The sequence below is a fragment of the Pseudomonas putida genome (genome assembly GCF_002741075.1).
GTDB classification, from domain to species: Bacteria; Pseudomonadota; Gammaproteobacteria; order Pseudomonadales; family Pseudomonadaceae; genus Aquipseudomonas; species Aquipseudomonas putida_T.
On record NZ_CP016634.1, the window covers coordinates 3,473,940 to 3,531,610 of the forward strand.

Here is a 57,671-nt window from a genome sequence, read left to right on the forward strand (position 1 = left end):
CGGCGCCATGATGAACAGCGTCAGGAACAACGCCATGCCGGTCAGCACCTGGTTCGAGGGCGTCTGCTGCAGGCCCAGGGCCTGGCGCAGGATGGAAAAGACAATGATGATGCGGGTGAAGCTGGTCATCAGGATGACGAACGCTGGAATGAAACTCAGCGCCGTCATGATCAGCAGGATCTGCAGGCTGACCGAATATTCCTGCTGGCCGTCCGCCCCGTTGGACAAGGTGATGGCCGGGATCGACAGCGGGTCGGCAGCCAGGGCCATCGGCGCAGCCAACAGCAGCGCCAGGGTCAACAATGAGCGCAGTGCGCCGGTCATCACTTCTTGTCCTTCTGATCCTTGCCCATCAGCTCGAGCAGCCGCTGGGCGAATTCCGGCGTGGCCGGGCGGGCACTGGCGGGCACCTCCACAGGCTCGGCCAGCACATGCAACGCCTCGATGCTGCCAGGCGAATGGCCGATGAGGATCTGCTCCTTGCCCACCTGCACCAGCAGCAGGCGGTCACGCGGGCCGATCGTCCGACTGCCGACGATATCGATCACCTGCCCGCCGCGCGGTGTCGCGCCCTGCATGCGGCGCAGCAACCAGGCAAGGGCGAAGATCAGGCCGACCACCAGCAGCAGGCCAAAGACCATCTGGGCCAGTTGCCCACCAAGGCTGCCTGGGGGAGCCGCAGCAGGCGCCGGCGCCTGGGTGGCCGCGATCACCGTCTCGCTGGCGAGCAACGCGCCAAGGGCCATCGCGGCCCGCATCGACCCCTTCACTCAGCGCAGCTTCTTGATACGTTCGCTGGGGCTGATCACATCGGTCAGGCGAATGCCGAACTTCTCGTTGACCACCACCACTTCGCCATGGGCGATCAGGGTACCGTTGACCAGCACGTCCAGCGGTTCGCCCGCCAGGCGATCAAGCTCGATCACCGAGCCCTGGTTAAGTTGCAGCAGGTTGCGGATGCTGATTTCGGTGCTGCCCACTTCCATGGAGATGTTCACCGGAATATCCAGGATCACATCCAGGTTCGGCCCCTCGAGGCTGACATTGTCATTGGGCTTGGGGGAGCTTGCGAACTCTTCCATCGGCAGGCGGCCAGCGCCCGACTTGCCGCTGTCGGCAGCCAGCAGCGCATCGATGTCGGCCTGGCCGGCATCACCGGTTTCCTGCAGGGCGGCAGCCCATTCATCGGCCAGGGCCTGTTCCTCCGGGGAGGTGATTTCGTTTTCGTTAGCCATGATGTCCTCGACAGGCATTCAATTCGGAAAGAGCGACCGGCACGCGGTCAGCGACGTTCGATCGGGTCGATGATCTGCAGCGACAGGGTGCCCTTGTGCGAACCCAGGCGAGCCTTGAACGACGGTACGCCGTTGGCGCGCAGCACCAGGTGCTCGGGCAGCTCGACGGGGATCACATCGCCAGGCTGCATGTGCAGGATGTCGCGCAACTTGAGCTGACGACGGGCCACAGTGGCCGAGAGGGGCACGCTGACATCCAGCACGTCTTCGCGCAGAGCCTTGACCCAACGCTCGTCCTGGTCATCCAGGTCGGACTGGAAGCCGGCATCGAGCATTTCGCGCACCGGCTCGATCATCGAGTACGGCATGGTCACGTGCAGGTCGCCGCCACCGCCGTCCAGCTCGATATGGAACGTCGAGACCACCACCGCCTCGCTCGGGCCGACGATGTTGGCCATGGCCGGGTTGACCTCGGAGTTTATGTACTCGAAGTTGACCGGCATGATCGCCTGCCAGGCTTCCTTGAGATCGACGAAGGCCTGGTCCAGCACCATGCGCACCACGCGCAGTTCGGTCGGTGTGAACTCGCGCCCCTCGATCTTGGCGTGGCGGCCATCGCCACCGAAGAAATTGTCCACCAGCTTGAACACCAGCTTGGCGTCAAGGATGAACAGCGAGGTGCCGCGTAGGGGCTTGATCTTGACCAGGTTGAGGCTGGTCGGGACGTACAGCGAATGCACATATTCGCCGAACTTCATCACCTGCACGCCGCCCACCGCCACGTCGGCGGAGCGACGCAGCAGGTTGAACATGCTGATGCGGGTATAGCGGGCGAAGCGTTCGTTGATCATCTCCAGGGTCGGCATGCGTCCGCGGACGATCCGATCCTGGCTGGTCAGGTCGTAGCTTTTGACGCCACCGGGCTCGGCGGCGCTTTCGGTTTGTACCAGACCATCATCGACGCCATGCAACAGGGCATCGATCTCATCCTGGGACAGCAGGTCCTGCACGGCCATTTCGGGCTCCTACTGCAATACGAAATTGGTGAACAGCAGCTGGTCCACGACCGGCTTGCCGACTTCCTTCTGTGCCACTTCCTGGACCACCGCGGTGGCCTTCTGGCGCAGCATTTCCTGTCCCACCGGGCTGCTGGCCAGGGTGTCGAAGCCTTGGCCAGAGAACATCATCACCAGGTTGTTGCGGATCACAGGCATGTGCACCTTGAGTGCGTCCAGGTCGGCCTGGTTGCGCCCCTGCATGGTGATGCTCACCTGCATGTAGCGCTGGCGGCCGTTCTGGTTGAAATTGACGACGAAAGCCGGCGCCAGCGGCTCGTAGATCGCCGCCGCCTTGACGTTTGCCTGGGCAGGATCGACAGCCGGTGCCGACTCGCTCTTGTGCATGACGAACCAGGTGGCGCCCACTGACAGGCCCACGGCCAGCAGCAGCGCCAGCACCAGCAGCAGGATCAGCTTGAGTTTGCCTTTAGTGGCGGGGTCTTTGACTGCTTCGCTCTTCGCCATGCCAATAATCCGTCGTCCATCGGGGTTTCAAAGAAGGATGACGTGGCTTGAGCAAGTGTTATGCCAGATTTGAGCCGACCGGGAGCAACCAGCAGGCGTGGGAGCTGGCGGCAGCCTGCGATGGCCTGCGCCGCAGCCCCTCAGGCGTAATAGTCGACGGCGCTGTCGCCGATCACCACCTGCTGCTCGATCGGCTGGGCAGTATCGGCCATTTCACCTTCGCTCTCGCCATCGGCCATGGCACGCCGCGCCGCGACCCCGGACAGGTTCGAACCTTCCTGCTGGGCCTGCTGTTGCTGCTGGCCGCGGGATTGGTCGGCGACGTTGACATCAGGCTGCGCCAGCCCTTGCTGGGCGAACAGCTCGCGCAGGCGATGCACCTGGCTGTCCAGGGCATCGCGCACCCCGGCGTGACCACTGATGAAGGTGATCTGGGTGGACTGATCCGCCGCGACATTGACGCGGATGTCCAGACGACCCAACTCTGCGGGCTCAAGCTTGATGTCCGCGGACTTGAGGTTCTGGCTGGACAAGTACATGACCCGGTTCACCAGCCCTTCGGCCCAAGCGTTCTGGTTCATCGGCAGCGGCTGGTGCAACGGGCTGGGCGGCACGGCATTGGCGGTCTTGGGCGTCGCAGCCTGGGTCAGGCTGGCCAGGCGATTGGCGAAATCATCGACGCGCGTGTCGCTGCTCGCACTTTTGGTGTCCTTCAAACCATTGTCGAGCAGTTCGCTGAAGGCCTTGTCACCCGGTTGCGAGGCATCGCCTTCGGCTTCAGGTTTGTCGATCAGGCTCGCCAAGGTATTGACGGCTACCTGCCCGTCGTCGGGCTGGCTGCTGTCAGCCTGAGTGGTGGACGCCGCATGCGCGGAGGTCGTGCCCTTGGCCTGGGCGCTTTGCTCCAGGGCCAGGCGCAAGGTCGGCAGATTGGCCAGCGGATCGGCCGCTGGGTCGAAATCCTCCACGGCCGGGGCCTGCTCCGGCGGCGTCTCGACAGGTGCGGCTTGGGGCTGCGCTGCGGCCTGTAGCACAGGGGCCACCGCCTCTGCCTGCGCCTGTATCAACTGCGCGCCGGGCTGGGCATCGGTGACCTGCCCGGCCACCAGACTGGCGTCGAGTGCGCTCGATTCGCTGCTGTCACTGACCGGGTCGGCCGCTGGCAAGGTTTTGCCGCCATCGGCAACTGCCTGCGTATCGGCAGGCTCGGCCTTGCCGTCGGCCGGGCGCTCGGATTTGTCCTTGGGCTTGACCTGGGCCGCCTTGTCATCGCGTCCCTGACGGGCCATGACCTGATCGAAACCACCACTCTGGGAGCCCGCCGCCTGCGGCTTTTCCGCCGCCTGAGCAGCCGCGCGCGACGGCTTGCTCACCACACTGGCTTGCAGCAAAGGATTGGATGCGACAGGCATTGAAAGGTCTCCGCGCCGAATAATCGTGAATCGTTCAGGCAAAGACAGGCAAAAGTCGCGCCAGGTTACGTCAACCTGCGGAAATACGCGCACGCTCGGCGCGATAGAAGCGCTGAACCTCGAGATACTCTTGGTCGATCCGGTTGATCAGGTCCTCGATGCCATACAACGGTTGCTTTCGCACACGCTCCTCCAACTGCCGGCACAGCTCGGCCAGGCCTACCGCGCCCATGTTGCCGCTGCTGCCCTTGAAGCTGTGAGCGGCCAAGCCCAGCTCCTCGGCGCTGCGGGCCCCATGGAGCTGGTCGAGGCGACGCTCGGAGTCCTCCAGGAAGGTCTCGAGCAGTTGCAGATACCCCTCCTCCATGACCTCTTGCAGGTCACTGAGAACCTTCGGGTCGATATGCATGTCAGCCACTTGTTCACTCCTTTGATCAAGTCCATAGGGCCTGCTTGCGCAGGGTCCGGCGCCAGCTGCTCACCAACAGAATACCACCCGCGCACAACACCCACCCTCGAGCCATTCGGCACTCTGACTGAGGCAGCGCACCAGGCTCAGCCCACGCCCGCTCAGCCCCTGGGCCAGCGCCTGGCCAGACAACACCTGTGCGACGTCAAAGCCCATGCCGCTGTCGCGTACGTCGATCTTCAGACGCCCGCCCCTGCCCCAGGGTTCAACTTCCAAGTCGATGCGCACGAAGCCGTCCTGCTGCTGCGCCAGGCGCAGGTTACGCTCGTGGTAATAGTCGGCAAACCCTTGGGCGTCGCGCTTGAGCCGCGAGTCCAGGCCAAGCACCCCATGCTCCAGGGCGTTGGCGTACAACTCACTCAGGACGGTGTGCAACAAACCACCGTTCGGCCGCAGGCCATGGATCTCCTGCAGCAGCTGTACTAGGTATGGCACGGGATTGAAACGTTTCAAGCTTTCGCCACGCAACTCAAAGTGCAGCGACCAATGCAATGGACCCGAGCGACCGGCCTGGGCATCGGGCACGCTGGCCGGGGCCTGCCACTTTGGCTCGACCATGCACACGTCACAGAGACTGATATCGTCTCGGGGGCGCCCGCCAAAGCGCTCCAGTGCCTGCATCAGTTCCGGCAGCAGCCGCGCCGGATCGCGATTGGCGCGCAGCACCTGCTCCAGGCGCTGGACGCCGAACAACTGCTCTTGGTCATCGCAGGTATCGACCACGCCATCGGAAAGCAGCAACAACCGCTCGCCCACCGCCAGTGGCAGCACCTCGGTGCTGTCGTCGAAGCGCTCCGGCGAGAGGATACCCAAGGGCAGGTGCCTTGATTGCAGCGTGGACAGCACTTCCCCTGAGGCCGACAAACGGTAGCCATCCGGCATGCCACCGTTCCAGATCTCCACCGTGCCGCGTTGATAGCTCAGATCGACCATCAGGACGCAACAGAACATGTCCACCGGCAGGATGTGCTTGAGCTTGGCGTTCATCTCCCGCAGCGTTTCGGCGACACCATGGCCCTTGGCGGCCATGCCGTAGAACACCTCGGCCAGGGGCATGGCGCCAATCGCGGCGGGTAAACCATGGCCGGTAAAGTCTCCCAGCAGCACATGCATGCTTCCATTGGGGGTATAGGCCGCCAACAGCAGGTCACCATTGAACAGTGCATAGGGAGATTGCAGGTAGCGGATGTTGGGTGCGCGCAGGCATCCGGCATGGGCCACCTTGTCGAACACCGCCTTGGCGACCCGCTGCTCGTTGAGCAGGTGGTGATGATGCCGGGCGATCTGGTCCCGCTGCTCGAGCACCGTGGCGTGCAGCCTTCGCAGACGGTCCATGGCGCGGATCTTGGCGCCGAGGATTACGGCGCTGTACGGCTTGGCCATGAAGTCGTCACCCCCGGCCTCCAGGCAACGCACCAGGGCGTCCTGCTCATTGAGCGAGGTAAGGAAAATGATCGGCACCAGCGACTCGCCCGCCAGCGCTTTGATTCGCCTCGCCGCCTCGAAACCGTCCATCACCGGCATCAGCGCGTCCAGCAGCACCAGTTGCGGCCGCCGTTCGGCGAACAGCGCTACGGCCTGCTCGCCGTTCTGCGCGGTGAACACTTCATGACCCTGGCGTCGAACGATCTGCGCCAGCAACAGCCGGTCCGCCGCACTGTCTTCGGCAACCAGCACGCTCAGCGCCCGTTCGGCCGGCATGTCCACGCTCAACTGATATCGAACAGCTTTTCGAAATTGGAGATGGCAAGGATCTTGCGCACGTCGGGGCTGGTGTTGATCACGCTGATGCAGGCGTCTTCACCGCCTTCATGGTCGCGCAGCAACAGCAGCATGCCCAATGCCGAACTGTCCAGGTAAGTGGCGTCCTTGAGGTCCACGACCACCGAGTCCGGGCGGATGGGCTGTCGTTCGTAGGCATTGCGAAATTCTTGGTGCCTACCGAAGTCGAAACGCCCCTTGACCGTGATCGTGAGTTTTTTCTCGTCTCGTGAAAAATCGGATTCGACAGCCATGCCAGCGATTCCTTCGATGATGATGGCGAATGCGATCCCAGAAGGTTTAGCAGCCGAGGACGGTGATCGCAAGTCAGGTTTGCGCCCCACCCGTGACACTATCGACTACATAGAAGCGGGTTGGCCCCACGACAACGACAGTGAAGGCTACAGATGACCCTGGCGCGGCAAACGCTGGGCGAGCTCATCGAGCAGCTTCTGCTCACGCTTGTCTTCCGCCCGCCGGGCTTCATCAAGGTAGCGCTGGACCAACTTGCGCAACCCCTCGACCCGAGCGTGGGCCTGCTGCCAGATGCCTCGGGCATTGTTGAGGTTGTTCTGGTGCCAGGCCAGGCTCTGGCGCTGCTGGGTCATCGCTGTTTCCAGCTGGCCGAGAAAACGCTGATAGTTGACCAGCCAACTGCCATTGACGCCCTGCCCGCCGCGATTGATCCACTGCAACTGGTAGTCTTCGCGAAACCGCTCGAGCTCGGCCAGCTTGGCATGGGCCTGAGACAACTGCTGCTGGAAGTGCCCCAGACGCTGGGCGGCCTTGCGCTCGGCCTCTTCGGCCATCTCCACGACCGGCCCCAAACGCGCGGCTCGACTGGGCAATGCCATGATCTATCAGCCGCCCGCCGGTGCTGCGAAGATGGCGCCGAGCTGCTCGCGGCTCTGGGCCATGCCGACGTTTTCCTGGAGACCCTGGCGCAGGAAGCCGACCAGGCTCGACTGCAAGGCGATGGCCTGGTCGGTCTCCGGGTCGCCACCGGGCACATAGGCACCGACGCTGATCAGGTCGCGGCTCTGGGACAGGCGCGACCACAACTGCTTGAAGTGCTGGGCCTGGCGCAGGTGATCGGGGTCGACCACCTGGGGCATGACACGGCTGATCGACGCTTCTATGTCGATGGCCGGGTAATGCCCTTCCTCGGCCAGACGCCGGGACAGCACGAAGTGGCCATCGAGCACGCCCCGCGCCGCATCGGCGATCGGGTCCTGCTGGTCGTCCCCTTCGGACAGCACCGTATAGAACGCAGTGATCGATCCTCCGCCCGGCTCGCCATTACCCGCACGCTCGACCAGCTTGGGCAGCTTGGCGAACACCGAAGGCGGATAGCCGCGAGTCGCAGGCGGCTCACCGATGGCCAGGGCGATTTCCCGCTGAGCCTGGGCGAAACGGGTCAGCGAATCCATCAAGAGCAGAACGTTCTTGCCCTTGTCGCGGAAATATTCGGCGATACGCGTGCAGTACATCGCTGCGCGCAGGCGCATCAACGGCGCATCGTCGGCAGGCGATGCGACCACCACCGAGCGCTTGAGCCCTTCCTCTCCAAGGATGTGCTCGATGAACTCCTTCACCTCACGCCCCCGCTCACCGATCAGCCCGACCACGATGATCTCGGCCTCGGTGAAGCGCGTCATCATGCCCAGCAACACCGACTTACCCACACCGGTACCGGCGAACAGGCCCAAGCGCTGTCCGCGCCCCACCGTGAGCAAGCCATTGATGCTGCGGATCCCCACATCCAGCGGCTCGTGAATTGGATCGCGGTTGAGGGGGTTGATGATCGGACCGTCCATCGGCACCCAGTCTTCAGCCTTCATCCCGCCCTTGCCATCCAGGGCTCGCCCTGCGCCATCGAGCACCCGCCCGAGCATGCTCATGCCCATGGGCAGGCGACCGCTATCATCCAGGGGCACAACGCGCGCCCCAGGTGCGATACCGGCGACGCTGCCCACCGGCATGAGGAAGACTTTGGCTCCGGAAAAGCCCATCACTTCGGCTTCGACCTGCACCGGGTGGTGGCTGTCATCGTTGATCACCAGGCAGCGGCTGCCGACGGCGGTGCGCAGGCCTTCGGCCTCCAGGGTGAGGCCGACCATGCGTAGCAGGCGCCCCTCGACCACCGGCTGACCCGGCAATTTCACCGCCGCCGCGTAACCGCCCAGGCGCTTGCCGAAGCTGGTGCGCTCAAGACGCATCGCTGGGCTCCGGTGCGCTCGTCTCCAGCTCAAGGGCAAGGTCCGGCGCGGCCGGGTGCAGGGACTGGTCGTGCAGCTGGTCGAACAGTTGCGCCAGCGCCTTTTCCAGGCGCGTTTCCATGGTGGCGTCGATGCGGCTGTGCAGCGTTTCGATCCGGCAACCGCCCGGCAGCAGCGATTCGTCCTCGAGCAGTTTCCAACGCTCCTCGTGGCGTTCGCGCAGCGCCTTGGCCAGGTCGAAATCCTGGGGGTTCAGGTAGATACGGATGTTCTCGGCGCCCATAGGCAACAGCTTGAGCGCCTCGCGCAGCACATGGGTGATCTGACTCGAGTCGCTGTGCAGCTCGCGACCGATCACCTGACGGGTCATGTGCGCCACCAACTGCACCAGGCCACGTTCGATCTGTGTGTCCTGCTCGGCGATAGGTTCGAGCAGTTGGCCCATCAGTTGTTCGAGGCTGGCCAGCTTAGCCGCCAAGGCCACCTCCGCCTCCTGGCGCACCTTCAGCTGGGTGCTGTGGAAGCCCTCACGTTCGCCGGTGGCAAACCCTTCGTTGTAGGCCTCCTGACGGATCGCCTCGAGCTCTTCGAGGGTCAGCGGCTGGACTTCCTCCAGCGGCACTTCCTCGATTTCTTCCTCGATGATCTCAGGCTCTGGTTCAGGCTCCGGCTCAGGCTCCGGGTCGAAGCTGGGCAACGCCCAGACGTCGACGCCCTCGAGGTCGCGGGCGCGAATCAGGTCGCTGAGGTGTTCGTTGGTGGACATGCTGTCGGTACTCAAAAACCAGGTTCGGCCAGCGCATCCCCGGTGGGAGCGGGTTTACCCGCGAATGCGTCGGCAGGGACAACCTCGTTGCCTGGCCTGGCGCCCTCGCGGACAAACCCGCGCCCACAAGGGGCGGCGCCAGTATCAGCAAACGGCTTAAATCATTTCCTCGGCACCTTTGCCGCCGAGCACGATCTCGCCGGCCTCGGCCATGCGCCGTGCGATGGTGAGGATTTCCTTCTGCGCTGTCTCCACGTCGCTGACCCGCACCGGCCCCTTGGCCTCCAGGTCGTCGCGCAGCAGTTCCGAGGCACGCTTGGACATGTTGCGGAAGATCTTGTCCTTGACCTTCTCGTCGGCGCCCTTGAGCGAGACGACCAGCACGTCGGAAGACACCTCGCGCAGCAGCGCCTGGATGCCACGGTCATCGACGTCTGCCAGGTTGTTGAAGACGAACATCAAGTCTTCGATCTGCTCGGACAGATCGCCGTCGATGTCGCGGATCGCATCCATCAGCTGGCCTTCGACCGAACTGTCGAGGAAGTTCATGATGTCCGCGGCTCGCTTGATACCGCCCAGGGTGGTGCGCGCGGCATTGGAGTTGCCGGAGAACTGCTTCTCGAGGATCTGGTTCAGCTCCTTGAGCGCCGCCGGTTGCACGGTGTTGAGCGACGAGACACGTAGGATGATGTCCAGGCGCACCTTGTGATCGAAGTTGCTCAGCACCTCACCGGCCTGGTCAGGATCCAGGTAAGCCACCACGATCGCCTGGATCTGCGGGTGCTCATAGCGGATGACATCGGCCACGGCACGCGGCTCCATCCATTTGAGGCTGTCCAGGCCACTGGTGTTGCCGCCCAGCAGAATGCGGTCGATCAGGCCGTTGGCCTTGTCCTCGCCCAGCGCCTGGTTGAGCATCTTGCGGATATAGCCGTCGGAACCCACGCCCAGGCTGGTCTGGTCGCCAACGATCTCGACGAACTCGCTCATCACCTGCTCGACCTGCTCGCGATGGACGTTGCCCATCTGCGCCATGGCCACGCCGACCCGCTGCACTTCCTTGGGCCCCATGTGTCGCAGGACCTGGGCAGCGTCGGTCTCGCCCAGCGAGAGCAGCAGGATCGCCGCTTTGTCGACGCGGCTCAGCTTGGCGGTAACGGCTCGGTTGTCACTCATCGGCGTTGATCCACTCTTTCACGACCTGGGCCACGCGGCCCGGGTCTTCGGCCACCAGGCCTTTGATTGCGTTCAACTGTGCTTCGTAGCCCTCGCTCGGGCTCGGCAACAGAATGCTTTGCGGGCCACCCAGGGTGACGCGGTCGTTGGCCAGCTCGCCATCCAGACCGATCATCCCGCCCAGCTCCATGTCGCTGTCGGTGACAGCCTGCTTGCCACCCCCTGTGATGTTGTTGAGCACCGGACGCAGTACACCGAACACCAGCACCAGGATGAACACGACGCCCAGCACCTGCTTGACGATGTCCCAGAACCACGGCTGCGAGTAGAACGGAATGTCCGCCAGTTCCACCCCACGGTCAGCGGAGAACGGCACGTTGACCACGGTCACGCTGTCGCCACGGCTGGCGTCGAAGCCCACCGCATCCTGGACCAGACGCGTGAAGCGCGCCAGGTCTTCGGCGCCCCATGGGGCACGGGTGGTTTCGCCGGTGGCGGCGTCGACCTTGACCTGATCGTCCACCACCACGGCCACCGACAGGCGGGTCAGACGACCTTGCTGCTGGCGGGTATGGCTGATGGAGCGGTCAAGTTCGAAGTTCTTGGTGGTCTGCTGGCGCTTGTCGGCCGGGTATGGCGCAAGCATCGGCTGGCCAGTGGCCGGGTCCATGATCTGCTGACCATTGGCGTCGACCAGTGGCTGCCCTGGCTGGATCGCACCGGCTGGCGGCGCCGAGGCGGTGGCATTCTCAGGCGCGGAGGCACCGGCCGGCGGATGGTTGCTCAGGGCGCCGGGCACACCTTGCGGAGGCTGGCTGCTGGAGCGTTGCTCATTGACCGACTGCTCGCTACGCAGCGCCGGCTGGTCGGGATTGAACTGCTCTGAGGTGGACTCGACCGCGCTGAAATCGACGTCGGCGGACACCTCGGCCTTGTAACGGTCATTGCCCAGCACTGGCTGCAGGATGTTGTGCACACGCTGGGTCAGCAGGCCTTCCATGCGGCGGCTGTAGTCGAACTGCTTGCCAGCCATGGTCAACGCGGTGTCCTGCAACTGGTCGGAGAGCAGGTTGCCCTTCTGGTCGACCACGGTCACCTGGGATTTGTCCAGTTCCGGCACACTGGTGGCCACCAGGTTGACGATAGCCATGACCTGCCCAGCCTCCAGGGCACGCCCCGGATACAGCTCGACCAATACCGACGCGCTGGGCTTGCGCTCGTCGCGCACGAACACCGAACTCTTGGGAATGGCCAGGTGGACACGGGCGGCCTTGACGTTGTTCAGGCTCGACACGGTGCGCGCCAATTCGCCTTCCAGGCCCCGGCGGTAGCGGGTGGCCTCCATGAACTGGCTGGTGCCCAGGCCCTGCTCTTTATCGAGAATCTCGAAACCGATGTTGCCGTCGCTCGGCGCCACGCCGGCGGCGGCCAGCTTCAGGCGCGCACGGGAGAGGTCGTCGGCCTTGACCAGCAGCGCGCCGGAGTTGGGTTCCACGCGATAGCCGATGTCCGCGGAGGCCAGGGTATCCATGACCTGCTTGGCATCCAGGCCCGCCAGACTGCCGTACAGCGGTCGGTAGTCCGGCTGCTGCGACCAGAGCACCACGGCGAAGCCGATCGCCACACTCGCGGCCAGTCCGACCAGCAGGCCGACCTGACGCAGCATGGGCATCTGCGAGATGTTTTCCAGGAACGACATGCCGAACAGCGGCGGCTTGGGCGCTGGCGGACCACTCTTGGCGGGGGGATTGTCGACGACTGCTTCAGCCATGGCTCACTCTGTCCTCAAACCGGCATCTGCATGATGTCCTGGTACGCCTGGACCAGTTTGTTACGCACCTGGGTCAGGGCCTGGAACGACACGGAAGCCTTTTGCGAAGCGATCATCACGTCAGTCAGGTCAACGCCGCTCTTGCCGATCTCGAAGGCGCTGGACAGCTGGGTCGAGGCCTGCTGTACATCATTGACCTTGCCGATGGCCTGGCCGAGCATGTCGGCGAAGCTGCTCTGGCCAGGGGCCAGTTCAGGCGCGGCAGCGACCTTGGGCTGGGACATGGCTTCGGCCTGCATGGCCCGCATATCCAGCATCAGACGATTGAATTCAACACCTTGGGTCATGGACTTCTTCTCTCCGGCGGCCGCATTTTTTTGACGCTCATGCAGCGAATGGGCTGGAACTAGCAACAAGAGTGCCAGCCCTGCATGCGGCCTTTAAAACTGGTTTCAACCGTACAGGCTGGCTTCGACGTCAAACCCCGCATCGCGCATCTGCGCCAATTTGTAGCGCAGGGTCCGCGGGCTGATGCCCAAGCGCTCGGCGGCTTCCTTGCGGCGCCCACGCTCGGCCCGCAGGGTGTCGATGATCATCTGGAATTCATGGCGACGCATGTCATCGCCCAGCCCGCTGGATTCGACAGGCGTCTCGCTCACAGCCGCTGTCGGCACCGACAACGCAATGGCGCCGGCCAGACAGAAATCCGCCGCTTCGATCACCCCGCCCTGCTGGAGGATCAATGCGCGCTGCAAGGCGTTGTCCAGCTCACGCACGTTCCCCGGCCACGGATACCCCTGCAGACAGGCACGCGCTTCGGCCGAAAGCCGCACCGGAGCATGCTTCATCTTGGCCACATGACGCGCCAGCAGGCGCTCGGCCAGCGGCAGGATATCGGCGCTGCGCTCGCGCAGCGGGCGCCAGGCGAGCGGGAACACCGACAGCCGATAGTAGAGGTCTTCACGGAAGCGCCCGGCGGCGACTTCCTCGGCCAGGTCACGGTTGGTGGTCGCCAGCACACGGATATCCAGGACGATCGGCTTGCGCCCACCCACCCGCTCCACCTCGCGCTCCTGCAACACGCGCAGGAGCTTGGCCTGCAAGCCCAGGGGCATTTCGGAAATCTCGTCGAGCAACAAGGTGCCCCCGTCGGCCTGCTCGAACTTGCCGGCCTGTGCGGCAATGGCACCTGTGAATGCACCTTTTTCGTGGCCGAACAGCGTGGCTTCGAGCATGTTGTCGGGGATGGCCGCGCAGTTGATCGCCACGAAAGGGTGCGCCGCTCGCGGCGACTGCTGATGAATGTAGCGCGCCAATACCTCCTTGCCGGTCCCGGACTCCCCGGAGATCAGCACGGTCGAATCGCTGCGCGCCACGCGCGCGGCCAGCTCCAGCAATTGTCGGCTGGCCGGCTCGCTTGCCACCGGACCCTCTTCGTCCGCCCCACCCACGCGCCCGGCAGCATGGCGTTCCACCAGGCTCAGCAGCGCCTTGGGTTCGAACGGCTTGACCAGGTAATCGACCGCGCCCTGGCGCATGGCCTGCACGGCACGCTCTACCGCGGCGTGGGCCGTCATCAGCAACACCGGCAATTGAGGATGCAGGCTACGCAGTTGCGTCAGCAACTGATGCCCATCCATGCCCGGCATGTTCACGTCACTGACCACCAGACTGAAGGACTCACCGGCCACCGCCTCAAGCGCCTCCTCGCCACTGCCGACCGCACGATAGGCGAAACCGCCAATCTCCAAGGTATCGCCCAAGGCCTGGCGCAGGACACGATCATCCTCGACCAGCAGCACCTTGATCGCCATCACATCGCCCCCATCGACTGCCCGCCGATCAGCGGCAGCATCACATTCACGCACGTTCCCCGACCGACCTTCGAGCGTAGCCGCAGACTGCCCTGGTGCGCCCGTACCACGGCCTTGACCACCGCCAACCCCAGGCCGGTGCCGGTGGATTTGGTGGTCAGGAAGGGCTCTCCCAGACGCGTCAGCAGCTCGGCATCGATACCGCAGCCAGCATCGCTGATGCACAGGTGCAGGGCCTGGTCGCGACGATACAGGTGCACCTTCAGGCGCGCCGACCCGTTGCTGGCCTGCAAAGCGTTTTCGATCACATTGAGCAACGCGCCCACCAAGGTGTCGCGATTGCACAGCAATTCGCCCAGATGGCTATCGCATTGCCAGCGCACACTATGACCCTGCACATGGGGCTGGGCAGCCTGCTGCAAGGCCTGGAACAACGCCTTGGGGCTCACACGGTCGCCCAAGGGCAGCTCGCCACGCGCGAATACCAGCATGTCGCGGACCTGATGTTCCAGCTCGTGCAGGCGCTCCTTGAGACTGCCAGCAAAGCGCTGGCGGGTTTCCTTGGGCAATTCTTTTTCTTCGTCGGCCAGATGACCGGCATAGAGCATCGCCGCCGACAATGGCGTGCGGATCTGATGGGCAAGTGACGCGACCATGCGCCCCAGCGAGGACAGCCGCTCGTGGCGGGCCAGTTGATCTTGCAGGCGGCGGGTCTCGGTCAGGTCGTTGAGCAGCACCAACTGCCCAGGCTCGGCATCGAGCGAGCGCGTGGCGATGGACAACCGCCGGCCGTCACGCAGCGAGATTTCATGGCCGTCATCCTTGCGCGGGGCGAAGCTGCGGGCGATCACCTGGCGCCAGAGCTCACCGACCAATGGCTCGCCCAGCAACTCGCACGCCGCCGGATTGGCCTCACGTACATAGCCCTGATCGTCGATCACGATCACCCCGCCGGGCAGCAGGTCGAGCAGGTTCTGCAAACGATTGGCCAGGCGCTCCTTTTCATCCAGCTCGGCCATGCGCTGGGCGCTGACCACGGCCAGCTCGCCCTTGAGCTGACTGACCCGGGCTTCGAGCAGGCTGTAGGACTCACTGAGCTGGCTGGAAACCTGATTGAACAGGGCGAACGCCTGCTCCAGGCCCTGACGGCTTTCTTGCTCGACCGGGGTGTGGCCGTGCGCGTCGGGGGTTCGGGAGATGTGGGCGACCTGGGGCATCATGCTCTCTCGCGTGGCTGACCGTCATAAAACCGGTGTGTTGCCAGCGGTGTAGCAATAGCCGTGCCGGGTATAGGGAAATACGGAGGCCTTCATCACGCGATGGCATTGCACCACCGTTCAGGCGCGGGTTTGCCACGCGATGGGCTGCAAAGCAGCCCTTCTTGCAGAGGATGGAAGGCGTCAACCTTCTGCCTGGTCGTCACCTTCTCGACGGCTCATGCCGTACTTACGCATCTTCTCCACCAGCGTGGTGCGGCGGATACGCAAGCGCTCGGCGGCTCGCGCGACGATACCGTTGGCGTCGTCCAATGCTTGCTGGATCAACCCTTGCTCGAGATTGCCCAGGTAATCCTTCAGGTCCAACCCCTCGGGTGGCAGCATGGCGCTACTGGAAAAGCTTGGCGCATGGCCGTTGATCGCCGCGCGCTCTTCCAGGTCGCTGCGCAGGCTATCGACCATCTGCTCATCTTCGTCATCGACGTAACGGAATTTTTTCGGCAGCTCGGAAACCCCGATCACCCCGTACGGATGCATGATCGCCATACGCTCGACCAAGTTGGCCAGCTCACGCACATTGCCCGGCCAGCCGTGGCGGCACAGGGACATGATCGATGCTGAGTTGAAGCGGATCGAGCCGCGCTTCTCGTGCTCCATGCGCGAGATCAGCTCGTTCATCAACAGTGGAATATCCTCGACCCGCTCACGCAGCGGCGCCATCTCGATGGGGAAGACATTCAGCCGGTAGTACAGATCTTCGCGGAAGGTCCCTTCCTCGATCATGGTCTCGAGGTTCTTGTGGGTCGCGGCGATGATGCGCACGTCGATGCTTTGCGTCTTGTTGCTGCCGACACGCTCGAAGGTGCGCTCCTGCAGCACGCGCAGCAGCTTGACCTGCATCGGCAGCGGCATGTCGCCGATCTCGTCAAGGAACAAGGTACCGCCGTTGGCCAGCTCGAAACGCCCGGCACGGCTGGTGATGGCCCCGGTGAAGGCGCCCTTCTCATGCCCGAACAGCTCGCTCTCAAGCAACTCGGCCGGAATCGCTCCGCAATTGACCGGCACGAACGGCGCTTCGCGGCGCTTGGAGTGGTAGTGCAGGTTGCGCGCCACCACCTCCTTGCCAGTGCCGGACTCACCGAGAATCAGCACGCTGGCATCGGTATCGGCCACCTGCTGCATCATCTGGCGCACATGCTGGATGGCCCGGCTGGTGCCGACCAGGCTGCGGAACAGATTGGGTTCGCGCTGGCGACCACGCTCACGGGCCTGGTCGTACATCTCACGGTAGACCTGGGCACGGTGCAGCGAATCGAGCAACTGACTGTAGCTCGGCGGCATCTCGAGATTGAACAGGACGCGGCGGCGTAGGTCTTCCGGGAAGTCCGCGGAAGAAGTTTCACCTAAAAGCAGAACCGGAAGGAACTCATCCCAGGCAGCCACTGTCTTAAGCAGCCCAAGAACACTTGCCGGAGCATTCACAGTCCCGATCAGCACGCACAGCACATCGCGACTCGACGACAAAGAAGCCACCACCTGCTGCCAATCATGGCTGGAGCAGGAGACGTTTTCTTCGCCTAGAAAATTCAGGACCACCGCCAGATCGCGGCGGCGTTCGCTGTCGTCATCGATCAGGAGGATCTTGGTTTCACGCCACATGCGTTAGCAACTTCCCTAGTCATTTCGACGCCCGTAGGCGCGCTCGACATCATTCCGACTGAATGAATCAGTGCTCGGACGTCTGATTTTGCGAAAACAGTCACTAGTTAAGTCAAAAAAACGCACACAGTCAAATTAATGGCGCGCGATTTTTTGCACCCCTCCAGCGTCAACTGAAGAGATGGTATACCTTTGCGGCATTTTTCGCCTGACGAATCTGCGTCATCTCGTCGACTATCGATTGACGCTCACCACTTGCAATATCAATGAGTTGCCGATAAACGCCAAGCAACTGCTCTAGGCTGCCCTTTACCGCATCTTCATTGAGCGAGGCCTCCGCCAGCACGTCGTCGACGCAAATTCGGCACTCCAGGTCGAGCTCGCCAATCGCATCCCAATCACGGCTGTCCAATGCCGCCAGCAGCGCCTCACGGGTCTGCTCGATACGTTCGATTACCTCGCTCATTGCACCTCTCCCGAAATCAGTCTGCCGGCTGCTGGTCGCCGATTGCGTCCCAGCCTTCCTTGACAGTGATGAGCAGACGCGCCACTTCATCGATGATCGCCGGATCGTTCTTGACGTTGGCTTCGATCAGGCGGCGGCTCATGTAGCTGTACAGGTTGTCCAGGTCAGCGAGGCTGTCGGCGTGGTTTTCCAGATCCAGGCCTTCGCGCAGGCCGCCGATAATGTCGATGGCCTTGCCGATCAGGATGCCGCGCTGAGCGATGTCGTTGCGCGCCATGGCGCCCTTGGCCTGGGCAAGACGGTCAAGGCCGCCCTGCATGAGCATTTGTACCAGACGGTGCGGACTGGCCACGGAGGTCTGCGCCACACCATTGACTTTCTGGTATTGCCGAAGGGCCAACATCGGGTTCATGGATCTACCTCGTTGCAGCGAAAAAGGTTGCGTATACCTGTGTATCGTCTCGACGTCAAAGAACTTTAGTCATCAAGCAAAAAGCCCGGGGCGTCCATAAGACGCCGCCGGGCTTTTCAGTGCCTGCCTGAAAGGGTCAGGACTTCTTGGCCTGGGCGTTGATTGCCTCGAAGATCGAGGTGATCTGGTCGGCCTGGGCTTTCATCTTGCCGAGGGCGGTGTCCAAAGCCACGTACTTCTTGGTAAGGGATTCGGTCAGGGACTCTGTACGACGATCCAAGGCAGCCTGCTGATCGGCCAAACTCTTGGCAGCCTTATCCAGGTTGGCCTTACGGGTCGCCAGGCTGCCATCGGTCTTGTTGTAGGGCTCGATGGCCTTGTTCATTCGCTCGAAAATGCCATTGGTGCCGGTGAACAGCTCCTGCACCTCTGGGCCGAGCTTCTTGTCGTTCATGGCCGCGGTGAACTTGGCACTGTTGAACTCGAGCGTACCGTCCTTCTGAGTCGTGTTGATACCCAGCTGACTCAGCGTGGTCAGGCTCGAACCCGCACCCGTTTCGCTCAACACTTTGCGCACATCAGCCAATAGCGAGCGAGTAGTTGGATCGTTGGTCAGCGGCCCGAGCACCAGATTATCGTTACTGTCGCGGCTTGTGGTCGTCAGCGAATTGATCGCTTTTTGCATCGTGTTATAGGCATCGACGAAGCTCTGGACCGACTTTTTCAACCCTTCATTATCGGCTGCTACAGTGACCCTGGTGGCCGCACCGTCAGGCTTGGGTGTCATCCCCATCAATTCCAGTGTCATGCCACTGATGGCATTACTGACAGTGTTGCTTGCACTCTTGACGGCGAGTCCGTCAATAGTCAGCACTGCATCCTGAGCCCTGGCAGTAATGAAGCCAGCACCGGTACCAGAAAGCTGAGTCTTGCCATCGATCTCCAACTCAGGGATACCGGTTAGCGAAATGTCGGTATTGGCACCTGTCGTCGTAGAGCTGAGCACCAAACGGGAACCACCCTCTTCGTTGACGATGTTGGCGGAAATACCGTTGACACCCATTTCCTTGTTGATCTGGTCACGCACGCTCTGCAATGTCGCGTCAGAACCGATCTTCACGGTGTACGTTTTGTCACCTTGGGAGATCGTCAGGTCACCGGCAGTGATGGACTTATTCGCCCCCTCGGAAAACCGCTGACTGGCCACCTTGGAACTGGTTGCGAGCTGATCGACCTTGATGTCGTAGCTACCAGCCACCGCTGTATTGCCCGAGGTCACCTTGACAATGGACTCATTGGCCGAAGTCGCTGCATAGGCATTGAATGCCGGCGCGGTTTTGTCGTTCAGCTTCTTCATGGCGTCCTGGAACGCCGTAAGGGCACTGCGCAGCGAGCCAATGCCCGAGATCATCGCACTGTTGTTGCTGGTCTGGCGCTTGATCTGCGCCTGCTTGGCGGCGGTATCAGCACCCACCAGCGCCTTGACCATCGCACCAATGTCGAGACCGGAACCCAGGCCTACGCTGGATGTAATCGGGCTTGCCATGCTGTTGTCCCTCTCGTCAACGCGTCAATCCTGATCCGCAGGACCGACATGATTCGCATCATTTGTTCGCCGCCACTTATACCTTGGCGTCGAACAGAACACTTTTGACATCACTCAGGCTGTGGGCGATTCGCAGGGCCTCTTCCGAGGGAATCTGGCGGATCAGCTCTCCACTGTCGCTGGCGATGACTTTGACCACGATTTTGCCGGATTCCTCATCAGTAGAGAACTCCAGATTACGTCGGGTTTCATTCAAGAACTTTTCGATTTCCGCGACGGCACTCTTCACATCGTCAACACCCAGCACCTTGACCGGGTCGCCTTTCTTGCCTTCATCGGAAACTTCAATCGGCCGGACAACCGGTTTTTCGGCAACCTGCTCGGCTTGATGCGTAGCCTGATAGGACAGGCTCAGCTTGACGCTCATGTCCATCTTCACCACCTCACAATGAAAAGGCGGGGAAGCGCCCATGCACTCCCCCGCCGGCAACTGTCAGGCAGATTAGCCCAGCAGCTTCAGAACTGCCGACGGCAGCTGGTTGGCCTGGGCCAGAACCGAAGTCGAAGCTTGCTGCAGGGTCTGCTGCTTGGTCAGCTGGGCAGTTTCAGCAGCGAAGTCGGTGTCCTGTACACGGCCACGTGCGGCTTCGGCGTTCTCGTTGATGTTCTGCAGGTTGTTGATAGTGCTGGTCAGACGGTTCTGAGCAGCACCCAGCTCGGCGCGAACATCGTTGATGGTCTGCAGAGCGGTGTCGATGGCGCTGACGGCAGCGCTGAAGGTGGCTTCTGCCTCGGTGCTGGTGGAGCCGGTGACGCTCTTACCGCTCAGGCCGCTCAGGGCACCCGCGCTGGTCAGCTTCTTGCCCAGGTCGATGGTGATCTGGTTGTTGCTGTTGGCGTCGGAACCAACCTGGAAGACCATGCTGCTAGCCGAGCCGTCGAGCAGGTTCTTGCCGTTGAGCTGGGTGCTGTTGGCGATACGGTCGATCTCGCTCAACATCTTCTGGAATTCGTTGTTCAGCGCGTCACGGTCTTCCTTGCTGTTGGAGTCGTTTCGAGCCTGAACAGCCAGTTCACGCATACGCTGCAGAATGTTGGTCTGCTCTTGCATCGCACCTTCAGCAGTCTGGGCGATGGAGATACCGTCGTTGGCGTTCTTGATTGCCATGGTCTGACCACGGATCTGCGAGGTCATGCGGGTAGCGATCTGCAGACCGGCAGCGTCGTCTTTGGCGCTGTTGATTTTCAGGCCGGAGGACAGACGGGTCATCGAAGTGCTCAGTGCGTCGGAAGCACGGTTCAGGTTCTTCTGAACGCCCAGAGAGGTAGTGTTGGTGTTAACGGTCAAAGCCATGACGAATTCCTCGTTGGATTGGGTACTACGGCTTCCGGCCTTGGCAATTCGCCGGGGGTGTGGCCTAGAGAACCTTCGTAATGTTTATCGTCGTCAGGGCAGTTTGCTTTAGGGCCTTTTGGTATTTTTTTTACTGGCACCCTGCCACCCCAATAAAATCAAAGGGTTGACGCCAGAATTCTGCCGAACAAATTTCCCGAGGATGAAAAAAAAGCGCTGCCGGATAACGGCAGCGCTTTTTTCAGAGAAGACCCGCTCGCTCGGCTTAGTCGGCGCGTTCGATGATCGCAGAGCCCCAGGAAAGGCCCACCCCGAATCCACTCAGGGCAACGCGCTTGCACTGCGAACCAAGTACATGTTTTTCCAGCAGCAATGGGATACTGGAAGATACGGTATTGCCCGTCTCGACCATATCCTTGACGAATCGCTCCCGATGCTCACCCTCGTTGAAACGCTGAGACACCGCGTCGACGATCGCCGCGCTCCCCTGGTGCAAGCAGTACAGGTCGATGTCCTGGGCCTGCAAATGGCTCGCTTCGAGCAACTGCTGCAGGTGCGCTGGCACCTTGACCAGTGCGAAGTTGTAGACTTGGCGACCATTCATGAAGAACTTGCCATCGGTCGTGCGCAGGTGTTCAGCGCCCGCGCCATCGCTGCCGAACAGCGACTTGCCCAACTGCCAGGCTGCATCTTCACCCATCCAGGTCGCGGTGGCGGCATCGCCGAACAGCATGGTGGTGTTGCGATCTTCCGGATCGACGATCTTCGAATAGGGGTCGGCGGTGATCAGCAGGCCATTCTTCAGGCCAGCAGCTTCCATGAAGCCTTTCATCGCATACAGGCCATAGACATAGCCGGAGCAACCCAGGGAAATGTCGAAGGCAGCGACGTGGGTCGACAAGCCCAGCTTGTACTGGACGATTGCCGCCGTATGCGGCAGCCCCTCGGCGTCGCCATTCTGCGTGACGACGATCACGGCATCGATGGACGCAGGATCCAGCGATGGATTGGCAGCGAACAACGTCCTGGCCGCTTCGACGCACAGGTCGGAGGTTTCCTGGTCAGCTTCCTTGCGCGGCAGGAAGGTCGAACCGATCTTGCCGAAGATGAAATCCTGATCTTTACCGAATTTCGCACCTTGGGCGTAGTTGTCGACGCCTTCGACAGGTACGTAACTGGCGATGCTTTTAATGCCAATCATATGGCTTCCCGTTCATTAACAGCAAAGTCACCACCGCGCCAGCAATAGCACAATGCCATAAGCGACGCAGCGGTTTCCGATTTCGACAATATACAGTGAAGATGCACGTTCTGACTCCCAGGTCACGCGCTTTTTGTCGCCATCGGAACGCCAGACTTTCAAATCAGTCCGTTTTTCCGCGCAAGCATCAGATCGGCTTCGCAATGGATGCCCTGCTCATGGGCCCATTGGGCCATGCTCTCGATCGAGTGGTCCAATGAGGTCCAGTCATCAAGCCCCAGTCCACGGGCCTTATCGATATCCGGCACATAGTAAGAACGTGCCTGCTGGACGTCGTCCCGTCCCAGTATCCTGACAGGCTTGCCCGGTGCCAGACGAGCAACGACCTTACGAGCCAATTCGGCAATACTCAGCGCTTTGTCGGACCCGACGTTGTAGGCCTGCCCGTTCACCCCCCTGGCGAGCAACGTCAGCAGCCACCCAGCGAGGTCAGCTCCATGCAGGTAGCTGCGCACAGCGCTACCGCTCGATTGCAGTACCAGTTCATCCCGCCAGAGCGCATCTCTGACAAAGTTGCCGATCGCAAAATGTTCGTCCAAGGCAAGACCCGGGCCTGAAAACGCAAAGCACCGGGTCATCACGACTTCCACCCCATAACGTTCGGCATAAATGGCCGCCAAGGTCTCCTGCGCCCGTTTCGCCTCAGCATAGGCACTCCCTGCCCGCAAGCTGTCGCAAGCGCCTGAGCTGCTTTCCAGCACAGGACGCTCCCCTGCGATAGCACCATATTGAGCGCCGGAGCCGGTAAAAAGCACCCGGCGGGCACCTGCATGCACAGCGAGATCCAACACGTTGCGCGCACCACCAAGGATGGTGTCGTAAAGGCGCAATGCATCAGCCTGGCCATTGGCAGTGGTATCGGTGGCAGCGTGGATCACCGCATCACATCGTATCGCCAGCAGTTGCTCGTCCAATGCACGAACATCGGCCTCAACCCAACGAATCCAACCATCCCGAACATACTCCGGGTACTGGCGCAGGAAACGGCCCGGGTTACGGGAGACGGCCGTTAGTTGAATCCCCGCCCCCTGTCGATTCAACGCTGCCAGCATGGCCAACAACCATTTGCCGAAAAAGCCGGTACATCCGGTCAACAGCACGTGCTGGCCAGCCAACTGACGAATGTCCAGACATTGGATGACACGCTGGACATCCGCCTCGATAAGCGGTGACTTCAGGGAAACGCTCATGCCGTTATACCCCGAGCCAACTGTCGTGCCATGCGGCAAGGGCACTACCATCAAGCAACCAGTCGCGTCGAATGCTACCTTGCAGGAAGTCGCCCAATGCGGCGGCGGCGTTGAGGTCATCCATATGAGCACGAATGGCGTCCAGCCAGGCTTCGGGACGATTGTCTACACGCCTTACCGGCAATTGGCCTCGATAAGCCTCCACATCGCTACAGATGACCGGCACGCCACAGGCGCCAAACTCAAGCAAACGCAGATTGCTTTTGCAGCGGTTGAAGAAATTATCCTCAAGGGGCGCCACCCCCAAATCCAAGTTCAGCGAGGCAAGTTTGGCGGGGTATTGCTCGATGCCGACGGCCTGATGGAATTCGTGTATGTACGGGCGCAATAGCACTGGGCAGGCCCCCAACATCACCCAGTGAACCTCATTCGCCAACGACTTGATGACCTCTGCAATCATCTCCAGATCGGAGACATCGCTGACAGCCCCAACCCAACCAATGCGCGGCTTTCCATCTTGTCGACGCAAGCCTTGCAGAGCCCCCCACCGGGTAGGCGCCAGCCGATTTTCGAGCACTCGAACATCGGCGTTGAACCCCTCAAATACCTGCGCCATGAAAGTGGTCGGTACAACCAGCCGGTCCATGTATGCCAACCCTTGGCGCATAGCGGCCAGGATGTCACCGGGGGCCTTTTTCTTGAAAGGGGCGGATGCACTCAGGTCGGGCAGGTAAACATCAAGATCACAGACCTTGAACGCCCGCGAGAAGGCTTTCATTCGGCGCAACGCATCAAGATGTTCAAGGCCCAGTGTACGAGCAAGCACAATTGCGTCAGGTTCGAAACGCTCCAGTTCGGTCACCGAAAGCAGCCGAGAAGAAAACGTCCCCTGTATCTGCCCCAGCTCATTTAACGCCTCAAGCGGATCCTTGATGCGATCACCGGTATTTCCACCTGCTTTATCCAACTGCACCAAGACGCGGGGCAACGCCTTCATCGACGCCAAGGGGCGCCAGGACAATGCATTGTCGACGTAAGAGAACACGCCCTCCGAGGACGCGAGAAGGTTGGCATTACTTGCCGGGTCACGGGCCAATGCTGGCAACCAACGCTCATACAAGCGGTCTTCCTGCTCAACACTTGCAGGCTGCGTCTCGATTCGGCTGATCAATAATTGAACCCTTGGGGTCCATACGTTCAAGTAGCCTGCCTGATGCAATTTCAAGCAAAGGTCGACACTCGACCAAGGCCGCATCTGCTCATCAAAACCGCCCGCAGCTACAAACAACTCTCTGCGCAACATCAGGCATTCACCGGCGAGCGCGGTGTAGCTTTGGTCAACCCGCAAACGATGCGCATACCCTGCATCGGTCATTGGAATCCCTTTGAAGGGGTTGGTCACGACTTCCGCCTGCCCCAGCAGCAGCCCCGCATGGCTGATCCGCCCCTCGCTGTCGACGAGCTTGGGCGCGACACAACCAACCTCTGGGCGCCTGCCATGGTTCAAGAGCTGCTGCAACCAATCGCTCCCTGCCACTCCGATTCGAGGATCCATGAAGACCAGGAACTCGCTAAGAGTCTGATCGGCGGCCTGGTTATACATCGCCTCGATTGATGTATCTGCAGGGCAGCGCAGGATACGCAGGAAAGAAGCCGCCAACTGCTCTATGCCAGTTAGCCAACTGATCACCGAGGGGTCTTCATTGCCCCGATCCAGCAGAACCAGCTCAAACTCTTTATGACTGGTATTCCCCAGCAGGCTTTCAACACACCGCTGGGCATAAGTCAGCTCTCCATCAACAGGAATCAGAATACTGACAGTCGCCGACCCTGCATGCGCATAGTCCACCTCATAGAGCCCTGGCCATCGACTTGCAACAGCAGCACCGTCGAAGCCGCGTTTGTGCAGATGCCGCTCGATAACCTGTCGATGCTGAACACTATCCTGCATCACCAGGGCGTTGCCGATGAGCCAAGCCTCACTCTGGTGAATGAGCCCCTCATACCCTGCAAGTTCTATCAGACGTAAAATGAACTCCAGCTCGAAGGCGTCTGGGTATTGGCTGAAAAACCCTCCTTGCTGTTGCCAGATATCACGATTGAATAGCCAATGGCTCGTCATGCTGGACGGGAAACTCAACAGCAGGTCCAGATTCATATCCGGGCGCAGCAACAGATCGAGATGACCGTCCGCAAACCGCATCCCTTCGTCAGCGTATAGGGCACGCCAGGACGGCTTTTCAGCAATGAGAAGCGCTGCGCTCATCAATCCGGAAGAGGTGAATGTCTCTCCCGAACGGACAACCATGAACGCATCGCACGCAGTTGCCAGTACGGCATGGTTGATACTGGATACCGGATCCACATCATCAAGGACAAACGCCTTGTGACCTTCAGGCAACTCCGTGGCTACGGTCAGGATCATCGGCCGCACCGACACCGCACTGCTCGTTTGAGCAGCCAGGCTATCCAGGGTTCGGTGCAGTTGGAGGGTGTCACCGCAAGCATCCAGAATGACGATGCCCAACACCGGGACTGTGATCCCCTGGGTATGCTGCTCTATCAGTTGTGTTTGCACAGCGGTTGGGGTGCGATGCGCCAACCAGCTCTGGGACTGATGCACGGGGGGCCGCTGGGTGTATGCGTCGGCGGCCTGCTGGGTGACCTCAATGAAATGATCGAGCGAGTCCCAGAACGCCCTTCGATGCGTCAGCAGACTCTCCAGCAAGAGCGGTGCTGTTTCGCGTGCACGCTGGATGTTCTCCGGTGTATTGCCCCATGCAACACCGTAGTTATTATTCTCATGCTGGGATAATGGGCGGGGGGCATAACGATTGGGAAGAATAATTGCCACGCAGCCGCACAACACTGCCTCGGCCGCCAACCCGGACGCTTCGGTGCAGTAGAAGTATTCACATTGCTGGAAAAGTGCCGCCAACTCCTCCCAGGTACCCGGGCTTCCAAGCGTGATTTCAACAGCATCAGGCGTTAGCAATTGGGGATCGACGGGCGCTTGCCCATTCCGACCTTGGTAATAACAGATCTTTCCCGGTATTCGAATGGCACTGTCCGTTGGCAGACAGAAGATAGTGGTATCCACGGCGGGCATATACATGACCCGGTCGTCAGGCATTCCGGGCTGCAACAGCCCCCGAGTATAGGAGAAGAGAATATCGCTATCTTCAAACGGGCTAACAGCGCCAAAGAAACCAGGATGATTCAGTAAATACCGAACCACCACATTTCCCGCCAACGGGTTGCCATCTATCACCTCTGGGTAGATGACGATGGGTTCTACGCCTTGCGACTGATGCTGCGCCCTGATTTCATCAGTCAGGCGCGGAGTCATGAGCCTCGGGTCGACCACGCCAGCGGTGATATAAGCTTCATAACCCGAACGCATCAATGCATCGCAAAGCATATGCATCACACGAATGCCTGCCGAAGTCCGGCGATAGTCAGGGGCGACAACGTAATAAGGGCTTGGCCGCTTGGCAAACAATGAACGAATCATCTACAACTCCTGACAACAGGGCATTCGTGTACTTCCACAACGCCTGCAAATAGAACAGGCTGCTAATTATTACGTGAAATATCAGCTCAAGCGCCTGACCGAGTTGTCGTAGCTCTCAAAGTTCACTTCACCCGAGTGGTTGTAGTCGGCAAATGTCATGTCCTTTTTCGGCACGCGCCATTCTCCATAGACAAAATCAAGATAGGCGTAGGGCTCCTTGGGGGCTTTCAAGGCGGCCCCAAACAACTCCACTCTGTCAAAGCCTTCGAAGTGCTTCTGTGGACAGAACCATTCAGGCATGGCCCCCACCATGACGGCAGAACCCTCCCGATGCACACGGTGCGCAATGTCTGTCTCGAACGGGATGATGTTGTTAAAGCCCGGAGCATTGCGACAGGTGATCCTGAGCGCGAAATCCCTGCCTCGAGAGGAGAGTAGCTCCATGTCCCAATCGATATCCTCTCGGTGCGGCAAGCCGTTGCGGTTCTCCGTCAGCAGGGTCACCAGTTGAGTGAACTGTGTTTCGTTGACGGAGAAATCAATATCGTCATCCCAAGCGATGAAGTCCTTGTCACGCACCGCTCCCAACAAGGTGCCGAAATCCAGATAGAGGTCAATGCCTGCCGCTTCACTCAGCGAAGCCAGTGTGAGCACCAGTTCCACTGCGATCGCTTTGGTGGGGGCATCGGAGAAGGGATGAATATCACGCATCCCTTTCATTTCCCGCTTTCCAGGCATGACAATTTGCATACCGGCCAGCCCAAGGTCATCAAGCTGCTTCAAAATGCTATCCAACCACACACTGGTAACAACGATGGTATCGCAGGGGTAGTCCGTTATTTGCTCAGCTGCAATGATAGGATAGCCAAGCAATGTTCCGCCTTGCTTGCCGGGGTCATTATCCGCTACCGCAAGTATTTCCAGGTCTCGATTTTGCTCAATGAACAACCCGCCGCTCTTGCCTGCGCCGAACAATACGAGTTTTTTGCCTTGTAAATCGTGCATTGTGATCCCCTGCCCCGTCATCGAACCATCTAAATCTTGTGCGCCACACAGCGCCCTACTTTCGCATCTTCATCTCGATACTTTGCAAGGCCTCGCCCCTCAATTTGATAGGTAACGTTGAAACCAGCCTTTTGTATATTTTCCAACGTCTCTTGATGATCAAGATAACGGCGATAATGATCGGTGCCGAAAATCTTCTCCTGCTCGGCATCTTCCACGGTGCGGTACTCGAAGAACAGCTGGCTCTGTACGGGCAGGAGCACCCCCAGCAAATCCAACAAGGCACTGGCTTCGCGTTCTTCAATGGCATGCAGGAAGAAGCGAGCATAGACAGCCACCTTACGTTTACCGTCGAGGAACGCTTTTATATATTCCCTTGAGGCCGCGGCTGGGGAATGCACATAACCCACGTGAGGATATTGGTTACGCGACCGGCACAATTCAATAGCCTCAGCAGAGGCATCCAGGCACAGCATGTCGAAACCGTAGGCAGCAAAAAAACTGCTATCTCGGCCATTACCGCAGCCAAACTCGATAATGCCGTCAACCTCAGTGAATTCGTTGATGGCAAATGCAGCAAACTGTGAAGGATAGGCGGGAGCGCTTTTTCTACGGTTACTGTAGAACCTGTCCCAATAATTTGATTCTTCTAAAAGGCTCATTGCGTACTCCCAAACAATCACTGCTCAATCACAGTGCCCTTGCTGCATACATAACAGCATCGGTAAAAATAGAGATCTTGTCGGCGCTATTGCCAGGCCGAATCACCAGACACTACGACCGCCATCCATCACCAGGTTGCAGCCATTCATGTAAAGAGAAGCATCAGCGCACAAGAACGCGATAGCTCCACGATATTCATCGGCATTGGCCATACGCCCGGCGGGAATCAACTGACGCAGCTTGCTGACAAACACATCATCCTGTCCGGCATAAACACCTCCCGGGGATAATGCATTGCAACGCACCCCCTGCTCGCACCAGTACGTCGCCAAGTATTTGGTCAAGCCAATCAAGCCATGCTTGACGACCGAGTAGGTCACCGGTTTGACAGGCTGCTGCTCCGGTTCACGTCCTTCAACGCGGTACAAACGCTGATCTGGCGCAATCACCCCAAGGTCCGACGATATATTGACGATCACGCCTTTGCCTTGCAGGGCCATCTGGTGGCCAAAGATCTTGGCGCAGTTGAAGGCACCTCCCAACCCAACATCCAGATCTTGTTGCCACTGATCCCAGGGGAACGCTTCAAGGCGAGAAAAATTCTTGCCTGCGCCATCCTCCACCTTGGGGTTGCGGGCAGCATTGTTGATCAGGATGTCGATGTGGCGATGCTCGGCCAACACCCGGTCGCGAACCGTCTCCAACGATGGCAAGGAGGTGATGTCCGTCACATACACCTGCGCGTCGACACCACACTCATCCAGCAGCCGCTCCCGGCTACGCTGCAAACCTGCCTCGTTGACATCGAGCAGGATCGGCAAGCCTCCCAATCCCGCCACGGCCGCGGCATGCTGATAACCCAGCAAGCCACCTCCTCCCGTTATGATCGCGACTCGACCACTCAGGTCGAACAACTGCTGCATTGAAGAGTGATGTTCAGCCATAAGTAACGATCTCCTCCAGCTCCACCCGCGCACCGCGATGCAATGACTCACGAGCGGCTAACGATAGGCGCAGGCTTTGCAGGCCATCGAACAGGGTGACTTGTGGTTGCGCCTGCCCCCGCAGGCACTCCAGGAAGTGCTTAGCCTGGTCCAAGAACATATCGTTGCGCACAAAGCCTTCGAAGCTGTTGGATTCAACCTGCTCGCCAACAGCGTTGTAGACCGCCAATCGGGTGTTGATCAGATCCAGCTCGGCAACGCCCGCATCACCAATGATCTTGAAGGTACGCACAGGGGGACGCTGAATGAAATCCTGATGCAAGTGAATCGGGAAACTGCCTCGGTCCCCGGAGTAATGCATGAGTGACGTCGCGGTGTCCTCGACATCGATCTCCAGATTACTGAGTTGCCCACCCACCGTAAGGATGTTGCGCGGCAATCCGAAGAACCAATAGATCAAGTCCATTTCATGGATTTGCGAAAGGATCACACCGCCGCCCTGATCAGCCCTGGCCGCATACATCTGGCGATAATCCTCATAGCGGTGCCAGTTGGGCAGATACTCTCCGATTTCTGCGCTGACGCGGATGATATTGCCGAAGAACCCCTCATCCAGCAGCGACTTGATTCGCAGAAGGCCCGGGTGGAAACGGAAGTTGTAGCCCACGTAAAAGAGCATTTGCTTCTGAGCCACCAAGGCCATCAGCTCTTCGATACCTTGCAGATCACTGGCCAGCGGTTTCTCCATGAACACCGCTACATTGGCCTTTGCGCAGGCCAGGGCAATTGGAACGTGCAAGGAATTCGGGTTGCAGATATAGGCTGCATCAGGCTGGCACGCCAAAGCGCTGTCGAGATCATCATGGACGATTACGCCGTAGTCCGCTTCCAGATCGGCGCCCTCTTCCACGGTCAGATTATCCCGTAGCTTGATTCGCTGCCGACGCACGCGAAATGCATGAACTTCCAGTTCCTCGCCGAGCACACTACGCAAGTTACGTAGATGGCGTTGCCCAATACCACCCAGCCCACAAAAAAGAATTCGCACCATGCCCTTGCACTCACTTAAACCAGACGGTTACCACGCAACCACTCGGCTGCCAGCTCACTCATTTCCCGTAACCAGACGGACTCCTCTCCCGCCACGCCCCGCGCAACCTGAAGCACAAAATCGCCGCGGTAATCGAAGCGAATCAACTGCTCCCGCAAGCTGGCAAAATCGGTATCGCCTTGTCCCAACGGCACGGTGCTGCTGCCCAAGCGACGATCCTTGATATGAAAACTGCCAACCCGCTCACCGTAGGCTGCAAATTCGTCAGCCGGTGCATAACCCAACGAAGCGCTGTTCCCGGCGTCATAGTTAACCTTGACCAACGGATGATCCAGATCTTGCAGCAGCTGGCGGAAGGACTCGGGAGCCAAGTCGGTTTCCAGATGCAATTCCACCGCGCAGTCTTGCGCCAACGGCAAGAGGTGACGCAGGTAGTCAATGACCTGCGTCTGCTCCTGCGCAGAGGTGATTCGCGAATGGTCCACAAAGGGCAGCACAATGCGCCCTACCCCCATCTGCGGACAGATGCCAATCAACCAGCGCAGTTTCTCAAGACGTTCCTGTAGTTCTTGCTCAGTGCAGCGCAGCAAAGGGAGGTCCATGAAATAATCGGCGCAGATCGACACAACCGATACTCCCCGGGCAGCCAAGCACCCCATCAACTCATGACGACCTTCAGGGGTTTCCAAGGGGTTGTCGCCCACGCCATACACATCGAAGATCCATTCGATGCCTCGCAGACCGATGGCCGCCGCCTGCTCGATTTCCTCGCGCCACTGACCGCGCGGAAATGACTGGAAGCGCCCGTCCTGCGGTGCGACCAAGCGCCCCTGCATGGTGTAGAGGCCCGCCTGCGCGTACTGCTTAAGGTAGTCTTCGGACATGCTCATTCATCCACCAGCGGAATCAACATATTGGCTTTGAGTTCTTCACGGTCCAAGAATGGGAACAGGTCTTCCAACGGGCTGGAAACCATCTTCCCGTTTTCGCCAATACGAGAGGTGACTCGCGGCCCAATCGCTTGATCAGGCTCAACCATGACTTCACACAGCACTGGGCCTGGTGTATCCAGGGCTTGTCGGATGACATTGGCCAGATCCGACTGCTCGCTAACACGCAATACAGGCAAGCCAAAGACTTCAGCCAAGGCGCCGATATCCGGCAACGTCAAGCCAGAGACCGGATCACAGCCAATGGTCTGCTTGAAGTAACCCGACTGGGACGCACGGATAGACGCATATCCATTGTTATTGAGAATGAAATACTTGATCGGGAGTTGCAGGCGCCGAACCACTTCCAGTTCCTGGATGTTCATGACGAAGCCACCATCGCCGTCCACGGAAATCGTGCGGCGCTTGCCCCCGCCAATGCAGCCGCCAATCGAGGCTGGCAATCCATAGCCCATCGCCCCCAAACCACCTGTGGCCACCGCTCTTTGTCCACGTTTGAGCTTGGCCGAGATCCAGAACGTATCTATCGACGCGCCAGAACTGCCAGGAATGATCATGTCATCCTCGTCCAAGGCCTCGCAGAGCATGTCAGTGAAGACATAGCTGTTCACAAAGCCCTGCTTTTTGCGGTACTCATCCAGCACTACCGGATAGCGGGTTTTCCACTCGGTGCAGCGCTCACGCCAAGCGTTAAAGTCAAAACGATGCGCCCGAGTCAGCTCAAGCAAACCGACGATGAAATCCTTGGCGTCGCACACGAAGGATTGATCGGGCATATCCCCGAGCTTAGCGATTTCCGCCGGATCAATGTCCACCACGACGACTGTTGCAGCGCGTGCGAACTGACTACGGTCGAAGCCAGTAATGGAGAAGTCCATACGACAACCAATTGCAATTACCACGTCGGCATTCTGGACTGTGAAGTTGGCGCCGCGGGACGCCACGGTGCCGCAGCGACCAAAGTAGAGCGGGTGATCGTACTCAAGCAGATCAGCTCCGATCCAGGTCGTCATCGTTGGTATGCCCAGGTGCTCGATCAGCTCGCGCATCGAGGCCTGGGCACCGGCACCATGTATACCATTGCCGACCAGCAGTACCGGACGGTGGGCGCCCTGCAGACGTTGAGCCAACTTTTCCAACGCCGAAGCCTGTGGCAATGCCGGCAGTACATGGTCGTCGGGGACATAGCCTTGCAACTGCTCTGGGTCGATTTCCGTCGCCTGGACATCCAGCGGGATATCGATCCAGGCTGGCCCCTTGCGGCCGTTGAGCATCAAGTACAGGGCTTTTTCCAATTCATAGCGGACCTGCTGAGGATCCGACAGGCACACGGCATACTTGGTGACCGAAGAAACCATGCTGACGATGTCGAGCTCCTGGGTGCCGAGTTGACGTAATCCGGTCTCACCTTTCAGGTCCGCGCGCTTTACCTGACCGGAGACAACCATCATCGGCGTCGACTCGAACCAGGCACCGGCCAAACCGGTAATGGCATTGGTGGCGCCAGGACCGGAGGTCACCAGGCAGGCGCCAAAGTGTCCACTGGTACGCGCATATCCTTCAGCCGCAATGGCGGCTCCCTGTTCATGCAACATGCTCACCGCTTGCAGACGCGGTTGGCGCAACAGGGCATTGTTCAGATGCATGGCCCCGCCACCCGGCAGGAAGAACACGTGCTCAACACCCTGACGGGCAATGAACTCAAAAACGAAGTCGGCTACGCGCATGTGATTAGACCGTCTGAAGATTCAACGAATGGTGGGCGACACGATCAGCAGGTACGGCATAGAGCACCAAATCCCAACCCTCGGCCAAGTGCTGGCACAGACCGAAGCGATAGCCGTCGTAATAACTGTGCAGTTGCAGAAGGATGCTCCACAGGTGCGTCTGCTCGTGATAGACGCAAACAGCCAATACAGGGTGCCGCTGAGCGATCAACTGGCGCCCGCCTTCCAGGCACTGGGGTTCGAAGCCTTCGATATCGATCTTGATGAATGTCGCGGGCGCGATCTGCTTGCTCAGTTCGTCAATCGTGCTCATGCGCACAACTTCCTTACCTGCCCCTACCCGAGCAGCCGCACCGCAGTCTGCCTCGACCAGGATCTCTCCAACTTGATCGCCCACGGCCAGCGCATGGGCGTAGAAACCTGCGGTCTTCCCTCCCAACTGGGCGAGTGTGGTCTCAAGCGCGCTGAAGTTCTGCCTGGCAGGTTCGAAGGAATGGATTTCCCGGTGTTTACGACCGCTTTGGATGTAGCCATGAATCGAATCGCCATTGAAGGCACCGATGTCGTAGAGCACCTCGTCATCCCGGCGATTGGCATAATGCTCGTTGAAATAGATCGCTCGGGACGAAGCCAAAGGCAACAAGTCATAATTGAGAAACAGCCGACACTCCACGTGATCGACGAACAAACGCTTGGATTCTTCATCCGTCAGCAGCTCGAACGCCTTTCGTACATCGACCGCCGCCTGAATAACGTGCTCCGGCAAGTCCAGGCTGTAGTAAGGGAGAAACTTTTCTGGCATGAGCCATGCCAGATGCCCGAACAAGGCAATGCGCTCAAAGCCTAAAGCCCGCAGAGGAGCCAAACGATCAGCCATGCGGTCACTGGCCTCACCACACCAGATGGTGGTGATAACGGCAGGCAAGCTGAAATGATCCCGCCTAGCCAATTGTGCAGGGCTCATCACCTCGATGCCCATGATCGATGTGCCCCACAGTGCAGGGTTGTTGTCGATGAACGCTACCGGTGCCTGCCCCAACTCCAGCAACACCGAAACGACCCTGCGCCCCAGATGGCCGGCGCCAAACAGGACAAACGGCTGATCGAAATCCCCGATGATATCCAAGAGCGTCTGCTGCTGACGCTTGCGAACCGACTCCAGCGGCTCACTCAACAACCGCCCCAGCCGTTCGGATAACGAATGATCACCCATGGGACGCCTCCTTACTCAAAGCGCTCAAGAACTTCAGCGCCGACCAGAAACCTGCGCCATGATCCTTGTGGCCCTGCCATACCTCAGGAATGAAACTCACCTGCGGATGGGCCTTGATCTTCGCCCAAGCCTGCGGCCAATCGATGTCCCCGGTGCCCATCAGCACGCCCTCGCCATTGGTGCCCTTGGCATCGGCCACATGCAGGTGCGCCGAGTACGGCAACAGCAGCGCCAGCGCCTCCTGGAAGTCGAGTCCGAAGTGGAAACAGGTCATCTGCAGGTGCGAAAGGTCCAGGCACAAGCGCAGGCCATGCTCACGGGCCTGGGCCGCCAATTCCTCGGGCATCATGAAGATGTTCTGGTGACGCTGGCCGCCAAAGTGCCAAGGGAAAGGCGCCATGTTCTGTGGGATGAGTTCGGTGCCGCTGAAGTCGATCCGCGCGCAGGACTCATAGAAGCGCTCGTACAGCTCGGGGCGCATGGCCAGCGGGCGCGGTGCGTCGGCCGAGAAACCGCCGATGTTGGCGACGATCAGGCGAGCATCGGCATTGGGGAAGAACTCGCCCATCTGCAGTGTGGCGTCCACCACACGTTGTAGGTTGTCGATGGAGCGCTGACGGTAGGCCAGGTCATCAGCGACCAGATCCAGCAGCTCGCTGTTCTCGAACAACTCCGGTGCATGCACCACCAAGCGCGAACATTCGACCGGCGCGAGGAAAGGCTGAGGCTTGAGGCTCAGGTCACGGTACGAGAGGTGGAACTCGAACAGGTCCGGCTGGATGCGTCGGCGGTAACCGAGAAAATCGTGATAACGCACCGGCACGCCCCAGCGAATGGGCAGCTGGAACGCCAGTTTTTCCTCGGCCTGTTGCTCTTCGAGATCGCTCTCGAACAGGAAGTCACCCTGGGCGATATCACGCTGGGCCGGCTTGCCGAGCAGCTCCGCCAGGCGGTACGGGGCCAGGCCCTGGCCGGGGCTGGCGATGCGCAGCATATCCTGTGTCAGGACACTGCCACGGGCGATGTCTCGCGAGGCGATCACGCTCTTGCCGAGGTTCTCGCGGTTGAGCAACTCGCCTTGGCTGGCATGGCGACCTGGCCCTTGCCACGGTAGGGCCAATTCCAACTGGCGGATGCCTTCGACCAGTTGGCGGAACTCGGTCGGCTCCAGGCTGGCCAGGTGATCCGGGCCTTCCATGTTGCGGTCCAGGGTGATGTGGCGTTCCACCAGCTTGGCCCCCAAGGCCACGGCTCCCAGGGTAATGGCGATACCGCGTTCATGACCGGAATACCCCACCAGGCCGTGCAGCTCCTGCAAACGACGCAGGTAGCCAAGCTGGATATCACTCTCCGGTGCCGGGTAGGCACTGTTGCAATGCAGCAGCGCAAACGGCGTACCCAGCGCATTGAGCTGCTCGACGGCACGAATGATCTCGTGCTCGAAGGACATGCCTGTGGACAGGATCAGCGGCTTGCCCAGGCTCGCGGCCTTGGCGATCAGGTAAGGGTTGCACAGGTCGGCCGAGGCGATCTTCAGGGCCGCCACGTCGAATGACGCTAAGGCATCGACACTGGGTTCGTCCCACGGCGTGCACAGGTAGGTAATGCCCCTCTGCGCACAGTACTCACGCACCTGGCGATGCTCGTCGAGACTCAGCTCGACTTTGTCCAGCAGGTCCTGGATGTACTCCACGCCCAAGTCTTCGGCACGCGATCCATCGGCCTTGCGGCGATAGAGTGCTTCGCGATTGCGCAACTGGAACTTGACGCAGTCGGCACCCGAGTCGATGGCCGCATCGACGAGCTGGCAGGCCAACTCCAAGGAGCCGTTGTGGTTGTTACCCACTTCGGCGATGACGTAGACGCGCTCACCGCCAAGCGGGATGCCGTCGAGATAAAGGGTGGTCATTGGATTTTTGCTCGCCATGAGGTTACGCCGCTGGATTCAAAGCGGAAATTCTGGGTCTGGCAGCCAAGCTCGGACAGCACGCCTATCACGCGCTGGCGCTGTTGTGGCTGGACGTAGAACAGGAAGAAGCCACCACCACCGGCGCCCAGCAGCTTGCCGCCGACGGCTCCGGCTGCAATGGCGGCGTCATAAATATTGTCGAGGCGGCCATGACTGATCGCCGAGGAGAACCGCTTCTTCAGGCGCCAGGCCTCATCCAGGCAGACACCTACTCCTCGCAACTCGCCGCGAATCAAATGGCGGTGCATGCGACGGCACAGCGCCACACTGGCATGCAGCAGTTCCGTCTGGGTTTCTTCGGCGGCGATTTCCTCACGCTGCAGCTCGTGCAAGCGCCCAGAATCGTGGGAGATACCGGTATCGCAAAGCAGCAGGCATGATTCGAACTCGTTGCGAATCGCCTCTTCCAGCCGGATCGGGTGAACCAGGTTGCGCTGGTTCTCGAACTCGATCAGGTTGAAGCCACCAAATGCCGAGGCGTATTGATCCTGCCAGCCGCCTGCAATGCCAAAGCACAGGCGCTCGGCCTGGAACGCCAGCTCGGCGATCTCGTAGGTGCTCCAGCGGTCCTGGCGCAACTCGTTGAACACTGCAATGGTTGCCGTAGTCGCAGCGGAAGATCCACCCAAGCCGGACCCCACTGGAAAATCCGAACGTAGGAACAGATCGAAACCGTAGCTGGGCTTGATGACCGCGACGATGGTCGCCAGCAGGCTTTTGTCTTCTGTTGCCAACAAATCCGCCAGCGAATCGAAATGTTCTTCCCGACCAAGGTCCTCTGCATGAATGCTAATCAGCTTGTCCTTGCGCGGCACCAGAGTGGCATGGGCATACAGGCCAACCGTGCAGCTCAGTACCGCCGCCGGATGATCAATGAAAAAATACGTAAGATCGGTGCCGCCACCACAGAAGCTCATGCGCACCGGCGCGCGCGCCCTAGCCAGCACAGGTACCTCGGGGCTGGCTGCGAGCTGGCGTGTATAGACCTCGACCAACCGTTGCTCGGCATCCACCCCTGGAATGGCGAGATAACCCAAGTCGAAGAGCTTGAGCAGTTCCTCACGCGCGGTGCCGACGGGCACGGCGCGGAACTGCCGGTTCATGCAGGCAGTTACCGCCAGGTCCGTCTGCCCGCCTTGCAACAGATGACGACGCAGGTCGCCATTGGTCACCACGCCCACCAATCGCCCCACATCATCGACGACAAAGACGATTTGCAGCGCACCGGCTTCGATGTGCTCGACAGCATCAAGAATGCTGCGTCGATCGCTGATGCTCAGGGTCTGGACGAGTGAACTCATTGTGCGGTGTCCAATTGAAATTCAGTGGAATAGCGGGCGAAGGACTCTGGCGTACCGATATCGATGAATCGGCCCTCGTACTCGCATACCATGACAGCCTCACGTCCCAGCAGCTCCGGCAGCAGATCACGCTCCAACGAGCAGGCCTGTACCGCACGCCCGCTGAACGCTGCAACGTCGAACGCGTAAATGCCAGCGTTGATCAGCCCCGGGCCGCCCCCCCCCTTCTCCTCGATCGAACACAGCCTATTGGCCTGATCGAGAGACAGGCTGCCATAGCGGCTGCGATCATCGACCTTGACGCCGACCACGGCATGCCCCAACGCCTCTACCGCCAGACGATACGCAGGCGCGTCCAGGTAGGTGTCGGCATTGAGCACTAGGTAACGGCCATGGGGGGCCTGTTCGGCCAGTGCGTTCAGCAGCGCGCCGCCGGTACCGAGTGGTTCGGCCTCGACCACCAGCCGCAGTACCAGGCCACAGGCCTTGGACAATGCATCCAAATGCTCGGCCATCTGGTCGGCACGGTAATGGGCACACAGCACTACCTCGGTGACGCCTGCTCGTGCCAGCTGGCACAACACGACCTGCAGGAACGGCACGCCATGCACAGCAACCAAGGCTTTCTGGGTGCCCTGGGTCACGCTCTGCAAACGCGTACCAAAGCCGCCACACAGGACGTAGGCGCGCATCAACGCAGCCTCCGCACGTAATCTTCGATATTGCGGGCGGCATGCTCGAGGTGCTCTTCGCCCAGCCCTGGCCACAACCCGATCCAGAAGGTGTCCTTCATGACCTTGTCAGTCACGCTCAGGTCGCTCGCCACTCGGTACTGCTGGTCTTTCATGTAAGGCTGGCGCGTCAGGTTGCCGGCGAACAGCAGGCGGGTGCCGATTTTCTGCGCATCCAGGTGACGCAGCAGGTCCAGGCGCTCGACGCCACAGCCATCGCGCAAGGTCAGGGGATAGCCGAACCAGGATGGATCGCTGTTGGCGGTGGCCTGCGGCAGGATCAACTGCTCGGCGCACCCGGCCAGGCGCTCGCTGAGCCAGGTGAAGTTGCGCTTGCGCGCGGCGATGAAGTCATCGACACGGTCCATCTGCGCCAATGCACAGGCGGCCTGCATGTCGGTGATCTTGAGGTTGTAGCCCAGGTGCGAGTAGGTGTACTTGTGATCGTACCCCTGCGGAAGGTCGCCCAACTGCCAGCAGAAACGCTTGCCGCAGGTGTCGTCCTCGCCTGGGCCACAGTAGCAGTCGCGCCCCCAATCACGGAAAGACTCCACGATGCGCTTGAGCAACGGAGAGTCGGTGAACACGGCGCCGCCCTCACCCATGGTGATGTGGTGTGCGGGGTAGAAGCTCAAGGTGCCTAGGTCGCCGAAGCTGCCGACCTGACGACCATCGTAGGTGGAGCCCAAGGCGTCGCAGCAGTCTTCGATCAGCCACAGCCCATAGCGGTCGCACAGCTCGCGCACCACCTTGAGGTTGAACGGGTTGCCCAAGGTATGCGCCAGCATGATGGCCTTGGTGCGCGGGCCGATCGCGGCTTCGATCAAGCTCGCGTCGATGTTGTAGGTGCCCATCTCGATGTCGACGAACACTGGCACCGCACCGAACTGCAGGATCGGGTTGACGGTCGTGGGAAAGCCCGCCGCCACGCCGATGACTTCGTCGCCTTTGCCAATGGCGCGATCACCCAGACGCGGCGAGGTCAGCGCGGAGAAGGCCAGCAGGTTGGCCGACGACCCGGAGTTGGCGGTCAACACGCCACGACGCCCCAGATAGCGCGCCAGGCGCTTTTCGAAAGCCTGGTTGAAACGTCCGGTGGTCAACCAGCCGTCAAGCACGGCTTCGGTCATGGCTTGCAGCTCCGGCGCGCCGATGACTTTACCCGACGGTGGTACGGCATGCTGACCGGGTACGAACCCGGGCGTGGCGAGCTCCAGCTCCGCGTAACGGCCTACGAGTTCGGCAATTTGCTGGCGCAACTGCTGCGCCGTCTGATCAGTCATCGGTTTTCGCCTTCATGGTCCGCGATCTGCGCGCGGCAAAATTGCTGCATGTCCTGGCCTTCTCGCCAGGCGCAATGCCATTGGAGGGTTCGCTGCAAGGCCTGCTCCAGGCCCCAGCTCGGACGCCAGCCCAAGCGCTGGCGTGCCATGGAAGAGTCGAGGGTCAAAAGACCTGCCTCATGGGGCTGCGCGGATGGTTCGACCGCCCAGCGCGCCTCGCCAGGCCAAAGCCGGGCCATGGTCTGTACCACCTCGCCAACTGTTGCGGTGCCTTCGCTGTCGGGGCCGAAGTTCCAGGCCTGGGCGACCGCCTGCCCCTGTTCGATCAGCGCCTGGGCCAGCAGCAGGTACCCCTGCAGCGGGTCGAGCACGTGCTGCCAAGGGCGCACCGCCCCCGGATAACGCAAGGTCAACGACTGCTCGGCATCCCAGGCACGCAGGATGTCCGGAAGCAAACGGTCGGCGGACCAGTCGCCACCTCCGATCACATTGCCCGCCCGAGCGGTGGCCAGCGCCACACCTTGGTCTTTCAGGAGGGACTCGCGCCAGGACGCGCAAAGCAACTCGACGCATGCCTTGCTGCTGCTATAGGGGTCATGTCCACCCAGGGCATCCTGCTCGCGATAGGGCCACAACCACTCGCGGTTCTCGTAGCACTTGTCGGTGGTCACCACCAGGACCGCGCGAACCGAATCACACTGGCGCACGGCCTCCAGCACATTTACCGTGCCCATCACATTGGTGGCATAGGTTTGTGCAGGCGTGCGATAGGACTCGCGCACCAACGGCTGTGCCGCCAGGTGCAGGACGATCTCCGGACGGAACGCCACCAGGCTGCTGGCGAGCCTGTCGGCATCGCAGATGTCGGCGAATTCGCCCGAAACCCGCTCGGCCAGCCGGGCCTGATCGTGGAGTGCGGGTGTGGTCTGGGGCGCCAGCGAATAGCCATACACCTCAGCGCCCAGTTCGCTGAGCCACAACGCTAGCCAGCCGCCTTTGAAGCCGCTATGACCGGTCAGGAAGACCCTGCGGCCTGACCAGAAGCTGCGGCTTACGGCCATACTCGCCATTGTGCCTCTCCGGATTTCCAGCGCTCTTCCAAGTAGTTGCGATCGCGCAGCGTGTCCATGGCCTGCCAGAAGCCGCGATGGGTATGACTCATCAACTGGCCGTCCTGCGCCAGGGCGCGCATCGGCTCGTATTCCCACGTGGTGGCGTCACCATCGATGTAATCGAAGATGCCGGGCTCCAGAACGAAGAAGCCACCATTGATCCACCCGCCGTCGCCCAGTGGCTTTTCCTGGAAGCCCTGGACCTGTTCGCCACGCACATCGAGCGCCCCGTAGCGGCCTGGCGGCTGGACTGCCGTAACGGTGGATAGCTTGCCGTGGTTTTTGTGGAAGTCGACCAGTGCGCGGATATCGACATTGGCCACGCCGTCACCGTAGGTGAGACAGAAGGTGTCGTCGCCGACATAGTCACGCACGCGCTTGATTCGCCCACCGGTGGCGGTATTTTCACCGGTATCCACCAACGTCACGCGCCAGGGCTCGGCATTGCGGTTATGGATATGCATGCGGTTTTCCGACATGTCGAAGGTCACATCGGACATGTGCAGGAAGTAATTGGCGAAGTACTCCTTGATCACGTAGCCCTTGTAGCCCAGGCAGATCACGAAATCGTTGATGCCGTAATGGGAGTAGATCTTCATGATGTGCCAGATGATCGGTTTGCCGCCGATCTCGATCATCGGCTTTGGCCGCAAGTGGGACTCTTCACTGATGCGTGTGCCCAGGCCACCGGCCAAAATGACTGTTTTCATTAAGTGCTTACCTTCAGAAGATCAACGCCACCTTTGCACCGACAAATTACTGACCAAAGCGGTGGCCTGGTCGGACTGAAAGCAAAAATACTGCCAACTTGGCCGCCCCCACCAAGGACGGCCTCCAGAGACAAAAAAACCGGGCCACGGCCCGGTTCTTCTGTCTCTGCCGAGATCAACTCAGCTCACGCAACCATTCCAGCTGGATCGCCTGTCCTGGCATGGCCGAACGCGATTGCTCGACCCCCTCTGGCGCATCTGCCGCCACTCGACGATTGAACGCCGCAGGCCAGCGCGCAACCAGGTACTCGCGCGCCTGATCACTCACTACCGGCACTACCGGGCAGAGCACCTTGGCGTCCGGCGCCATGAGTATCAACAGGCCGGCCTGAGCGACCTGCTGGCACAAATCGATGTCCGCCCCGAGGTTCGTGGACAAGCCGCCACAATGCTCGAAGACATCCCGACGGACCATCAAGGCGTTGCCCGAGACAGCTTGGGCACCACGGACGACGTCCAGCCCCAGGGCCCGCCCAAATGCATCGACCGGCAGGCCGAGCCAGCTCGCATGGATACTCTGGTTGTCCAACAGCTCGTAACCGGCGTGACTGATTGCCCCTGCGAGGTCATACATCTGGCAACCGACGATCCCGACCTCCGGGCGCTGCGCCTGATTGAGCAACGAGCCGATCCACGCCGGCGTCATGACCTGGCAATGAGTACCGAACAACACCAGGTAGTCGCCCTGCGCCTGGGTTACCGCCAGATTGATCAGCGCCTCATAGGAGGCTGGCTGCTCACTCGTTACCAGACGCACGCGCTTGCCAATTCCCGAAACGCTCCCCAACTGTGCGATCAAGTACTCACTGGCATGAGCCTCACTGACCACCAGTACTTCATAACGCGGGTAGCGGGTGCGCTGCACGATGCTGGCCAGCGAAGCCTTGAGCTGCTCGATATCAGCATCGGCCACCAGCAGAATGCTCACCAACGGCGTCGCCGTATGCCGAAAATCGAGATGCAGGCGCTGCCCAGCCCCTTCGCTGATCGCCCCCTGGTAGCCCAGTTGCGTCATGTGGCGGTTGAGGGTAGCCAAAGCATCCGTCATCATCGCCTCCCCAGCCATCCGTCCGATCACCAGGTACTCGTCCAGGTGCGCCAGGCCACCGAGCCCCTGAGCCTCGACCAGGCGCAGCAGCAAGTCGAATTCCAGTGCATGACGATAGGTTTCGCTGTACCCCCCCAGGGCCACCACCGTTTCACGACGCATCAACCAGTGCCGCGACATCAGGTCGGGACGGCTACGCAACAGATCGAAATCAGCGCCAGGGCGCAAGATACCGACCAACCGACCAGCGGTGTCCCGCTGAACCTCATTACCACAAATGGCTTGGCATCCCGGCGCTTCGACCAGCTCTACCCGCAAGCGCAGCAAGCCACCGGCGGTCAACTCGTCGCCCGCCTGCAGCAACAGCATCCACTCGCTGGACAGCTGACGCACTACCTGGTTCAGGTGCGAAACCACGTTCGCGGCGGTGACTTTGATGAAGTGCAAGGTATCGCGCGCCGTGGTGATGGCGGGCAGTGCGCCAACCTTCAGCACGACAAGACGGAAATCACGCACACCGCTAGCCAGGATGCTGTCGAACGTCCGCTGCAGGCCGGCGTTATCATCCTCTAGGTCGAGGACAATGAACGCCAGTTGCGGCTCCTTGCGCTTGGCAAGGTGCAGCATGATACGCTTTCTGCCTGCTGCATCCGGAGTGGCGTCGGCCAGGGCCTGAAGCACCCGCCCAGAGGGCGTAGCAGTCAGTTGCTGGCCTAGGTCGATACCCTTCACACGGTCCAAGCGCGCCAGCCAGTCGTTAAGCTCGCTCACCTGATCCCCCATGTCCTCCCCCACCAGCGAGTCCGCCAGGCGGCGGCACACGACGGGGTCGAAAAGGCTCAATACAAGCGCTTGCCAATAGCGCTCCTGAAGACTTTTATCGGTATCGTTGGGGTGCACGTGCAGCAAGTCACGCTGGCGGACCCAGGTGCCCTCCACGGCATTGATGTGCGTTTGCCCGACCGGCCAGGCATGGATGAAGAACTCAAGACCCGACAACCGGCGGAACAAGGGAGCGTTGTAGTACGGCAGCTCGACGAACTGCTGGGGCTCGAAACGGCGCTCGGGATCACCGACCACGCTGCCCCATGCCGAGGTGAACAGCAACGGCAACTCATCACCGCCATAGGTCGCGTGAATGAACTCTCGCAGGATCACAAAGCCCTGGTCATCGCACCACAACGACTTCTGTTCGTGATCCCATTGAACCAGCGCCTGCGTTACATGAGCCAATGTTTCTTCGCGTGCCACCGAGCCCATGACCTGGGCCGGGCATTCGCTCACCACCGCCGTATGTTCCAGCACCTTGACCGAGCCGTGCAGCAACAAGGCGCACGACAACCCGACCAACCAGCCCTCGCCAGACAACTCAGCGGGAACGCTGCCCAGCACCGCCCTGAGCGCCTCGACACGAACCACAGCGCGCCATGCCTGCTGACCGCATTCGGCGAAGCGGCGAATACGCTGGAGCGGGCCATCGGTACTATCACCCTGGTAGGCGTCACCGACCTTGTGATAGTCCACAACGCTGTTCCCCGGCCGGTACCCCAGCACATACCCAAGCGCCGACTGTTCACTTGGATGCGCCTGCAACCACGCCACGGCGGCTTCCAGTGCATCAGGCAGGATGAAATCGGTGTCCTTGGCCAACAGGACATACGGCGTGTCGACCTGCTCGAGCGCGCACTGCAAGCTGACCGACCATGGCTGGTCCGGCGCGGCTTCGAGCAGCGGCCACTCACAGGCCTGTTCGGCATAATACGCTGCGGCGCGCGCTCGATAAGCAGGGTCATTGCCGCCCAGCAATACAACGCTGACAGCGCGTTGCAATGACACGTCTGCTACTGCTTGTTCATTCATGGCGCACCCATCATTCCGGTTATTCTCTTCGCCCTGGCAGCGTGGCTCGCCACCACCGGCCCATCAATCAGCCAACCAACCGCTGGCCCAATGTTGCAGGTTGTGTTCGGTCAGTACGTAATCGCGCAATACCGCTTCACGCAATGCATCACCCTGCCGGTAGCTGGCCGCAGGGTCGGCCAGGTGCATGCGAATCGCCTCCAGCCATTCCTCGGCACTGTTGGTAACCACCCGCGTACAGGGCAGATAACCCTGGTACGCCTTGGTGTCGGTGCAAATCACTGGAAAACCGCAGGCACCATACTCCAGCAAACGCAGGTTGCTCTTGCAGTCATTGAACAGGTTGATCTCAAGCGGCGCCAAGGCGAGGTCCAGATCAAGGCTGGCCAGCTTCTGCGGATAGCTCGATAACGCCACGCCCTTGTGGAACTCCTTGATGTGGGGACGCAGCAAATCGGGACACATACCGAAGAACACCCAGTCGACCTCGTCCGCCAACGCCTTCACGACATCGACGATCAGCTCAAGGTCGCCACGGTGACTCGTGCCCCCCGCCCAACCCACACGAGGCCGCACCGAGGTTTGCCGACGACTGCGCAACCCACGCCAAAGCGAGGCGGCGAGCATGTTCGGCACAACGCGGATATCGTCATGCATGCCCACCAGCGCATCGGCCAGAGGCTGGGTGGACACGACCACACGATCACACAGGTCGATCGCCCGAGCGACCAGTTCACGCATGTTGCTCGGCATGTTGCGCGCGTGCGCATTGTTCTTCGGCACATCGAGGATGTAGTCGTCCAGCTCGTATACCCAACGCGCGCTGGAAAAACGCCTGATCCGCTCAAGCTCCTCGATCGACCGGGTGGTGTAACGGTACTGCACCACAACGACATCCGGTTTTTCCCGCTCCAGCTCGATCACACCTGGCGCACCGTAGTTGAGCTTGCCCTGAATCCAGCCCAGGCGCTCCAGCTCGCTGAACGGTTGCGTGACCCGGTAATGCCCCACGGCCGAAGTGTTCAGCGGCAAGGCAAGAACCGATGGCAGAACACGACTGACAAACGGATCCCACCCCGTGCGCATGCCAGGTTCGAGAATGAAGCTGGCGCCCGTCAGGCTCAGGTTGCGGTTGTAGGCCGGGTCCCAGGCAACTCGCGAGAGCCAGCGGGCATAGAAATCGTCCTCATCATGTTCGCGCCATTGGACCGACGCGCTCGACTCTCCCGCTGCAAACCGTATCAGGGAGGCGAACGGTGTCCAGACCACGAGATAACCCTGGTCACGAACACGCAGGCAGAAATCGGCGTCAAACAGGCTCTCCTGCAATAAGGCACAGTCCAGACCGTCGAGTTCTTCGAAGACCGAGCGACGCACCAACAGGCAGTCCAGGCTGACAGCGCTCCAATTCTGTACCAACTGAAGACGGCTCATGTAGCCATTGGTGGTGGCTGCAAAACCGAGAAACGGCGAGCCCACCGCCCCGTGCAACCCGAGAACCAAGCCAGCACCGACGACACAGCCATCGTCATTGACCAGACGCGGCCCCACCACTGCCACCTCAGACCGTTGCGCCTGACGCACCATTTCATCGAGCCATGGGCTGTCGAAGGCCATGCAATTGGCATCGAGCAATAACAGATAGTCACCCCGCGCCAAGGCGCTGGCCTGGTTCAGCCGAGCACCCTTGCTGCACGCATCGCTCCAGACGATACGCAGCTGGGCACTTTCCAACCGCTCCATCGCCGCCAGCCAGTCGCGTATCGGCGCAGGCGCCTGATCGGTGGCGATGATCAATATTTCGTAATTGCCATAAGCCGTGTGCTCGAAAATGGATTCGACACAACGGACCAGCGCCAGCAAATCCTCCCCGGCGTCCACAAGCATGGAAACGCCCGGCAGGGCCTCATGCAGGTACTGCACCCGAGACATCGGGCTTCCATGGACGGGCTGTACCTGCGCCGCGACACCCAACCGTTGCAGGTGCGCCTCCAACACTCGCGGCGCCTGCGCCACGCAGACCGGGTCACGCATCCAGTCTTCGTAGGTGTGGCCGCACTGCACCAGTAGCTCAGCCACATGCTCGACCACATGCAGACCCTTGGCTTCGACCATGCGCCAGAGCACATCATGAGGTGCCAGCAATTCGAACGATTCGACAAACCCGCCCAACTCCCGCAGGGCAGCGCACTTGAAGCCCAGCAAACGCCCCACATAGGGCAGGCTGCGCATCAGGTCGAGGTTGAAGTCCGGCTTGAACACCGGCACGCTGGATTCGCGACCATCATAGGCACCCTCATCGACATAGAGACAGAGACGGTCGGTCTGCACGGCCATGCGCTCAGCCATGACGACCAACGCATGGGGGTGCAGGAGGTCGCCTGGTTGCAGAAGAAAAACCCAGTCGCCACCCTCACCCGCCAACAGACGTTGATTGATCTGCTCGAACCCATGCCCGTGTATCGTCTCGCGCCGAACCTTTAGCCCTGGGACTTCCGCTACCGACGATCCGGCTACCGTAAAGACCCAGACTTCATCAGGGGCATAAGACTGTACTGCCAGGCTTTCCAGGGTGGTACGCAGCGCACGCTCATCCGCCTGCGCAGACAAGATCACCGGAACGATGCGTGGCCGGCCCGCCCAGCGTTCCATACGCTTGGGCAGCATGCGCAATTGCCCGGCTGACAGGCTGCGACACTCCAGCCATTCGGTGTAGACGTCCGCGAAGCTCAGACTTTTGAGACCAACCCGCTGCTGGTAGTTGCTGATCTGGCTGACATAGGCCAATTGCAGTTCAAACTCCTGCCAGACCTTGTCGTCGCCTTGTTGATAGTCCTCGATCGTCACGTAACGCACCCAACCGGCAGCCGGGGCGGGCTCAGCTGCGCGCGCAGCCAACATCTGGGACAACCAGTCGGTCTCATTCTTGAACGCCAATTGCATCGAGGCGTGATGACTGAGCTGGCCAGGATGCACGCGCTCCAGACTCAATACATCCTTGAGGCACGCCAAATGGCCCCGACGCAGCAGGCAGACATACAGAGCCAGATCCAGTCGCGCGGCAAAGCCTTGCCCCTCTTGAACCAAAGCCGCGAGAAACGCTTCGACCTGCTCGCGTCTGAACATTGCATGGCTGATCCCACCAAACAGGTTGGCGACATTACTGGCAATCACCTCAAGCAGGTCACCTGCCCGCATCACCGCGTTACCGGGCGAGACCACGCAGTTGATCGCCCGCGACGGCAACAGGCTTTCGTCGGCGTCGCAGAGCAAGCGCTGGCTGGTCACCATGCTCACGTCAGCACAAGTGGCCATGACCTCGGCCTGGCGCTGGATGCAACCGGCAAGCAATACGTCATCGTCACACAGGAACTTGATAAGCGACCCAGAACATTGTTCAAGGCAGGCTTGCAGGTTTCGGGCAAAGCCAAGGTGACTGGCATTGCGCAGATAACGTACGGGTGAGCGGGCATCCTTGGCCAACTGGTCGGTGATTGCCTTTATCTCCTCGCCCGAACTGTCGTCGCAAATGACGATCTCGAGGCTGGGATAGTCCTGACTGATCGCGCTGGCCAGTGCGCTGCGGAAGAATTCAGCATTGAAAGCCGGGATGGCGATGCTGACGAAAGGTTGTTCGTTCACGATGCAAACCTTGGAGGGGCCGGCAATGCGCCAGGGTTGACTGGCGCACGCGCGCGAAAGCGAGAAGAGAGAATCAGATGTAGTTGACCAACGACAACCCGGCGATCTTCGCGTAGGACTGCATCGACGCCTGCAGCATGTTCTTCTGCATTTCCAGGCGCAGCATCACTTCCGCCGGATCGCTTTCACGGATCGAGCTCTGGGTCTTCTTGTTTTCAGTGCTCAGCGCCTCGTTGGTCTCCGCTTGCACATCGAGCGCCTGGCCACGACCACCAATAGAAGCGATGGAGGACGTAACTTGGTTGGTCGCGCTGGCAATGTTGCCAATCGCCGAATCCAGGGACGCCAGGAAGTTCTGACGCGCCACCGGATCCTTGTCCTGCGGCGTGGACAATGCCTTGCGCAGTTGCCCGATGGTATCGAGCACGTTCTGGGTCTGGTGGGTATCAACCTTCACTGCGAACGAATCACCGGCATTCGGCGTGCCGGAGAGTTCGAAGTCCACCCCGGCAGCTGTCGCGGTGGTGCCGCTCAACGTGCCGTTGGATATTGGTCGGCTATCGGCAGTAACAGGTGCCGCATAAAGCTCGAAATCCGTAGCACTGGTGAACTTGAGCACTGCACCACCACCTGGGAACGCCGCCTTGTACGCGGTGTCATTGCTCACACTGGCACCGGTGATCTGGGCGCCAGAGGTATTGCCCGGGCTACGGGTGCCGGCAATGGAGTCAGCCTTGGAACTCAGGCTGAACGTATGACCGGCCAAGGCAGCATCCGGGTTCGCCTCATCACCTGGCTGGAAGGTGACCTTCAAGCGCAGGTCGACACCACGGAAGCTGATGCTGCTGTTATCACCGTTAGGGTTGAAGGTTCCACCCTGGCTGGCCTCCAGGGTCACATCGGTGCCATTGGCATCGAGAATTTTAAACTGAGTGCTGCTGGTGAACTCGATGCTGTAGGGCTCGCCACTGCGGAAACGGTCGTTGTAGATCGCACTACCGGAAACTTGACCATTGGACAGGCTGATACGTCCATCGTCGATCGCAGGGACTGTCAGGTGGGTCTCGCTACGGCTGGTATTCAGCGCCTGCTCGAACGCGTCGTAGCCGGTCTCGTTGGCCGCCAGGCTAAGCATGTCGCCCACTTGCAGATTCAATTTGCCCTGATCGCCCTGGTAGGTGTAGGTGCCGTCGGCATTACGCACATAGGGCGGGGTGTCCCCCTTGGAACCGGAGAACAGGTACTTGCCGTTCTCGTCCTTGCTGTTCATCAGCGTGAACAACTGGTCTTCCAACGATGCCAGCTCATCGGCGTTGGCCTTGCGGTCGGAGTCCGTGAAGCCACCGTTACCGGAACTCACCGCCAGCTCATTGACCCGCTGCAAAATGGTACCAATGGCATTGAGCGTGCTCTCGGCAGTCCCCAACGCATTGCGCACGTTGACGATGTTGTCGCTGTACTGCTCCAGCATGTTCTGCTGCTGCTCCAACTGCAGCAGGCGCGCAGCGCCCACCGGATCGTCGGCGGCGGTGCGGATGCGCAGGAAGTCGCTGGCCTCCTGGCTCGTCTTGTTGACGTTGGAGAAGGTGCGCTGGTAGTTGGCGCTGCTGGTGTTGTAGAACTGCGAAGTGGAGATGCGCACGGTCTACGGCTCCTTAAAGACTGTTGATCAAGGTGGCGAAGGTTTCCTGGGCCGCCTTGATGATCTGCGACGACGCGGTGTAGTACTGCTGGAACTTGACCAGGTTGCCGACCTCTTCGTCGACCGACACGCCCGACACCGAGTTGCGGCCGTCCAGCGCGGACTGCTGCAGGGCGTTGGTGGCATTGCCGTCCATGGTGGCCTGGGCGGTCTTGCCGCCGACGTTGGACACCAGCTTGGCATAAGCGTCGGTGAAGCTGATGCCCTTGCCGTCGGCGCCAACGCCCACGGTGCCCTTGGTCTGCAGTCCAAGCACCGACTGGGCATTGCGGTTGTCGGCAGAGCCCGCGCCGGTCAGCGACACGGTGAAGTTGTCACCGTTTTTCGGCGCGCCGGAAACGCTCATCTCGAAGGTGAAGGTCTTCTGGGTGGCGCCGTCCATGATCGGGTTGCCGCTGCCATCGACCATCGGCACCGAGAGCTGCAGCTTGTTTTCCTGGCCGGGGATGATGGTACCGCTACCGATGTTGTTGCCCTTGGCGTCGTACATCGTGTAGGCCTGGGGCGAGGTGCTGTCGTCCCCGAACACCAGCTTGACCGGGGTGGAGTACTTCAGGCCCGTCTGCAGGTCTGCACGCTGGGCTGCGTCGTAGATGTCCAGCTCGGAGGTCAGGGTCGGCGGCGTGATCGCGCCGGTGCCCTTGTTGCCGGCACCGTTGGTACCGGTCAGCGGAGCAGCCATGGCCAGGCGGTTGGGGTCGGTGAGCACCGATTCCATGCCCGCGGCCGCATTGCGGGTCGGGGTGATCTTGAAGCTGTCACCGGCGCTCACCGCACCGCCCTTGAGCGACAGGGTGAAGCCGTCGATCACCGGCGCTGGGTCGTCGGTAAGATCGTACGAGCCCATCTCGGTGCCTTCGGGCAGCTTGCGCACGGTGTAGGCGGTGGCGCTGGTGAAGGTCACCTGGTAGTCGCTGGTGCCCAGCTTGCCGGTGTCCTTGATGTTCACATCGAGGTTGCCGGAGCCTGCGCTGTTGCCCAGCTTGGGCACACTGCGCTCGCTCATGGCCTTGGCGCTGTTGATGTCGCCGAACAGAATGGCGCCGAACTCGCCGTTCTTGTCGATGCCTTGGGCCAGTTGGCTGTTGATGGCATCGGCCACCACCAGGGCCACGCGCCCCAGCTCGTTGAGCGCAGGGTCGAGGGTTTCCTTGCGGTAGCGAATCAGGCCGCCGAGCTCACCACCGCTCACGCTGTTGGTGATGTCCATTTTGGTGGTGCCGCGATTGAGCACCAGGTTCATGCGGGTCGGGTCGGTCTGGCTCGGTTCGACACCCAGGGTCTGGGTGGTCTTGCCCAGCACCAGCGCCTGGCCGTTTTTCAAGTAGATATCGTAGTTGCCTTCCCGCTCCACCACGTCGGCACCGACCAACGCGGTCAGCTCGCGCACCGCGCCATCGCGCTGGTCGAGCAGGTCGTTGGGCTGCCCCTGCACCGCAGAGATCCGCGAGATCTGGTCGTTGTACTGGGCGATCGTCGCGGTGAGCTTGTTCACCTGGTCAGCGATCGAGGCCATGTTGGTGTTGATGTTGGTGTTCTGCTGGTTCAACTGCGCCGACAGGGTGTTGAAGCGCTTGGCCAGGGTCTGGGCGCTGGTCAGCAGCAACTGGCGCGAGGCGTCCTCGTTGGGCTTGGCCGAGGCGTCCTGCATGGCACCGAAGAAGCTCTTGAGCGCGGCGGTGATGCCGGTATCGGCGCTCGACAGGGCGGTGTCCAGCGGGGTGATCTGGTTCAGGTAGGAAGCGGCGTCGCTCGACAGCGAAGTGGTGGTGCGCAGCTGGTTTTCCAGGAAGGCGTTGTACACCCGACGCACATCGGCCAGCGTGGTACCACTGCCGATGAAGACCTGGCCATACTGCTGCGAGCCCTTGGTCTTCTGCACGATCTGCTGGCGAGAATAACTGTCGACATCGGCGTTGGCGATGTTGTTACCCAGGGTGTACATCCCCGATTGCGCGGCGCCCAGGCCCGACATGCCAATATTGATCAAACTCGCCATGGTTCCAAACCCTTAAAGTTTCGTTGTGGTACCGAGCATTGCGTAGCTCTCGTACGACTTCATCTGTCTTGCGATCTGCGAGATCTTGCTGGCGTAATTCGGGTCGGTGGCATAACCGGCCTTCTGCAGCTCTCGCACGAACTGTTCCGGGTTATCGGCCGACTTCACCGCATCTTGATAGCGCGCGTTGTTCTGCAACAGGCTGACCAAGTCATGGAAGCTGTCCTGGTAGGAGTCGTAGGAACGGAACGCCGCCGTCTCCTTGACGAACTGCCCGCCACGAAACTCGCTGGTGATCGCCCTCGCCTGCCCACCCTGCCAACTGCCGGTGGCCTTGATGCCGAACAGGTTATGGCTGCTGCTGCCATCGGCATTGCGCATGACCGACTTGCCCCAACCGGTTTCCAGGGCAGCCTGGGCCACCAGGTAACGTGGGTCGATACCGATGCGCTTGGCGGCCTGTTCGGCCATCGGCAGCATGGTGGCGACGAACTCGTCGCTATCATTGAAGGCCTTTTTCGGCGCCAGCGGTGGCTGGGCCACAGCACGGCCGAGAATGCGCGTGCCATCCGGCGCGGCGAAGGCACGGGCAGCACTGGCCACCTGCTGACCTTCACGGGCCGGCACGGCAGCAGTATTGGTAGTGGTCGCCGACGGCACGATGCCGGCCAGCAAACGGTCGGCCAGCTTGCCTGGCAGTGCCAGGCGCCGCGAGTTGAGCGCGGCCACGTCATTGCGGGTGCCGGCCGTCTCACTGATGTGCATCGGCTCTGCCACCTTGCTACCCCACAACGCCGGGGCATGCCCTTCGATACGCGGGAAGGGGCTGGTATTGACCGGTGCGCTCTTGTTCTTGGACAGCTGGCGCACCAGCACGTCCTGCAGGCCGATGCCGCCGCCTTCGCGGGACATGCTCACGGCCAACTGCTGGTCGTACATGTCCCGGTACTGCTTGACCGTCTCGCTGTTCATCGGATTGTCGTCGGCCAGCACGTCGCTGGCTTTGCGCGAGGCCTTGAGCATCTCGCTGATGAACAACGACTCGAACTCCTGGGCCACCTTGCGCACGTTGGCGTCGCTGTCGCGATCGCCATGCTTGAGCGAGCTCAGGCGATTGAGGTCGGTGTAGGCGCCGCTGTCGGCGTGTCCGGAAACCAGGCTCTTGGAATTCATGGGCTGGCGTCCTCAGATCACGATCAGGTCGGCTTGCAAGGCGCCGGCCTGCTTCAGGGCTTCGAGGATTGCCATCAGGTCGCTGGGCGCCGCGCCCACCTGGTTCACCGCACGCACGATCTCGTCCAGGGTGGTGCCAGGGCCAAACTTGAACATCGGCTTGGCTTCCTGCTGGGCATTGACCCGCGAGCGCGGCACCACGGCCGTCTGACCATTGGAGAACGGCCCCGGCTGGCTGACGATCGGATCTTCGGTGATGGTGACGGTCAGGCTGCCGTGGGTCACCGCTGCCGGCGAGACCTTGACGTTCTGGCCGATGACGATGGTGCCGGTACGCGAGTTGATGATGACCTTGGCCACGGCCTGGCCCGGGTCGATCTCCAGGTTCTCGAGGATCGACAGGTAGTCCACGCGCTGGCTCGGGTCCATGGGAGCAGTGACGCGCACCGAACCGCCGTCGACGGCCTGGGCAACACCTGGGCCGAGCATGTCGTTGATCTTGTCGACGATGTGCTTGGCAGTGGTGAAGTCCGGACGGTTCAGGTTCAGCGTGAGGCTGTTGCCTTGGTTGAAACCGCTCGGCACGGCGCGCTCGACGGTGGCACCGCCAGGAATGCGGCCAGCCGACGGAACGTTGACGGTGATCTTGGAGCCGTCGCGGCCTTCGGCATCGAAGCCCCCGACCACCAGGTTGCCCTGGGCAACGGCGTAGACATTGCCGTCGATACCCTTGAGCGGCGTCATCAACAGGCTGCCGCCGCGCAGGCTCTTGGAGTTACCGATCGAGGAGACGGTAATGTCCACCACCTGGCCAGGCTTGGCGAACGCCGGCAGGTCGGCGTGCACCGACACGGCTGCGACGTTCTTGAGCTGCACGTTGCCCGACCCTGGCGGAACCTTGATGCCGAACTGCGACAGCATGTTGTTGAAGGTCTGCAGGGTGAACGGGGTCTGGGTGGTCTGGTCACCCGTACCGTTGAGCCCCACCACCAGGCCATAGCCGATCAATTGGTTGGTGCGCACGCCAGAAATGCTGGCGATGTCCTTCAGGCGCTCGGCATGGGCACCGAACGCACAGGACAGGAGCAGGGTCGCGGCAATCAGCTGCCTTACGTTGAACATGGTCATTGGACTCAGAAGGGCCAAAGCGGGCTCATGAAGAAGCGGTCCAGCCAACCGGGCTGACTGGCATCTGCGAACGAGCCTGTCCCCGAGTAGGTGATGCGCGCATCGGCCACACGCGTGGACGGCACGGTGTTGTCGGTGGCGATGTCATCGGCGCGAATCAGGCCGGCGATGCGCACCAGTTCCTCGCCAGTGTTCAGGGTCAGCCACTTCTCGCCACGCACGGCGACGATGCCATTGGGCAGCACTTCAGCCACGGTGACGGTGATCGAACCGGTCAGGGTATTGCCCTGGGTGGCCTTGCTGTCACCCTTGGTCGCCCGCTCGCCTTTGTAACCAGCCTCCAGGGACAGGTCACCGCCACCGAACGGGTTGTCGGTGTTCGGCGTAGTGCCAAACAGCGAGGTCAGACCGATGTTGGCGTTGCTGTTCTTCTGGATCTGGGAACCCGCGTTCTTGCTCGCCGAGGTGCGCTCGTTGAGGGTGATGGTGATGATGTCACCCACCCGGAACGCCTTGCGGTCGGTGTACAGGTTCTGTTCGAAACCGGCCTGATAGATCGAACCGTTGGCCGCCGACGCCGGCAAAGGGGTACGCGGCAGAACCGGCGCATAGTACGGGTCGTTCGGCTTGGGCGTCGGTGCGACGCAACCGGCCAACAACACCGCGCCCCCCAGGGCGAAGACGGACAACAGACGATTCATGACGCTTACCTCACGTGTAACGGGCTTGGGTCTTACAGCTGCTGGGTGACGAACGACAGCATCTGGTCGGCGGTGGAGATGACCTTGGAGTTCATCTCGTAGGCGCGCTGGGTGGTGATCATGTTCACCAGTTCTTCCACGGTGCTGACGTTGGAGTTCTCCAAGGTCTGCTGCAGGGTGGTGCCGAAGCCGTTCAGGCCCGGGGTGCCGACCTGTGGCGCGCCACTGGCGGCGGTCTCGAGGAACAGGTTGTTGCCGATGGCCTGCAGCCCTGCCGGGTTGATGAAGTCGGCGGTCTGGATGTTGCCAATGATCTGCGCGGCCGGGTTGCCGGCGGTGGTGATCGACACGGTGCCGTCCTGGCCGACGGTGAAGGTCTGGGCATCCGGCGGCACGACGATCGCAGGCTCCAGGGCGAAACCGTTGGCGGTGACGATCTGGCCGTCGGAGTTCAGGTGGAAGGTGCCGTCACGGGTGTACGAAACAGTGCCATCAGGCTGCAGGACCTGGAAGAAACCGCGACCATTGACGGCCATGTCCAGCGGGTTCTCGGTGGTCTGCAGGCTGCCGGTCTGGAAGTTCTTCTGGGTGCCGACGATACGCACACCGGTACCGACCTGCAGGCCCGAAGGCAGTTCGCTGTCCTGGGTCGATTGGGCACCCGGTTGACGCTTGATCTGGTACAGAAGGTCCTGGAACTCGGCGCGATCACGCTTGAAGCCGGTGGTCGAAACGTTCGCCAGGTTGTTGGAGATGACGGTCAGGTTGGTGTCCTGGGCGGACAGGCCGGTCTTAGCGACCCAAAGAGCCGGAAGCATTTAGTGTTCTCCTCGTGCGCCTGTTTTACGGCACCCGTTCAAAAGTGATTAGCCGATTTGCAAAACACGCGCCATGGCTTCATCGCCTTCCTTGGCCGCGGTCATCATCTTGACGTGCAGTTCGAACTGACGGGACAGCGCCAGCACCGAGGTCATTTCCTCGACGGCATTGACGTTGCTCGATTCCAAAAAGCCCGACACCACCCGCACATTGACGTCGGCGTCGGCGGGCTGGCCGCTCTTGGTGTGGATCATGCCGTCCAGGCCCTTGGTCAGGGTCTTGGTGTCCGGATTGACCAGCTTGATGCGGTCGACCTCAGCCATGACCCGCGGATCCTCGCCCATGGCACGAATGCTGATGGTGCCGTCTTCGCCGATCTCCACCTTCTGCTCCGGCGGAATCGCGATTGGGCCTCCGTTGCCCATCACGGGCATGCCATTGCCGGCACGCAGCACACCCAGGGCATCGATGTTGAGGCTGCCGGTGCGCACATAGGCTTCGCTGCCGTCCGGTGCCTGCACGGCGATGAAGCCATCACCGGTGACTGCCACGTCCAGTTCGCGACCGGTCTCGACCATCGCGCCAGCAGTGAAATCCGTGGCCGGGCGTTCGCTCATGGCGAAGGCGCGCGCCGGAAAGCTGTCACCGAACACCGGCATCGAACGCGCCTGCTCCAGGTCGCGCTGAAAACCGTTGGTGGAAACGTTCGCCAGGTTGTTGGCGTGGGCCCGCTGGGCCAGCGCGTTCTGGCTGGCGCCGGTCATGGCCACGTAAAGCATTTTGTCCACAGTCATTCTCCACTGCACTGACGAGCGATTGCCGCCGACGTTGCTGTGCAGGCACTAAAGCAAGTTCCGAACCAACTTTTGAAAAGCATGAAAAAGCCCGTGAATACGGGCTTTGAGGGAAGCCTTTGGAATGGGCGACGCCGGATATCCGGCGCCATCTTGCCGCTGACGGCAATTGGCTACAGCTCGCGGCAACCAGCGTTGTTGTAGGGGCCGGCGAAGCGCTTCCACCCCTCCCCCGGCGACCACTGCGAGCACACCAGGCGGCCATCGGCCTGACTCTCCCAGCGCCACCACGGCGCCGCAGCTGCCTGGGCCTGGAGCAGGCACAGCGCTGCGGCGAGCGTCACGATCCACTTCTTCATGAGCCTTTCCTCGAAAACGACGAACCCCTTTACCAGGAAAGGGGTTCGCGCACACTCGACCGACCAGCGACCATCAGGTCATCTGGATGATGGTCTGCATGATGGTGCTTTCGGTAGAGATGGTCTTGGCGTTGGCCTGGTAGTTGCTCTGCGCCTTGATCAGCTCGACCAGCTCCTGGGTCAGGTTGACGTTGGAAGCTTCCAGCGAGTTGGACTCCACGCTACCCAAGGTACCGGTCTTGGGCGCATCGATGCCTGGAATGCCGGACGAGAAGGTTTCGGTCCAGCGGGTACCACCGATCTGCTGCAGGCCCTGCTCGTTGGCGAAGCTGGCCACAGCCACCTGGCCGATGGCACGGGACTGCTGGTTGCTGAAGCTGGCGAACATCACACCGGTGGAGTCGATGCTCAGGCTCGACAGGATGCCGGTCGCGTAACCGTCCTGGGACTGTGACATGCGCGCGGTTTCGGTGTTGTAGGAGGTGGTGCTGTTCATCGACAGACGCATGCCACCGGCGTTGCCCGCCGCGCCATTGGCCGCCCAGTTACCGGCCGCATTCTTCGCCGCCGGAATCCAGCCAGTCATGGTGAAGGTGTTGTTGCTGACGGTGAACGACGAGCCAGCCGGCAGGCCGGTGTTGTTGGCCGTCATCGCATTGACCGAACCGTCGCTGTTGAAGCTGATGGTACCGCTCAGCGGGGTGGTACTGGCCGGATCGAACGGGTTGCGACCATCGACCAGGGTGTACATGGTCCACTGGTTGGTGCCGGTCTTGCGATAGAACTGCTCCATGGTGTGTTCGTTGCCCTGACTGTCGTACACCTTGGTCGGGAACGACTTGGTGTAGGTGGTTTCGTCAGAGGGGTCGAACGGCTTGTTCGGCACCAGTACCGGCGGCGTGCTGTTGTCGAGCACCTGCAAAGGAATATCGGTAGCCGAGGAGTTGAGGTTGATGCCCTGG

Annotated in this window: 50 protein-coding genes (2 of these 50 cut by a window edge); all 50 read right to left on the minus strand. The window is 60.8% G+C overall.

Annotation, left to right across the window (positions count from 1 at the left end; translation table 11 throughout):
• Positions 1–324 carry the beginning of a flagellar type III secretion system pore protein FliP gene (gene fliP / locus IEC33019_RS16290; RefSeq protein ID WP_070092426.1) on the minus strand. Its footprint begins 432 nt before the window's first position, so the window shows 324 of its 756 coding nt (coding positions 1–324); it begins with the start codon at positions 322–324; its stop codon lies off the left edge, out of view.
• Positions 324–758: a flagellar biosynthetic protein FliO gene (fliO, locus tag IEC33019_RS16295; protein ID WP_070092427.1), complete on the minus strand. Its 435-nt coding sequence runs from the start codon at positions 756–758 to the stop codon at positions 324–326. Before fliO ends, fliP begins: the two co-directional genes overlap by 1 nt.
• Before the next feature lie 12 nt (positions 759–770).
• On the minus strand, positions 771–1,235 hold the full coding sequence (gene fliN, locus IEC33019_RS16300) for a flagellar motor switch protein FliN (RefSeq protein WP_070092505.1): 465 nt from the start codon (positions 1,233–1,235) through the stop codon (positions 771–773).
• Between the two features lie 47 nt (positions 1,236–1,282).
• On the minus strand, positions 1,283–2,251 hold the full coding sequence (fliM, locus tag IEC33019_RS16305) for a flagellar motor switch protein FliM (RefSeq protein WP_043212789.1): 969 nt from the start codon (positions 2,249–2,251) through the stop codon (positions 1,283–1,285).
• A 9-nt stretch (positions 2,252–2,260) separates the two neighbouring features.
• Positions 2,261–2,758: a flagellar basal body-associated protein FliL gene (gene fliL / locus IEC33019_RS16310; protein WP_043212786.1), complete on the minus strand. Its 498-nt coding sequence runs from the start codon at positions 2,756–2,758 to the stop codon at positions 2,261–2,263.
• Positions 2,759–2,898: 140 nt separating this feature from the next.
• Positions 2,899–4,170, minus strand: coding sequence for a flagellar hook-length control protein FliK (locus IEC33019_RS16315; RefSeq protein ID WP_070092428.1), 1,272 nt, complete (start codon positions 4,168–4,170; stop codon positions 2,899–2,901).
• A 70-nt stretch (positions 4,171–4,240) separates the two neighbouring features.
• The gene (locus IEC33019_RS16320; protein ID WP_070092429.1) at positions 4,241–4,588 is read right to left on the minus strand and encodes an Hpt domain-containing protein; all 348 of its coding nucleotides are present in this window, start codon (positions 4,586–4,588) and stop codon (positions 4,241–4,243) included.
• Positions 4,589–4,648: 60 nt separating this feature from the next.
• Complete coding sequence (locus tag IEC33019_RS16325; protein ID WP_070092430.1) at positions 4,649–6,340, minus strand: ATP-binding SpoIIE family protein phosphatase; 1,692 nt, start codon at positions 6,338–6,340, stop codon at positions 4,649–4,651.
• An 8-nt stretch (positions 6,341–6,348) separates the two neighbouring features.
• Positions 6,349–6,654: an STAS domain-containing protein gene (locus tag IEC33019_RS16330; RefSeq protein ID WP_070092431.1), complete on the minus strand. Its 306-nt coding sequence runs from the start codon at positions 6,652–6,654 to the stop codon at positions 6,349–6,351.
• 147 nt (positions 6,655–6,801) lie between these two features.
• Positions 6,802–7,254, minus strand: coding sequence for a flagellar export protein FliJ (fliJ, locus tag IEC33019_RS16335; RefSeq protein WP_070092432.1), 453 nt, complete (start codon positions 7,252–7,254; stop codon positions 6,802–6,804).
• 6 nt (positions 7,255–7,260) lie between these two features.
• Positions 7,261–8,619, minus strand: coding sequence for a flagellar protein export ATPase FliI (gene fliI, locus IEC33019_RS16340; protein WP_070092433.1), 1,359 nt, complete (start codon positions 8,617–8,619; stop codon positions 7,261–7,263).
• Positions 8,609–9,385, minus strand: a complete 777-nt coding sequence (gene fliH / locus IEC33019_RS16345) for a flagellar assembly protein FliH (RefSeq protein WP_070092434.1) — start codon at positions 9,383–9,385, stop codon at positions 8,609–8,611. The genes fliI and fliH overlap by 11 nt, the downstream gene beginning before the upstream one ends.
• Positions 9,386–9,541: 156 nt before the next feature.
• Positions 9,542–10,561, minus strand: a complete 1,020-nt coding sequence (fliG, locus tag IEC33019_RS16350; protein ID WP_043212764.1) for a flagellar motor switch protein FliG — start codon at positions 10,559–10,561, stop codon at positions 9,542–9,544.
• On the minus strand, positions 10,554–12,332 hold the full coding sequence (fliF, locus tag IEC33019_RS16355) for a flagellar basal-body MS-ring/collar protein FliF (RefSeq protein WP_070092435.1): 1,779 nt from the start codon (positions 12,330–12,332) through the stop codon (positions 10,554–10,556). Before fliF ends, fliG begins: the two co-directional genes overlap by 8 nt.
• A gap of 14 nt (positions 12,333–12,346) precedes the next feature.
• Positions 12,347–12,679, minus strand: coding sequence for a flagellar hook-basal body complex protein FliE (gene fliE / locus IEC33019_RS16360; protein ID WP_070092436.1), 333 nt, complete (start codon positions 12,677–12,679; stop codon positions 12,347–12,349).
• Positions 12,680–12,784: 105 nt separating this feature from the next.
• Entirely contained in the window at positions 12,785–14,146 is a 1,362-nt protein-coding gene (locus IEC33019_RS16365) for a sigma-54-dependent transcriptional regulator (protein ID WP_070092437.1), read from the minus strand.
• Complete coding sequence (locus IEC33019_RS16370; protein ID WP_070092506.1) at positions 14,146–15,363, minus strand: sensor histidine kinase; 1,218 nt, start codon at positions 15,361–15,363, stop codon at positions 14,146–14,148. The genes IEC33019_RS16365 and IEC33019_RS16370 overlap by 1 nt, the downstream gene beginning before the upstream one ends.
• A 183-nt stretch (positions 15,364–15,546) precedes the next feature.
• The gene (fleQ, locus tag IEC33019_RS16375) at positions 15,547–17,022 is read right to left on the minus strand and encodes a transcriptional regulator FleQ (RefSeq protein ID WP_070092438.1); all 1,476 of its coding nucleotides are present in this window, start codon (positions 17,020–17,022) and stop codon (positions 15,547–15,549) included.
• A gap of 169 nt (positions 17,023–17,191) precedes the next feature.
• Positions 17,192–17,488: a flagellar protein FliT gene (locus tag IEC33019_RS16380; protein ID WP_043210877.1), complete on the minus strand. Its 297-nt coding sequence runs from the start codon at positions 17,486–17,488 to the stop codon at positions 17,192–17,194.
• 16 nt (positions 17,489–17,504) lie between these two features.
• On the minus strand, positions 17,505–17,900 hold the full coding sequence (fliS, locus tag IEC33019_RS16385) for a flagellar export chaperone FliS (RefSeq protein ID WP_070092439.1): 396 nt from the start codon (positions 17,898–17,900) through the stop codon (positions 17,505–17,507).
• Positions 17,901–18,036: 136 nt separating this feature from the next.
• A complete protein-coding gene (gene fliD, locus IEC33019_RS16390; protein WP_070092440.1) occupies positions 18,037–19,446 on the minus strand; it encodes a flagellar filament capping protein FliD in 1,410 nt (469 codons plus the stop codon).
• Positions 19,447–19,522: 76 nt separating this feature from the next.
• A complete protein-coding gene (locus IEC33019_RS16395; protein WP_070092441.1) occupies positions 19,523–19,879 on the minus strand; it encodes a flagellar protein FlaG in 357 nt (118 codons plus the stop codon).
• Between the two features lie 69 nt (positions 19,880–19,948).
• Positions 19,949–20,800, minus strand: a complete 852-nt coding sequence (locus tag IEC33019_RS16400; protein WP_070092442.1) for a flagellin domain-containing protein — start codon at positions 20,798–20,800, stop codon at positions 19,949–19,951.
• A gap of 265 nt (positions 20,801–21,065) precedes the next feature.
• The gene (locus tag IEC33019_RS16405) at positions 21,066–22,001 is read right to left on the minus strand and encodes a ketoacyl-ACP synthase III (protein WP_070092443.1); all 936 of its coding nucleotides are present in this window, start codon (positions 21,999–22,001) and stop codon (positions 21,066–21,068) included.
• A 158-nt stretch (positions 22,002–22,159) separates the two neighbouring features.
• Entirely contained in the window at positions 22,160–23,251 is a 1,092-nt protein-coding gene (locus tag IEC33019_RS16410) for an NAD-dependent epimerase/dehydratase family protein (RefSeq protein ID WP_070092444.1), read from the minus strand.
• A gap of 4 nt (positions 23,252–23,255) precedes the next feature.
• Positions 23,256–26,765 carry a glycosyltransferase gene (locus IEC33019_RS16415; protein WP_081337446.1) on the minus strand — a complete coding sequence of 1,170 codons (3,510 nt, stop codon included), beginning with the start codon at positions 26,763–26,765 and terminating at the stop codon, positions 23,256–23,258.
• A gap of 81 nt (positions 26,766–26,846) precedes the next feature.
• Positions 26,847–27,770: a LicD family protein gene (locus IEC33019_RS16420; RefSeq protein WP_157765895.1), complete on the minus strand. Its 924-nt coding sequence runs from the start codon at positions 27,768–27,770 to the stop codon at positions 26,847–26,849.
• A 29-nt stretch (positions 27,771–27,799) separates the two neighbouring features.
• The gene (locus tag IEC33019_RS16425; RefSeq protein ID WP_081337447.1) at positions 27,800–28,432 is read right to left on the minus strand and encodes a class I SAM-dependent methyltransferase; all 633 of its coding nucleotides are present in this window, start codon (positions 28,430–28,432) and stop codon (positions 27,800–27,802) included.
• Positions 28,433–28,534: 102 nt separating this feature from the next.
• Positions 28,535–29,377: an SDR family oxidoreductase gene (locus tag IEC33019_RS16430; RefSeq protein ID WP_244509749.1), complete on the minus strand. Its 843-nt coding sequence runs from the start codon at positions 29,375–29,377 to the stop codon at positions 28,535–28,537.
• Complete coding sequence (locus IEC33019_RS16435; RefSeq protein ID WP_099593752.1) at positions 29,370–30,428, minus strand: Gfo/Idh/MocA family protein; 1,059 nt, start codon at positions 30,426–30,428, stop codon at positions 29,370–29,372. The genes IEC33019_RS16430 and IEC33019_RS16435 overlap by 8 nt, the downstream gene beginning before the upstream one ends.
• A 14-nt stretch (positions 30,429–30,442) precedes the next feature.
• Positions 30,443–31,312, minus strand: coding sequence for a sugar phosphate isomerase/epimerase family protein (locus IEC33019_RS16440; protein WP_070092448.1), 870 nt, complete (start codon positions 31,310–31,312; stop codon positions 30,443–30,445).
• A gap of 2 nt (positions 31,313–31,314) precedes the next feature.
• Positions 31,315–33,105: a thiamine pyrophosphate-binding protein gene (locus tag IEC33019_RS16445; protein ID WP_070092449.1), complete on the minus strand. Its 1,791-nt coding sequence runs from the start codon at positions 33,103–33,105 to the stop codon at positions 31,315–31,317.
• Positions 33,106–33,109: 4 nt separating this feature from the next.
• A complete protein-coding gene (locus IEC33019_RS16450) occupies positions 33,110–34,318 on the minus strand; it encodes an FkbM family methyltransferase (protein WP_070092450.1) in 1,209 nt (402 codons plus the stop codon).
• On the minus strand, positions 34,311–36,227 hold the full coding sequence (locus tag IEC33019_RS16455) for an N-acetylneuraminate synthase family protein (protein WP_070092451.1): 1,917 nt from the start codon (positions 36,225–36,227) through the stop codon (positions 34,311–34,313). The genes IEC33019_RS16450 and IEC33019_RS16455 overlap by 8 nt, the downstream gene beginning before the upstream one ends.
• Positions 36,224–37,588, minus strand: a complete 1,365-nt coding sequence (locus IEC33019_RS16460; RefSeq protein ID WP_070092452.1) for a GHMP family kinase ATP-binding protein — start codon at positions 37,586–37,588, stop codon at positions 36,224–36,226. The genes IEC33019_RS16455 and IEC33019_RS16460 overlap by 4 nt, the downstream gene beginning before the upstream one ends.
• Complete coding sequence (locus IEC33019_RS16465) at positions 37,585–38,280, minus strand: sugar phosphate nucleotidyltransferase (RefSeq protein WP_070092453.1); 696 nt, start codon at positions 38,278–38,280, stop codon at positions 37,585–37,587. Before IEC33019_RS16465 ends, IEC33019_RS16460 begins: the two co-directional genes overlap by 4 nt.
• Positions 38,280–39,602 (minus strand): lipopolysaccharide biosynthesis protein RfbH, encoded by a 1,323-nt coding sequence (gene rfbH / locus IEC33019_RS16470; protein ID WP_070092454.1) that lies wholly within the window; start codon positions 39,600–39,602, stop codon positions 38,280–38,282. Before rfbH ends, IEC33019_RS16465 begins: the two co-directional genes overlap by 1 nt.
• On the minus strand, positions 39,599–40,672 hold the full coding sequence (rfbG, locus tag IEC33019_RS16475; RefSeq protein WP_212632835.1) for a CDP-glucose 4,6-dehydratase: 1,074 nt from the start codon (positions 40,670–40,672) through the stop codon (positions 39,599–39,601). Before rfbG ends, rfbH begins: the two co-directional genes overlap by 4 nt.
• Positions 40,654–41,424, minus strand: coding sequence for a glucose-1-phosphate cytidylyltransferase (gene rfbF / locus IEC33019_RS16480; RefSeq protein ID WP_070092456.1), 771 nt, complete (start codon positions 41,422–41,424; stop codon positions 40,654–40,656). Before rfbF ends, rfbG begins: the two co-directional genes overlap by 19 nt.
• 175 nt (positions 41,425–41,599) lie before the next feature.
• Positions 41,600–44,392, minus strand: a complete 2,793-nt coding sequence (locus IEC33019_RS16485; RefSeq protein ID WP_070092457.1) for a glycosyltransferase family 2 protein — start codon at positions 44,390–44,392, stop codon at positions 41,600–41,602.
• A 63-nt stretch (positions 44,393–44,455) separates the two neighbouring features.
• On the minus strand, positions 44,456–48,034 hold the full coding sequence (locus tag IEC33019_RS16490) for a glycosyltransferase (protein WP_070092458.1): 3,579 nt from the start codon (positions 48,032–48,034) through the stop codon (positions 44,456–44,458).
• Positions 48,035–48,107: 73 nt separating this feature from the next.
• Positions 48,108–49,676, minus strand: a complete 1,569-nt coding sequence (locus tag IEC33019_RS16495) for a flagellar hook-associated protein 3 (protein WP_099593754.1) — start codon at positions 49,674–49,676, stop codon at positions 48,108–48,110.
• A 13-nt stretch (positions 49,677–49,689) separates the two neighbouring features.
• Positions 49,690–51,735: a flagellar hook-associated protein FlgK gene (gene flgK / locus IEC33019_RS16500; RefSeq protein ID WP_070092460.1), complete on the minus strand. Its 2,046-nt coding sequence runs from the start codon at positions 51,733–51,735 to the stop codon at positions 49,690–49,692.
• Between the two features lie 12 nt (positions 51,736–51,747).
• Positions 51,748–52,908 (minus strand): flagellar assembly peptidoglycan hydrolase FlgJ, encoded by a 1,161-nt coding sequence (gene flgJ / locus IEC33019_RS16505; protein ID WP_070092461.1) that lies wholly within the window; start codon positions 52,906–52,908, stop codon positions 51,748–51,750.
• A gap of 12 nt (positions 52,909–52,920) precedes the next feature.
• Positions 52,921–54,030, minus strand: a complete 1,110-nt coding sequence (locus IEC33019_RS16510) for a flagellar basal body P-ring protein FlgI (protein WP_070092509.1) — start codon at positions 54,028–54,030, stop codon at positions 52,921–52,923.
• A gap of 11 nt (positions 54,031–54,041) precedes the next feature.
• Positions 54,042–54,737 carry a flagellar basal body L-ring protein FlgH gene (gene flgH, locus IEC33019_RS16515; RefSeq protein ID WP_070092462.1) on the minus strand — a complete coding sequence of 232 codons (696 nt, stop codon included), beginning with the start codon at positions 54,735–54,737 and terminating at the stop codon, positions 54,042–54,044.
• Positions 54,738–54,769: 32 nt separating this feature from the next.
• Positions 54,770–55,555, minus strand: coding sequence for a flagellar basal-body rod protein FlgG (gene flgG / locus IEC33019_RS16520; RefSeq protein WP_043210912.1), 786 nt, complete (start codon positions 55,553–55,555; stop codon positions 54,770–54,772).
• A gap of 48 nt (positions 55,556–55,603) precedes the next feature.
• Positions 55,604–56,344, minus strand: a complete 741-nt coding sequence (gene flgF, locus IEC33019_RS16525) for a flagellar basal-body rod protein FlgF (protein ID WP_070092463.1) — start codon at positions 56,342–56,344, stop codon at positions 55,604–55,606.
• A gap of 179 nt (positions 56,345–56,523) precedes the next feature.
• Complete coding sequence (locus tag IEC33019_RS16530; RefSeq protein WP_099593756.1) at positions 56,524–56,709, minus strand: hypothetical protein; 186 nt, start codon at positions 56,707–56,709, stop codon at positions 56,524–56,526.
• A gap of 73 nt (positions 56,710–56,782) precedes the next feature.
• A protein-coding gene (gene flgE, locus IEC33019_RS16535) for a flagellar hook protein FlgE (protein ID WP_070092465.1) crosses the window boundary here: on the minus strand, positions 56,783–57,671 show its 3' portion. It continues 473 nt past the right edge of the window; the window shows 889 of its 1,362 coding nt (coding positions 474–1,362); its start codon lies off the right edge, out of view; the stop codon is at positions 56,783–56,785.

Coding starts and splice junctions, on each gene's coding strand:
- fliO (WP_070092427.1), bottom strand. CDS start 758: ATGCGGGCCGCGATGGCCCTTGGCGCGTTGCTCGCCAGCGAGACGGTG.
- fliN (WP_070092505.1), bottom strand. CDS start 1,235: ATGGCTAACGAAAACGAAATCACCTCCCCGGAGGAACAGGCCCTGGCC.
- fliM (WP_043212789.1), bottom strand. CDS start 2,251: ATGGCCGTGCAGGACCTGCTGTCCCAGGATGAGATCGATGCCCTGTTG.
- fliL (WP_043212786.1), bottom strand. CDS start 2,758: ATGGCGAAGAGCGAAGCAGTCAAAGACCCCGCCACTAAAGGCAAACTC.
- IEC33019_RS16315 (WP_070092428.1), bottom strand. CDS start 4,170: ATGCCTGTCGCATCCAATCCTTTGCTGCAAGCCAGTGTGGTGAGCAAG.
- IEC33019_RS16325 (WP_070092430.1), bottom strand. CDS start 6,340: ATGCCGGCCGAACGGGCGCTGAGCGTGCTGGTTGCCGAAGACAGTGCG.
- IEC33019_RS16330 (WP_070092431.1), bottom strand. CDS start 6,654: ATGGCTGTCGAATCCGATTTTTCACGAGACGAGAAAAAACTCACGATC.
- fliJ (WP_070092432.1), bottom strand. CDS start 7,254: ATGGCATTGCCCAGTCGAGCCGCGCGTTTGGGGCCGGTCGTGGAGATG.
- fliI (WP_070092433.1), bottom strand. CDS start 8,619: ATGCGTCTTGAGCGCACCAGCTTCGGCAAGCGCCTGGGCGGTTACGCG.
- fliH (WP_070092434.1), bottom strand. CDS start 9,385: ATGTCCACCAACGAACACCTCAGCGACCTGATTCGCGCCCGCGACCTC.
- fliG (WP_043212764.1), bottom strand. CDS start 10,561: ATGAGTGACAACCGAGCCGTTACCGCCAAGCTGAGCCGCGTCGACAAA.
- fliF (WP_070092435.1), bottom strand. CDS start 12,332: ATGGCTGAAGCAGTCGTCGACAATCCCCCCGCCAAGAGTGGTCCGCCA.
- fliE (WP_070092436.1), bottom strand. CDS start 12,679: ATGACCCAAGGTGTTGAATTCAATCGTCTGATGCTGGATATGCGGGCC.
- IEC33019_RS16365 (WP_070092437.1), bottom strand. CDS start 14,146: ATGGCGATCAAGGTGCTGCTGGTCGAGGATGATCGTGTCCTGCGCCAG.
- IEC33019_RS16370 (WP_070092506.1), bottom strand. CDS start 15,363: ATGCCCCAGGTCGCCCACATCTCCCGAACCCCCGACGCGCACGGCCAC.
- fleQ (WP_070092438.1), bottom strand. CDS start 17,022: ATGTGGCGTGAAACCAAGATCCTCCTGATCGATGACGACAGCGAACGC.
- IEC33019_RS16380 (WP_043210877.1), bottom strand. CDS start 17,488: ATGAGCGAGGTAATCGAACGTATCGAGCAGACCCGTGAGGCGCTGCTG.
- fliS (WP_070092439.1), bottom strand. CDS start 17,900: ATGAACCCGATGTTGGCCCTTCGGCAATACCAGAAAGTCAATGGTGTG.
- fliD (WP_070092440.1), bottom strand. CDS start 19,446: ATGGCAAGCCCGATTACATCCAGCGTAGGCCTGGGTTCCGGTCTCGAC.
- IEC33019_RS16395 (WP_070092441.1), bottom strand. CDS start 19,879: ATGGACATGAGCGTCAAGCTGAGCCTGTCCTATCAGGCTACGCATCAA.
- IEC33019_RS16400 (WP_070092442.1), bottom strand. CDS start 20,800: ATGGCTTTGACCGTTAACACCAACACTACCTCTCTGGGCGTTCAGAAG.
- IEC33019_RS16405 (WP_070092443.1), bottom strand. CDS start 22,001: ATGATTGGCATTAAAAGCATCGCCAGTTACGTACCTGTCGAAGGCGTC.
- IEC33019_RS16410 (WP_070092444.1), bottom strand. CDS start 23,251: ATGAGCGTTTCCCTGAAGTCACCGCTTATCGAGGCGGATGTCCAGCGT.
- IEC33019_RS16415 (WP_081337446.1), bottom strand. CDS start 26,765: ATGATTCGTTCATTGTTTGCCAAGCGGCCAAGCCCTTATTACGTTGTC.
- IEC33019_RS16420 (WP_157765895.1), bottom strand. CDS start 27,770: ATGCACGATTTACAAGGCAAAAAACTCGTATTGTTCGGCGCAGGCAAG.
- IEC33019_RS16425 (WP_081337447.1), bottom strand. CDS start 28,432: ATGAGCCTTTTAGAAGAATCAAATTATTGGGACAGGTTCTACAGTAAC.
- IEC33019_RS16430 (WP_244509749.1), bottom strand. CDS start 29,377: ATGGCTGAACATCACTCTTCAATGCAGCAGTTGTTCGACCTGAGTGGT.
- IEC33019_RS16435 (WP_099593752.1), bottom strand. CDS start 30,428: ATGGTGCGAATTCTTTTTTGTGGGCTGGGTGGTATTGGGCAACGCCAT.
- IEC33019_RS16440 (WP_070092448.1), bottom strand. CDS start 31,312: ATGTCCGAAGACTACCTTAAGCAGTACGCGCAGGCGGGCCTCTACACC.
- IEC33019_RS16445 (WP_070092449.1), bottom strand. CDS start 33,105: ATGCGCGTAGCCGACTTCGTTTTTGAGTTCATTGCCCGTCAGGGTGTT.
- IEC33019_RS16450 (WP_070092450.1), bottom strand. CDS start 34,318: ATGGGTGATCATTCGTTATCCGAACGGCTGGGGCGGTTGTTGAGTGAG.
- IEC33019_RS16455 (WP_070092451.1), bottom strand. CDS start 36,227: ATGACCACCCTTTATCTCGACGGCATCCCGCTTGGCGGTGAGCGCGTC.
- IEC33019_RS16460 (WP_070092452.1), bottom strand. CDS start 37,588: ATGAGTTCACTCGTCCAGACCCTGAGCATCAGCGATCGACGCAGCATT.
- IEC33019_RS16465 (WP_070092453.1), bottom strand. CDS start 38,280: ATGCGCGCCTACGTCCTGTGTGGCGGCTTTGGTACGCGTTTGCAGAGC.
- rfbH (WP_070092454.1), bottom strand. CDS start 39,602: ATGACTGATCAGACGGCGCAGCAGTTGCGCCAGCAAATTGCCGAACTC.
- rfbG (WP_212632835.1), bottom strand. CDS start 40,672: ATGGCGAGTATGGCCGTAAGCCGCAGCTTCTGGTCAGGCCGCAGGGTC.
- rfbF (WP_070092456.1), bottom strand. CDS start 41,424: ATGAAAACAGTCATTTTGGCCGGTGGCCTGGGCACACGCATCAGTGAA.
- IEC33019_RS16485 (WP_070092457.1), bottom strand. CDS start 44,392: ATGAATGAACAAGCAGTAGCAGACGTGTCATTGCAACGCGCTGTCAGC.
- flgK (WP_070092460.1), bottom strand. CDS start 51,735: ATGGCGAGTTTGATCAATATTGGCATGTCGGGCCTGGGCGCCGCGCAA.
- flgJ (WP_070092461.1), bottom strand. CDS start 52,908: ATGAATTCCAAGAGCCTGGTTTCCGGACACGCCGACAGCGGCGCCTAC.
- IEC33019_RS16510 (WP_070092509.1), bottom strand. CDS start 54,030: ATGTTCAACGTAAGGCAGCTGATTGCCGCGACCCTGCTCCTGTCCTGT.
- flgH (WP_070092462.1), bottom strand. CDS start 54,737: ATGAATCGTCTGTTGTCCGTCTTCGCCCTGGGGGGCGCGGTGTTGTTG.
- flgG (WP_043210912.1), bottom strand. CDS start 55,555: ATGCTTCCGGCTCTTTGGGTCGCTAAGACCGGCCTGTCCGCCCAGGAC.
- IEC33019_RS16530 (WP_099593756.1), bottom strand. CDS start 56,709: ATGAAGAAGTGGATCGTGACGCTCGCCGCAGCGCTGTGCCTGCTCCAG.